The 43012-nt window shown below is 59.1% G+C and carries 49 protein-coding genes and 4 tRNA genes (1 of these 53 running past the window's edge); 3 read left to right on the forward strand and 50 right to left on the reverse strand.

Going from position 1 to position 43012, the window contains the following annotated elements; all coding sequences use genetic code 11:
* Positions 1–514, reverse strand: the beginning of a protein-coding gene (locus L1075_RS09925) for a putative bifunctional diguanylate cyclase/phosphodiesterase (RefSeq protein WP_378111821.1). 1334 nt of this gene lie to the left of the window's left edge; 514 of the gene's 1848 nt are visible here — the first part of the coding sequence; the start codon lies at positions 512–514; the stop codon falls past the left edge of the window.
* Positions 515–800: 286 nt separating this feature from the next.
* Between L1075_RS09925 and L1075_RS09930 the strand changes: the two genes are divergently transcribed.
* Positions 801–1595, forward strand: a complete 795-nt coding sequence (locus L1075_RS09930; RefSeq protein WP_040239360.1) for a 2OG-Fe dioxygenase family protein — start codon at positions 801–803, stop codon at positions 1593–1595.
* 156 nt (positions 1596–1751) lie between these two features.
* Here L1075_RS09930 and hmpA read toward each other — a convergent pair whose 3' ends face one another.
* A complete protein-coding gene (gene hmpA / locus L1075_RS09935) occupies positions 1752–2933 on the reverse strand; it encodes an NO-inducible flavohemoprotein (protein ID WP_040239361.1) in 1182 nt (393 codons plus the stop codon).
* Between the two features lie 251 nt (positions 2934–3184).
* Here hmpA and norR point away from each other — a divergent pair, with 251 nt between their 5' ends.
* Positions 3185–4753 (forward strand): nitric oxide reductase transcriptional regulator NorR, encoded by a 1569-nt coding sequence (norR, locus tag L1075_RS09940; RefSeq protein WP_040239363.1) that lies wholly within the window; start codon positions 3185–3187, stop codon positions 4751–4753.
* Positions 4754–4844: 91 nt separating this feature from the next.
* On the opposite strand, the gene ssb is transcribed toward norR, so the two are convergent.
* Complete coding sequence (gene ssb, locus L1075_RS09945) at positions 4845–5384, reverse strand: single-stranded DNA-binding protein (protein ID WP_040239365.1); 540 nt, start codon at positions 5382–5384, stop codon at positions 4845–4847.
* Between the two features lie 33 nt (positions 5385–5417).
* Positions 5418–6800, reverse strand: a complete 1383-nt coding sequence (locus L1075_RS09950; protein ID WP_040239366.1) for an MFS transporter — start codon at positions 6798–6800, stop codon at positions 5418–5420.
* Positions 6801–7044: 244 nt separating this feature from the next.
* Here L1075_RS09950 and uvrA point away from each other — a divergent pair, with 244 nt between their 5' ends.
* On the forward strand, positions 7045–9915 hold the full coding sequence (uvrA, locus tag L1075_RS09955; RefSeq protein ID WP_178999547.1) for an excinuclease ABC subunit UvrA: 2871 nt from the start codon (positions 7045–7047) through the stop codon (positions 9913–9915).
* Positions 9916–10002: 87 nt separating this feature from the next.
* Here the strand turns inward: uvrA and rplQ are convergent, their stop codons facing one another.
* The 46 genes from rplQ to L1075_RS10185 all read right to left on the reverse strand — a co-directional run bounded on the left by rplQ (position 10003) and on the right by L1075_RS10185 (position 42780).
* Positions 10003–10386 (reverse strand): 50S ribosomal protein L17, encoded by a 384-nt coding sequence (gene rplQ, locus L1075_RS09960; RefSeq protein WP_178999548.1) that lies wholly within the window; start codon positions 10384–10386, stop codon positions 10003–10005.
* Positions 10387–10425: 39 nt separating this feature from the next.
* On the reverse strand, positions 10426–11424 hold the full coding sequence (locus tag L1075_RS09965; protein ID WP_040239374.1) for a DNA-directed RNA polymerase subunit alpha: 999 nt from the start codon (positions 11422–11424) through the stop codon (positions 10426–10428).
* Positions 11425–11515: 91 nt separating this feature from the next.
* Positions 11516–12136 (reverse strand): 30S ribosomal protein S4, encoded by a 621-nt coding sequence (gene rpsD, locus L1075_RS09970; RefSeq protein WP_040239375.1) that lies wholly within the window; start codon positions 12134–12136, stop codon positions 11516–11518.
* Between the two features lie 12 nt (positions 12137–12148).
* Positions 12149–12535 (reverse strand): 30S ribosomal protein S11, encoded by a 387-nt coding sequence (gene rpsK, locus L1075_RS09975; protein WP_011505752.1) that lies wholly within the window; start codon positions 12533–12535, stop codon positions 12149–12151.
* Positions 12536–12574: 39 nt separating this feature from the next.
* On the reverse strand, positions 12575–12931 hold the full coding sequence (gene rpsM / locus L1075_RS09980; RefSeq protein ID WP_075369408.1) for a 30S ribosomal protein S13: 357 nt from the start codon (positions 12929–12931) through the stop codon (positions 12575–12577).
* A gap of 122 nt (positions 12932–13053) precedes the next feature.
* Positions 13054–13167, reverse strand: a complete 114-nt coding sequence (gene rpmJ / locus L1075_RS09985) for a 50S ribosomal protein L36 (RefSeq protein ID WP_075369409.1) — start codon at positions 13165–13167, stop codon at positions 13054–13056.
* Between the two features lie 31 nt (positions 13168–13198).
* Positions 13199–14530: a preprotein translocase subunit SecY gene (secY, locus tag L1075_RS09990; RefSeq protein ID WP_075369410.1), complete on the reverse strand. Its 1332-nt coding sequence runs from the start codon at positions 14528–14530 to the stop codon at positions 13199–13201.
* Entirely contained in the window at positions 14530–14964 is a 435-nt protein-coding gene (gene rplO / locus L1075_RS09995; protein ID WP_075369411.1) for a 50S ribosomal protein L15, read from the reverse strand. Before rplO ends, secY begins: the two co-directional genes overlap by 1 nt.
* A 3-nt stretch (positions 14965–14967) precedes the next feature.
* Positions 14968–15153, reverse strand: a complete 186-nt coding sequence (gene rpmD, locus L1075_RS10000) for a 50S ribosomal protein L30 (RefSeq protein WP_040239387.1) — start codon at positions 15151–15153, stop codon at positions 14968–14970.
* Between the two features lie 6 nt (positions 15154–15159).
* Entirely contained in the window at positions 15160–15660 is a 501-nt protein-coding gene (rpsE, locus tag L1075_RS10005) for a 30S ribosomal protein S5 (RefSeq protein WP_040239388.1), read from the reverse strand.
* Between the two features lie 11 nt (positions 15661–15671).
* The gene (gene rplR, locus L1075_RS10010; protein WP_040239390.1) at positions 15672–16022 is read right to left on the reverse strand and encodes a 50S ribosomal protein L18; all 351 of its coding nucleotides are present in this window, start codon (positions 16020–16022) and stop codon (positions 15672–15674) included.
* Between the two features lie 9 nt (positions 16023–16031).
* Complete coding sequence (rplF, locus tag L1075_RS10015) at positions 16032–16562, reverse strand: 50S ribosomal protein L6 (RefSeq protein ID WP_075369412.1); 531 nt, start codon at positions 16560–16562, stop codon at positions 16032–16034.
* A 9-nt stretch (positions 16563–16571) separates the two neighbouring features.
* Positions 16572–16964 carry a 30S ribosomal protein S8 gene (gene rpsH / locus L1075_RS10020; RefSeq protein WP_040239394.1) on the reverse strand — a complete coding sequence of 131 codons (393 nt, stop codon included), beginning with the start codon at positions 16962–16964 and terminating at the stop codon, positions 16572–16574.
* A gap of 28 nt (positions 16965–16992) precedes the next feature.
* Positions 16993–17298 carry a 30S ribosomal protein S14 gene (gene rpsN / locus L1075_RS10025; RefSeq protein ID WP_040239397.1) on the reverse strand — a complete coding sequence of 102 codons (306 nt, stop codon included), beginning with the start codon at positions 17296–17298 and terminating at the stop codon, positions 16993–16995.
* A 10-nt stretch (positions 17299–17308) separates the two neighbouring features.
* Positions 17309–17848 carry a 50S ribosomal protein L5 gene (rplE, locus tag L1075_RS10030; protein WP_246894739.1) on the reverse strand — a complete coding sequence of 180 codons (540 nt, stop codon included), beginning with the start codon at positions 17846–17848 and terminating at the stop codon, positions 17309–17311.
* Between the two features lie 18 nt (positions 17849–17866).
* Positions 17867–18181, reverse strand: coding sequence for a 50S ribosomal protein L24 (gene rplX, locus L1075_RS10035; protein WP_040239402.1), 315 nt, complete (start codon positions 18179–18181; stop codon positions 17867–17869).
* A gap of 14 nt (positions 18182–18195) precedes the next feature.
* On the reverse strand, positions 18196–18567 hold the full coding sequence (rplN, locus tag L1075_RS10040; protein WP_040239405.1) for a 50S ribosomal protein L14: 372 nt from the start codon (positions 18565–18567) through the stop codon (positions 18196–18198).
* A 51-nt stretch (positions 18568–18618) separates the two neighbouring features.
* On the reverse strand, positions 18619–18879 hold the full coding sequence (gene rpsQ, locus L1075_RS10045) for a 30S ribosomal protein S17 (RefSeq protein WP_040239407.1): 261 nt from the start codon (positions 18877–18879) through the stop codon (positions 18619–18621).
* A gap of 1 nt (position 18880) precedes the next feature.
* Entirely contained in the window at positions 18881–19072 is a 192-nt protein-coding gene (rpmC, locus tag L1075_RS10050) for a 50S ribosomal protein L29 (RefSeq protein WP_011505737.1), read from the reverse strand.
* On the reverse strand, positions 19072–19485 hold the full coding sequence (gene rplP, locus L1075_RS10055) for a 50S ribosomal protein L16 (RefSeq protein WP_011505736.1): 414 nt from the start codon (positions 19483–19485) through the stop codon (positions 19072–19074). Before rplP ends, rpmC begins: the two co-directional genes overlap by 1 nt.
* A 15-nt stretch (positions 19486–19500) precedes the next feature.
* Positions 19501–20199: a 30S ribosomal protein S3 gene (rpsC, locus tag L1075_RS10060; RefSeq protein ID WP_040239410.1), complete on the reverse strand. Its 699-nt coding sequence runs from the start codon at positions 20197–20199 to the stop codon at positions 19501–19503.
* An 11-nt stretch (positions 20200–20210) separates the two neighbouring features.
* Positions 20211–20543: a 50S ribosomal protein L22 gene (rplV, locus tag L1075_RS10065; RefSeq protein ID WP_040239413.1), complete on the reverse strand. Its 333-nt coding sequence runs from the start codon at positions 20541–20543 to the stop codon at positions 20211–20213.
* Between the two features lie 18 nt (positions 20544–20561).
* Positions 20562–20837, reverse strand: a complete 276-nt coding sequence (gene rpsS / locus L1075_RS10070; protein WP_011505733.1) for a 30S ribosomal protein S19 — start codon at positions 20835–20837, stop codon at positions 20562–20564.
* A 33-nt stretch (positions 20838–20870) separates the two neighbouring features.
* Complete coding sequence (rplB, locus tag L1075_RS10075) at positions 20871–21701, reverse strand: 50S ribosomal protein L2 (protein WP_040239415.1); 831 nt, start codon at positions 21699–21701, stop codon at positions 20871–20873.
* A gap of 16 nt (positions 21702–21717) precedes the next feature.
* Complete coding sequence (gene rplW / locus L1075_RS10080) at positions 21718–22014, reverse strand: 50S ribosomal protein L23 (protein WP_040239417.1); 297 nt, start codon at positions 22012–22014, stop codon at positions 21718–21720.
* The gene (gene rplD / locus L1075_RS10085; RefSeq protein ID WP_040239419.1) at positions 22011–22619 is read right to left on the reverse strand and encodes a 50S ribosomal protein L4; all 609 of its coding nucleotides are present in this window, start codon (positions 22617–22619) and stop codon (positions 22011–22013) included. The genes rplW and rplD overlap by 4 nt, the downstream gene beginning before the upstream one ends.
* A 14-nt stretch (positions 22620–22633) precedes the next feature.
* A complete protein-coding gene (rplC, locus tag L1075_RS10090; RefSeq protein WP_246894737.1) occupies positions 22634–23272 on the reverse strand; it encodes a 50S ribosomal protein L3 in 639 nt (212 codons plus the stop codon).
* Between the two features lie 130 nt (positions 23273–23402).
* On the reverse strand, positions 23403–23714 hold the full coding sequence (gene rpsJ / locus L1075_RS10095; RefSeq protein ID WP_011505728.1) for a 30S ribosomal protein S10: 312 nt from the start codon (positions 23712–23714) through the stop codon (positions 23403–23405).
* A gap of 153 nt (positions 23715–23867) precedes the next feature.
* Entirely contained in the window at positions 23868–25061 is a 1194-nt protein-coding gene (tuf, locus tag L1075_RS10100; protein ID WP_246894736.1) for an elongation factor Tu, read from the reverse strand.
* Between the two features lie 29 nt (positions 25062–25090).
* Complete coding sequence (fusA, locus tag L1075_RS10105) at positions 25091–27211, reverse strand: elongation factor G (RefSeq protein ID WP_246894735.1); 2121 nt, start codon at positions 27209–27211, stop codon at positions 25091–25093.
* Positions 27212–27229: 18 nt separating this feature from the next.
* Positions 27230–27700 (reverse strand): 30S ribosomal protein S7, encoded by a 471-nt coding sequence (gene rpsG / locus L1075_RS10110; RefSeq protein WP_246894734.1) that lies wholly within the window; start codon positions 27698–27700, stop codon positions 27230–27232.
* A gap of 110 nt (positions 27701–27810) precedes the next feature.
* Positions 27811–28185, reverse strand: a complete 375-nt coding sequence (gene rpsL, locus L1075_RS10115; protein ID WP_040239433.1) for a 30S ribosomal protein S12 — start codon at positions 28183–28185, stop codon at positions 27811–27813.
* Positions 28186–28333: 148 nt separating this feature from the next.
* Positions 28334–32551: a DNA-directed RNA polymerase subunit beta' gene (rpoC, locus tag L1075_RS10120; protein ID WP_246894733.1), complete on the reverse strand. Its 4218-nt coding sequence runs from the start codon at positions 32549–32551 to the stop codon at positions 28334–28336.
* A 79-nt stretch (positions 32552–32630) separates the two neighbouring features.
* The gene (rpoB, locus tag L1075_RS10125) at positions 32631–36707 is read right to left on the reverse strand and encodes a DNA-directed RNA polymerase subunit beta (RefSeq protein ID WP_075369420.1); all 4077 of its coding nucleotides are present in this window, start codon (positions 36705–36707) and stop codon (positions 32631–32633) included.
* A 227-nt stretch (positions 36708–36934) separates the two neighbouring features.
* The gene (rplL, locus tag L1075_RS10130) at positions 36935–37306 is read right to left on the reverse strand and encodes a 50S ribosomal protein L7/L12 (protein WP_040239438.1); all 372 of its coding nucleotides are present in this window, start codon (positions 37304–37306) and stop codon (positions 36935–36937) included.
* A gap of 83 nt (positions 37307–37389) precedes the next feature.
* The gene (rplJ, locus tag L1075_RS10135) at positions 37390–37893 is read right to left on the reverse strand and encodes a 50S ribosomal protein L10 (protein WP_040239440.1); all 504 of its coding nucleotides are present in this window, start codon (positions 37891–37893) and stop codon (positions 37390–37392) included.
* Positions 37894–38156: 263 nt separating this feature from the next.
* On the reverse strand, positions 38157–38849 hold the full coding sequence (rplA, locus tag L1075_RS10140; RefSeq protein WP_040239443.1) for a 50S ribosomal protein L1: 693 nt from the start codon (positions 38847–38849) through the stop codon (positions 38157–38159).
* A gap of 2 nt (positions 38850–38851) precedes the next feature.
* Positions 38852–39283 (reverse strand): 50S ribosomal protein L11, encoded by a 432-nt coding sequence (rplK, locus tag L1075_RS10145; RefSeq protein ID WP_040239445.1) that lies wholly within the window; start codon positions 39281–39283, stop codon positions 38852–38854.
* Positions 39284–39386: 103 nt separating this feature from the next.
* Positions 39387–39920: a transcription termination/antitermination protein NusG gene (gene nusG, locus L1075_RS10150; protein ID WP_040239448.1), complete on the reverse strand. Its 534-nt coding sequence runs from the start codon at positions 39918–39920 to the stop codon at positions 39387–39389.
* Between the two features lie 8 nt (positions 39921–39928).
* The gene (gene secE / locus L1075_RS10155) at positions 39929–40297 is read right to left on the reverse strand and encodes a preprotein translocase subunit SecE (protein ID WP_075369421.1); all 369 of its coding nucleotides are present in this window, start codon (positions 40295–40297) and stop codon (positions 39929–39931) included.
* Between the two features lie 72 nt (positions 40298–40369).
* Positions 40370–40445 (reverse strand) — tRNA-Trp (locus tag L1075_RS10160).
* Positions 40446–40569: 124 nt separating this feature from the next.
* Positions 40570–40644, reverse strand: a tRNA-Thr gene (locus L1075_RS10165).
* Positions 40645–40650: 6 nt separating this feature from the next.
* Positions 40651–40724: transfer RNA gene (locus L1075_RS10170), tRNA-Gly, on the reverse strand.
* 50 nt (positions 40725–40774) lie between these two features.
* A tRNA-Tyr gene (locus L1075_RS10175) sits at positions 40775–40858 on the reverse strand.
* Between the two features lie 105 nt (positions 40859–40963).
* Positions 40964–41803, reverse strand: a complete 840-nt coding sequence (locus tag L1075_RS10180) for a type III pantothenate kinase (RefSeq protein WP_040239450.1) — start codon at positions 41801–41803, stop codon at positions 40964–40966.
* Complete coding sequence (locus L1075_RS10185; protein ID WP_246941676.1) at positions 41800–42780, reverse strand: biotin--[acetyl-CoA-carboxylase] ligase; 981 nt, start codon at positions 42778–42780, stop codon at positions 41800–41802. The genes L1075_RS10180 and L1075_RS10185 overlap by 4 nt, the downstream gene beginning before the upstream one ends.
* Positions 42781–43012 lie beyond the last annotated feature (232 nt).

Raw genomic sequence — 43012 nt, forward strand, 5'->3', positions numbered from 1 at the left:
GCTTCTGAGCCGAGAGATCCACGTCGACACAGAACATCAGGGGATTCTCGGTGTGTTCGCCAAGCATCACGTGATGAGAGAAGACCGAAACCGGCTCCCCACTCTTGTGCTGAAGCTCGAGCTCTTCCGCCGGGATGTTGACCCCTTCTCTCACCCAAGCCCGATGCGCCTGAATCACAGATTCACGCATGGACTCCGGGATAATCAGCTCTTCCAGCGATTGGCCCTGCGCCTCCGCGGCGCCATAACCGTAGAGCCGGGTGCTGGCCTCGTTCCAGTAGATCACACGGCGCTCGCGATCATAGCCCTGGACCGCCACTCTGGGCAGGCTCTCCAGTAGAGCTCGGAAGCGCTGTTCGCTCTCCAGATACTGACGGCGCAAGAGCTCAATATCGTCCTGAACACTATCGCTTTGAGCCTCTGACCATCTCGCCCTGAGCTGTTGCCACCGACGCGCTAGTTTATGACACCGCAAGATTAGCCAGCGTCGAAAAACGACATCGTAACCGCCCATCCACTTTTCCATCATCGAAAGATGCTGTTGCCTGCATCATGAAACCAGATGACGCCCTCGCACTATCTCGCTCACTTCATACTCAAGGCATACGCAGGAATTCATCTAAACGTCAGCCCGACTCAGCCTGGCGTTGTCATCTGGCGTCACGAACCGTGATCAAAATCAACGTAATACAACAATCTTTATACCTTTTTTGATATTTCGCTGCAGATATTCTCCTTTCCGAAGGTTGCCCGGACGATATCGGGCAATCTCGCCCCATATATCAATGGAGAAGATCTCAATGAAACTCGACACCCTCAAGCGTGGCTTCAATTCCAGCACCATACCCTCCGATCCGCTCGCCGACTACTGGTCGCCGACGATTCACCAAGCCCTGAACCAGCAGGACTGGAGCAAAACCGAGGTGCGTTCCCGAGTAGACCTCAAGGCTTGGCAGGCATTCACCGCCGACTTGCCCCGGGACCCCTATGTCAATCGTCGCTGGAAACGTATGTCCTGGCTGACGCTGGATGAACGTGACGACGTCGTCGATATGGGCCATTGCCCCATGGCTCAGGGCGGCACCTTTAATGATGCGGAGAGCATGGCAGACCGCCTGCGCTACTATGAGCCGCTGACGCCGGCGTTCATGGCCCGACCGGACGTGAAGGCCTTCGTGCGTGCCTGGGCGCGGCTCTGGGACCTGAAACCCAACGAACCTATCCTGATGCAGATAACCGGCGTTCGTGGAGAAGGCATGATCGATCCCCTGCAGGGACAGGGGATTCATGCCGACGGATGCAAGGCGCTGAGCATCCTGGTGTTAAGTCGCCACAATGTCGGCGGGGGCGATAACCACCTGTATGCCGACAAGGCGGGCACTTTCCCCGTGGCCGACACGACCCTCGCCCCGGGCGATATCCTCCACCTGCGTGATGACCGTCTCTTTCATAGCGTGGACGGTATCCACCAGGAAGATGCCGGCGCGCCCTTCGAGCGCTTCATCATCATCATCAACAGCCGCTTCGTGGATCCGTTTCAGAACCAAATCCTGCGTCGGCACTTTCCCGAGGCGGTGCTCAACGAGACCCGCTAAGATTCACCGCAAATCCCAAACGGGTCGGCGCCGGAGTTCGTCTCCGGCGCCTCTTCCCTAGATAAAAGCGCCAGTCAGGCGCTGCATGTCATGCCTGGCGCACAACGCAAAACGCCACGCCGAATGGCGTGGCGCTTCGGTCATCGACACGGCGTCTCAGGCGACGCGTGCCAACGACTCGGCAGGCCCGAAGAATTCATGATGGCGCCGGCTGGCCGCGACGCCGAGCGTTTCCAGCGCCACATCGACGCAGCGCATGAAGTCCGCCGGCCCCACCGTATAGTACTGCGCGTCACGCGGGGCGTAGTCCGCCAGCAGCGCGGCATCCACACGGCCAACGTGATCAGGGGAGTCCTCCGGGCGCGGTTGCGAATAGACGGTGACCACTTGCAGCAACGCCGGAAACGCCTTGCGTAACTCCTCCAGCTCGTCGGCAAACGCACGCACCGCACCGTCGCGTGCCGCATGCAGGTAGACGACCCGGCGTCCTTCCTCGAGCGCCTGCCGTGCCAGCGGCAGCATCGGTGTCTGCCCCACGCCACCACTGATCAGCATCACCGGCGTGTCGCCTGCGGCCAGGGTCAAATGCCCCGCCGGCGGTAGCAGCTCCAGGGTGTCGCCCACCGCCAGGCGGTCATGAAAATGGCGACTGACCTGGCCACCCTCCTCGCGCTTGATGGAGATCCGATAGGTCCGACCATTGGGCGCCGCCGAGAGGCTGTAGTGGCGATGCACGGTGTCGCCGTCGATGGCCAGTTTGAGGCCAATATACTGTCCCGGGCGATGCTCAGCGACCGCACCGCCATCTACCGGCGCCAGCTCGAAGGAAGTGATGACGGCGCTCTCGGGATGCTTGGCGACAATGCGGAACTCACGGGTGCCGTCCCAACCACCAGGCTGGGTGGCGAAGTCGTGATAGCGACGTGCCTCCTTCTCGATCAGCAGCCCCGCCAGTTCCTCATAAAGCGCGCTCCAGGCATCGGCGACCTCCTCCGTTACTGCCTCGCCCAGTTCCTCGCCGATCGCCACCATCAGACATTCGCCGACGATGGGATAGTGCTCGGGACGAATGCCCAGCGAGACGTGCTTGTCGACGATGATACCCAGCACATCGTCGAGACGTTCAGGCTCGTGCCGCAGTTGTACATAGGCAACGACGGCGCCCGCCAGCGCGCGAGGCTGTCCGCCGCTTTGCTGGTGCGCGGCGTTGAACAACGTCTTCACCTCGGGATAACGCGCAAACATCAACGGGTAAAAGCGCTTGGCGATGGCTTCGATGTGTTCGGCAACCACCGGTGTAGTGGCGGCGATTACGGACTCCTGGGCGGATGTCAGCATGATGTCTCCTCGCGATAGGCGTTCAAGTGTGTGCCCCTGCTATCGCAATCGGAGTGCCAACTCGGCTCATTTAGCCGTGTCCGCGACATTGTGCCACGCCAGTGCCTGTCGAGACCGCGTGGTTGCCGCGTTGCAGAAACTTCAGGGCGCAGCCCAGTAGACGACGAGCACTTGCCCTCGGCGTAATGACTGTCAAAATAACACCCACATCGCATGTCACTATGACAATTTGCTCGAAAGAGAATGTCCAAATGACAGTCTTCTTGCACACCCTGCGCGACCTACTCGCCGATCTCAGCGTCGGGCGTGGCAGCGATGCTCTGCCCGAGCGCTGGGCAAAGCTGCTCGCCGCGCTGGTCGGCGATTATCCCGCCGATGCCAGCACGTTGATGGTCGCTCACGACGACGGCCTGCAGCCCGTGGCCGTGCTAGGCCTAGACGACGAAGTCCGCGGACGCCGCTTTAGCCTGACCGCGCACCCGCGTCTAGCCGCAATCGCCGCGCATCCCGGCGTGTGCCGCTTCCCGCTCGATTCGCCGTTGCCCGATCCCTTCGATGGTCTGCTCGACGACACCTTGAGCCATGTGCATGACTGCATGGGCGTGGCCCTGCGCGATGGCGACCGACTGCTCGGCATGCTGACGCTGGATGCCCTGACGCCGGGTTGCCTGACCACCGTCGATGATGACGAACTGTTGGCCGCGGCGGGCCTGTTGGCGACCTGCCTGCGTCTCGCACAGCAGCTCAGCGATACCCGTTCGCGCCTCAATCAGGCACTCGACCAGCACTTCACCGATCAGGACGCACCGCGTCACAGCACGCCCGATTGGCAGAGTCCTGCCATGCGGCGGTTGGAGGAAAGCCTCGCCCTGGTGGCGCCCACCGACATGAGCGTGCTGTTGCATGGCGAGACCGGGGTCGGCAAGGAGCGTATCGCCCGCCGCGTGCATGCGCTTTCCGCACGTCGCGAGGGGCCACTAGTACGCGTCAATTGCGCGGCCCTGCCCGAGTCGCTGATTGAAAGTGAACTCTTCGGCCATCGGCGCGGCGCGTTTTCCGGGGCCGTCCGCGATCATCGCGGCCATTTCGCCATGGCCCACGACGGCACGCTGATGCTCGACGAAATCGGTGAACTACCGTTGGCCATGCAGCCCAAGCTACTGCGCGTGCTGCAGGAAGGCGAGATTCAGCCGCTGGGAAGCGAAACCCCGCAGCGCGTCAACGTGCGCCTGGTCGCGGTCACCAATCGCGACCTGAGCCAGGAGGTCGCCGCCGGGCGCTTCCGCGAAGACCTCTACCACCGTCTGAGCGTCTTCCCCTTGCAGGTCCCGCCCCTGCGGGAGCGTCGCGAGGATGTGCCGCTGCTGGCCGGTGGCTTCCTGGAGGACAACCGCATTCGCCTGGGGCTCGCCAATCTGCGCCTCGACCTCGCGGCCGAACACGCCCTACTGTCCTGGCCGTGGCCAGGGAACATCCGCGAACTGGAGCATACCCTGGGACGTGCCGCGCTACGTGCCTTCGGAGACCAGTCTCCTGCAGGGCAGGACGCGCGTCGCAATGCCGTAGTCCGCATCGCCGCGCATCACTTGGAACTGCCGACAACGCCCGCCGACGACACCACTTCTTCCGAACCCACAGTACCCGAAACGCACCCCGCGCCCCCCGTGCCGCTACGCGAAGCCGTCGAGGACTTCCAGCGCCGGCATATCGCCCACGCACTGGAGGTACACGATGGCAACTGGGCCGCTACCGCGCGAACCTTGGGAACGGATAGCGGCAATCTGCACCGTCTGGGTAAACGCCTGGGGCTTAAACCTTAAGCATTACCGACTGGGCTGACCCCTTTACCTATAAAGCCCCGAATGTCGGGGCTTTATAGGTTACACATCACGCTTCCATCTTCGGCAAACGTCAGAACGGAATCTCGTCGTCGAAATCATCGAAGTTGCCGGGATTGGGAGCACCGTAATTACCTTGCTGGCCACCCTGCTGGGGCGGTTGTTGCTGAGGTGCCTGCTGCTGCGGGGGCGGACCGCCTTGTGGCTGGCCGTAGCCACCGCCCTGCTGAGGCGCATTTTGCGAGGGTTGCGCATAGTCGCCGCCACCCTGGCCACTGCGCGAATCGAGCATCTGCATGTCGTTGGCGACAATCTCGGTGGAATACCGATCCTGCCCGTCCTGACCCTGCCACTTACGCGTCTGTAGGCGACCCTCGATATAGATACGCGAGCCTTTCTTCACGTACTGCTGGGCGATTTCCGCCAGCTTATTGAACATCACCACCGTATGCCATTCGGTACGCTCCTGGCGCTGACCGCTCTGACGGTCGGTCCAGGTATCGGTGGTCGCGATGCGTAGATTGCACACCGGATTACCGGAAGGTAGAAAGCGGACTTCCGGGTCCTGACCGAGATTGCCGATCAGGATGACCTTGTTCACGCCGCGCGCCATGTGAGTCTCCTTGAAATAGTTCCGCGCCCGTTATCAGGCGCTCTTGTGATCTCGCTCGGACCCGAGGACGCGTTCTAGCGCCTCGGCATCCAGCCGCTGACGGTCAACCTTGAGGTAGGCGACACGCTCGTCGGGCACCACCATGACATCTTCGACGCCAGCCACGGCGGCGAATCGCTCCATCAGTGTATCCATCGTGCCCATCGAGCGCTCGTCCAGGGCGACGATCTCGCTCGAGAGGTGGCGGGGTGCCGGCATCTTCCAGACAATCGCCAACCATACCGCACCCAACAACGTCGCGCCCAGAAAGACCGCGTCCAGACCGAAGTGCTGGGAGAGGAAGCCGCCCGCCGTTCCGCCCAGGAAGGCACCCAGAAACTGGCTGGTGGAGTACACGCCCATCGCCGTGCCCTTGGCGCCCGCCGGGGCCAGCTTGCTGATCATCGACGGCAGCGTGGCTTCCAACAAGTTGAAAGCCACGAAGAATCCCCAGAGCAGCGAGAACAACGCCCAACGCCCATCGGAAAACTCCACCAGCCCCGCCAGACATAGCGTCAGCCATGCCACGGCACCGATGAAGATCGGTTTCATCTTGCGGTACTTTTCGGCCACGATCACCAACGGCACCATGGCCACGAAGGCCAGCGCCATGATCGGCAGATACACCCAGCCATGGTGCGCCGGCGCAATGCCCAACGCTTCCAGACGAAACGGCACGGCCACGAAGCAGGCCGTCAGGATGGCGTGCAGGGCGAAGATCGAGAAATCCAGGCGCAGCAGATCACGCCGCGCCAGCATCGCGCGGAGTTGAGTGCGGTCGAGCCCGACATCGCGATGCGACACCAAACGCGGTGCACGCGGCACTAGGCGCCACAGCACCAGCATCCCCACCGCCGCGAGTGCGGCCGTGAACCAGAACACACCGGCCAAGCCGAAAGGATCGGCGACCAAGGGGCCCACGACCATCGCCACGCCAAACGCGATGCCTATCGACAGCCCGATGGTCGCCATCGCCGCCGTACGCACTTCTTCGCGGGTCTGATCGGCCAGCAGCGCCATGATCGCCCCGGCGACCGCGCCGCTGCCTTGCAGGCAGCGCCCGACAATCACCCAGCCGATCGAAGTCGCCTGGGCGGCGACAACGCTACCTAGCAGAAACAACAAGAGTCCAATGCTGATGATGAGCTTGCGGCCGAACCGATCCGACAGCAGCCCAAAGGGAATTTGTAGAATCGCCTGTGTCAGGCCGTAACCACCCAGCGCCATTCCCACCAGCAAGGGAGTCGCACCATCCAGGTCCCCGGCATACAGCGCCAGGACCGGCAGTACCATGAAAAGCCCGAGCATGCGCGTCGCATATAAGCTGGCGAGGCCGAAAATGGCACGCCGCTCGGTGTGAAGCAATGATGAAGACATGATTGAGTCGCGTCGTTGAAGAGAAGAAACGTTCGATACCGAAACCGGCCCGCGAGGCCTTGCCGCAGGGGCCGTGACGAACCAACACCTCGGCGTCTCGCACGCGCGCAGACGCCGACCAAGCGCATTTTACCGACTGCCTGCCTGCCAAGGAAAGGACGCGCTTTGCTCGGACTCCACTGCACCCTCTATAATCGATCCTTTGACCGCGCCACCGCCACGGCGCAACCGGCACGAGGTGGGCATGGACAGAATTCTGGTCAGGGGTGCACGCACCCACAATTTGCAGAACATCGACGTCGAACTACCGCGCAACAAGCTGATCGTCGTTACCGGTTTGTCCGGTTCCGGCAAGTCATCGTTGGCCTTCGACACCCTCTACGCCGAGGGACAGCGCCGCTATGTGGAATCCCTCTCCACCTATGCCCGCCAATTCCTGTCGATGATGGAAAAGCCCGATGTCGACCACATCGAAGGGCTCTCGCCAGCGATTTCCATCGAGCAGAAATCGACGTCCCACAACCCGCGCTCGACGGTCGGCACGATCACCGAGATTCACGATTACCTGCGCCTGCTCTATGCCCGCGCGGGAACGCCACGCTGCCCCGATCACGACATCGATCTCGAAGCACAAACCGTCTCGCAAATGGTCGATCAAGCCTTGGCGCTGCCCGAAGGCAGCAAGTTGATGCTACTGGCACCGGTCATTAGTGGTCGCAAGGGCGAGCACCAGCAACTACTGGCCGAGCTGCGCTCCCAGGGCTACGTCCGTGCCATGGTCGACGGTCAGGCCGTGGAACTCGACGAGCTTGGTCCGCTCGACAAGAACAAGAAGCACGACATCAGCGTGGTGGTTGATCGTATCAAGGTACGCGATGGGCTAGCCCTGCGTCTGGCCGAGTCGTTCGAAACCGCACTCGGCCTGTCCGACGGCATCGCCATCCTTCACGATATGGATGGCGTACGCGACGATATCGTCTTTTCGGCACGCTTCGCGTGCCCGGTGTGCGGCTACTCGATCGCCGAGCTCGAACCGCGGCTGTTCTCGTTCAACAATCCCGCCGGGGCTTGCCCAACCTGTGACGGCCTCGGGGTACGCCAGTATTTCGATCCGCACAAGCTGATCAGCCATCCCGAGCTGTCGCTAGCCGAAGGCGCCATCAAGGGCTGGGATCGGCGTAGCGTGTATTACTTCAACCAGTTGCAGGCGGTCGCCCAGCATTATCGCTTCGCGCTGGAAACGCCCTGGCAGGATCTTGCCCGGCATGAGCGTGATGTCATTTTGCACGGCAGTGGGCAGGACCAGATCGCCTTCAGCTACGTCAACGACCGGGGGCGCAAGGTCACACGCGAACATGCCTTCGAGGGCGTCCTACCCAACATGGAACGGCGTTACCGCGAAACCGAGTCGAGCATGGTGCGAGAAGACCTCGCCAAACACCTGGCGGTACAGCCCTGCCCGTCCTGCCAAGGAACACGGCTGCGCAAGGAAGCCCGCCATGTTTATATCGACGGGCGTCCACTTCCCGAGATTTCACGACTGCCCATCGGCGAGGCCTGGCATTACTTCGCGGCGCTGGAACTGCCTGGACGCAAGGGTGAAATCGCCGTCAAGATCGTCCACGAGATCCATTCGCGCCTGGAGTTCCTAGTCAATGTAGGGCTCGACTACCTAACCCTAGAGCGCAGCGCCGACACACTCTCCGGCGGAGAGGCTCAGCGCATTCGCCTGGCCAGCCAGATCGGCGCAGGCCTGGTCGGCGTCATGTACATCCTCGATGAACCCTCGATCGGCCTGCATCAACGCGACAACGACCGGCTGCTTCAGACGCTCGAACGCCTGCGCGATCTCGGCAATACGGTCATCGTCGTCGAACACGACGAGGAGGCGATACGCGCGGCGGATCATGTCCTCGATATCGGCCCCGGCGCCGGGGTGCATGGCGGCCGTATCGTCGCGCAGGGGACCCCCGAGCAAGTCACCGAATGCGAAGCCTCGCTGACCGGCCAATACCTATCGGATAAACGCCGCATCGAGATCCCACCATATCGCATCCCCGGCAATCCAGAGAAAATGCTGCACCTCACCGGTGCCAACGGCAATAATCTGCAGAACGTTACGCTCGACTTGCCTCTGGGCCTTTTCGTGTGCGTGACGGGGGTGTCCGGCTCGGGCAAGTCGACGCTGATCAATTCGACGCTAATGCCCGTCGCCACGCGCGAGCTCAATCGCGCCACGAGCCTCACGCCCGCACCTTACAAGCGCATCCAAGGGCTAGAGTTGCTCGACAAGGTCATCGACATCGATCAGAGCCCGATCGGACGGACGCCGCGCTCCAACCCGGCCACCTATACCGGCATTTTCACACCGATCCGAGAGCTCTTCGCGGGCACCCAAGAGGCACGCTCGCGCGGCTACAAACCTGGGCGATTCAGCTTCAACGTCAAGGGCGGACGCTGCGAAGCCTGCCAGGGCGAGGGGCTGATCAAGGTCGAGATGCACTTTTTGCCCGACATCTACGTGCCCTGCGACGTCTGCAAGGGCAAGCGCTATAACCGCGAAACTCTGGAGATTCAGTATAAGGGCAAGAATATCCATGAGGTGCTAGAAATGACCATCGAGGAGGCATTGGAGTTCTTCTCACCGGTCCCGGCGCTTGCCCGGCGCTTGCAGACACTGATGGACGTCGGCCTGTCGTACGTGCGCTTGGGGCAAAGCGCAACCACCCTTTCCGGCGGGGAGGCGCAGCGCGTCAAGCTCGCCCGCGAGCTAGCTAAACGCGATACTGGCAAGACGCTCTATATTCTCGACGAACCCACTACCGGTCTGCACTTCGAAGATATCCGGCAATTACTGGGTGTCCTGCATCGCTTGCGCGATCATGGCAACACCATCGTGGTCATCGAGCACAATCTCGACGTAATCAAGACCGCCGACTGGGTTATCGACCTTGGCCCGGAGGGCGGTTCCGGCGGGGGACGCATCATCGCCGAGGGTACACCAGAGCAAGTCGCCAAGATGGACGTTTCGCACACCGGGCGTTTCCTCGAGCCGATCCTAGCCAAGCGCACAACTGCCAAGGCAACGCGCGAAGCGAGTACTGCCGAAACCTGATCGAAATATCGGCTATCAACAACGCATAAAAAAGCCGGCCCCGAGGGGCCGGCTTTATTGTGCCGAGATGGCGAAGCCTGACGAAGATTACTCCTCGGCGGCTTCCTCTACGATCGGACGGTCGACCAACTCAACATAAGCCATCGGCGCATTGTCACCAGTACGGAAACCGCACTTGAGAATACGCACATAGCCGCCCGGGCGCTCGACATAACGTGGGCCCAGCTCATTGAAGAGCTTACCGACCGTTTCTTTGGAACGGGTGCGGTTGAAGGCCAGCCGGCGGTTGGCGACGCTGTCCTGCTTGGCCAGGGTGATCAGCGGCTCGACGTGACGACGCAACTCCTTGGCCTTGGGCAGGGTAGTCTTGATGACTTCGTGCTCGACTAGCGACACACACATGTTCTTGAACATGGCATGGCGATGCGAGCTCGTACGATTGAGATGACGACCACTCTTACGATGACGCATGGTTGAAATTCCTTACCAAACTGGGACTCGAGTCGGCGCTCACGCAGAGGCCTTGTCGTCCTTCAGGCTCGCCGGCGGCCAGTTTTCCAGCCGCATGCCGAGGGAAAGACCGCGCGCTGCCAGAACGTCCTTGATCTCATTCAAGGATTTCTTGCCGAGGTTCGGGGTCTTCAACAGCTCTACTTCGGTACGCTGAATCAGATCACCGATATAATAGATATTCTCGGCTTTCAAGCAGTTGGCGCTGCGAACGGTCAACTCGAGATCGTCTACGGGGCGCAGTAGAATCGGATCGATCTGATCCTCTTCTTCTTCGACTTCCTGTTCCTTGTCGGCTTCGAGGTCGACGAACGCGCCCAGCTGCTCTTGCAGGATGGTCGCGCTGCGGCGAATCGCCTCTTCCGGATCCAAGGTGCCGTCGGTTTCCAAGTCGATAATCAGCTTATCGAGATCGGTACGCTGTTCGACACGCGCGGCTTCCACGGAGTAAGACACACGACGCACCGGGCTGAAAGTCGCATCCAGTTGGAGGCGACCGATCGCGCGCGATTCGTCTTCCTCGGAAGCACGGGTATCCGCTGGCTCATAGCCACGACCGCGAACTACCTTGAGCTCCATTTTCAGCTCACCGCTGTCGTTGAGGTGCGCGATAACGTGATCCGGGTTGATGACGTCGACATCATGATCGACGGCGATATCGCCCGCGGTCACCACACTCGGGCCCTGCTTGCTCAGCGTCAGAACCACTTCGTCACGGCCATGCATCTTGATGGCGACGTCCTTGAGGTTCAGGAGAATTTCGATGACGTCCTCTTGGACGCCCTCGATGGCGCTGTACTCGTGTAGAACGCCTTCAATCTCCGCTTCCACAATGGCGCAACCGGGCATGGAAGACAGCAGGATGCGACGCAGAGCATTCCCCAGGGTATGGCCGAAACCACGCTCGAACGGCTCGAGCACGATCTTCGCATGATTCGCGTTGATCTCTTCGACCTTGATGTCGCGAGGACGGAGAAACTCTGTCACTGAACGCTGCATAAGAACACCTTTCAGGCTGCCAAACGGATACTCGGTACTCGAAACCAGGCCCTGGCATGGGGCCTGGCGGCATCACGCAGTGGCTGCATGATTACTTCGAGTACAGCTCGACGATCAGGTTTTCGTTGATGTCGGCAGACAGGTCGCCGCGTTCCGGGACAGCCTTGAAAGTGCCTTCCATCTTCTTGGAGTCGACGTCGATCCAAGTCACATCGCCACGGTTGGCGGCGATGCCCAGGGCGTTTTGAATACGCGCCTGGTTCTTGGACTTTTCACGAACGGACACCACGTCACCCGGCTTGACCTGATAGGAAGCCACGTTGACGCTACGGCCATTCACGGCGATTGCCTTGTGGCTGACCAACTGACGCGCTTCTGAGCGCGTGGAGCCGAAGCCCATACGGTAGACGACATTGTCCAGTCGGGATTCGAGAAGCTGCAACAACAACTCACCAGTCGCGCCCTTGAGGCGAGCCGCTTCCTTGTAGTAGTTGCGGAACTGCTTCTCGAGTACGCCATACATGCGACGTACTTTCTGCTTCTCACGAAGCTGCAAGCCGTAGTCGGAAAGACGCTGACGGCGCTGGCCGTGGACACCCGGGATTTGCTCGGATTTGCACTTTTTCTCGAAGGGAGTAACACCGCTCTTCAAAAAGAGGTCGGTGCCTTCACGACGAGACAGTTTGCACTTCGGTCCAATATAACGTGCCATGAATCTGTCTCCTTAAACGCGGCGTTTCTTCGGCGGACGGCAGCCGTTATGGGGAACGGGCGTCGCGTCGGTAATGCTCTGCACGCGGAAACCCGCAGCATTGAGCGCACGCACGGCGGATTCACGGCCGGGACCGGGTCCCTTGACCAGCACGTCGACGTTTTTCACACCATACTCGGCTGCAGCAGTCGCTGCACGTTCGCTTGCTACTTGAGCAGCGAACGGGGTGCTCTTACGAGAACCACGAAAACCCGAACCACCGGCAGTCGCCCAAGAAAGGGCGTTGCCCTGGCGGTCTGTGATCGTCACGATCGTGTTGTTAAAAGAGGCATGGATGTGGGCAACCGCATCCACTACCTGCTTTTTCACCTTTTTACGGTTACTACGCGGGTTAGCCATGTTGATGTCTATTCCTGTCTTAACGCCAGAACGTGCGTTTTATTTGCGAATCGGCTTACGCGGTCCCTTACGGGTACGCGCATTGGTCTTGGTACGCTGACCACGCAGCGGAAGACCACGACGATGACGCAGACCACGATAGCAACCCAAGTCCATGAGACGCTTGATGTTAAGCGTCGTATCACGGCGAAGATCGCCTTCAACGGTATACTTGCCGACTTCGTTACGCAGGACATCCACCTCTTCGGCGGACAGCTCCTGCACTTTCGTCGTCGGCGCGATGCCGGTAGCGACGCAGATTTCCTGCGCACGCGTACGGCCAATCCCGAAGATGTAGGTCAGCGAGATCGCCGCATGCTTGTTGTCCGGGATATTGACGCCTGCAATACGGGCCATCAGCTTACTCCGAATGTTGAGCGGCTTGCTCGTTTAGTCGTCTATAAGGGCGCAATAGCATACCCCTTTGCCTCCTAAGAGACAAGGGGTATGCCTACGCCCGCTTTTAAGTCAGCGCAGGATCAACCCTGGCGCTGCTTATGCCGCGGTTCGCTACAGATGACACGAATCGCGCCATTGCGCCGAATGATCTTGCAGTTACGGCACATTTTCTTGACGGAAGCTCGAACTTTCATCGTTCTCTCCAAAAAACCTAGCGGGGCTCGTTTAACGCAGGATACCGCCGCTGCCATAGCCTTTCAGGTTGGACTTCTTCATCACCGATTCATATTGATTCGACATCAGATGCGACTGCACCTGGGCCATGAAGTCCATGACCACCACCACCACGATGAGCAAGGAAGTACCGCCAAAGTAGAAAGGCACTTGCCATGCCACCACGAGGAACTGAGGCATCAGGGAAACTGCGGTGATGTACAAGGCGCCGAAAAGCGTCAGACGCGTCATGACCTTATCGACATAGCGGGACGTTTGCTCGCCCGGACGAATCCCCGGTAGAAACGCTCCCGACTTCTTCAGGTTGTCGGCGACATCCTTGGGATTGAAGACCAACGCCGTGTAAAAGAAGCAGAAGAATAGCACCGCCGCCGCGAAAAGCAAGATGTACAGCGGCTGCCCCGGCCCCATCGCCTGGGAAACCGTCTGCAGCCAGGCCATGTTCTGCCCATCACCGATCCACTGACCAATCGAGGCTGGGAACAGCAAGATACTGGAGGCAAAGATCGGCGGAATGACACCGGCCATGTTGACCTTCAGCGGCAGATAGCTGCTCTGCCCGGCATACATCTTGTTGCCTACCTGACGACGCGGATAATTCACCTTGATCCGTCGCTGGCCACGCTCGATGAAGACCACGAATGCAACGGTCGCGATCCCCAGGACTGCCAACGACAGCAACGGCAAGATATTCCAGGCCCCATCGTTTCGCGCCAGCTCGAAAGACTGGCCGATAGCGCTCGGAAGACCCGCCACGATACCCGCGAAGATGATAAGGGAAATGCCGTTACCAATACCTTTTTCGGTGATCTGCTCTCCCAGCCACATCAGGAACACGGCACCCGCGACAAACGTCACGATCGCTGTGAAGTAGAAGCTGAGATCGCCGCTATAGGCGACGCCCTGTCCGACCAGACCGACTGCCATGCCGGTCGCTTGGATCAATGCCAGCAGCACCGTACCGTAGCGCGTGTACTGGTTGATCTTGCGCCGGCCAGCCTCACCTTCCTTCTTCAGCTGTTCCAGCTGAGGCGAGACCGCCGTCAGGAGCTGCATGATGATCGACGCGGAGATATACGGCATGATCCCCAGCGCAAAAATACTCATGCGCGACAACGCACCACCCGAAAACATGTTGAACATGCCCAGGATGGTGCCCTGATTTTCCCTGAACAAGGCAGCAAGCTGGTCAGGATTGATGCCAGGCACCGGAATATGGGCACCGATACGGTACACCACGATGGCGATGAACACGAAACGCAAACGCGCCCAAAGTTCACTCAGACCACTTCCACTGGCCGGCATGTTTCCTGACTTAGCCATTAGTCCTCTACCTTGCCACCGGCAGCTTCGATCGCGCCACGGGCACCCTTGGTGACCTTGAGACCACGAACCGTGACTGCTTTGTTCAGTTCACCGGAGAGAATCACCTTCGCGTACTTGGTATTATCCTTGAGTACGTTGGCTTTCTTAAGGCTATCCAGATCGACGATATCACCATCGATCTTCGCCAACTCCGCCACGCGCACCTCTTCGGATGCCAGCGACTTGATGGACGTGAAACCGTATTTCGGCAGACGACGCTGCAATGGCATCTGACCGCCTTCGAAACCGGGCTTCACGGACCCACCGGAGCGTGACTTCTGGCCTTTGTGGCCGCGGCCACCGGTCTTTCCCAGACCGGAGCCGATGCCACGACCGACGCGCTTCTCGGCGTGCTTCGAGCCCAGTGCTGGGCTCAGACTATTGAGTTTCATGGATTACTCTCCCTCAACACGCACAAGGTAATTAACCTTGTTGACCATACCGCGTACGGCGGGGGTGTCTTCCAGCTCAACCGTGTGACCGATGCGGCGCAGCCCTAAGCCACGAATAGTGGCCTTGTGCTTTTCCAGAATGCCGATGGTACTACGAGTCTGGGTAACCTTGATCGTTGCTGCTGCCATGATGCCTTACCCCGCGAGCTCTTCGACGGACATACCACGCTTAGCGGCAATATCCTCCGGAGACTGCATGGCGGCGAGACCTTTGATAGTCGCGCGCACCACGTTCACCGGGTTGGTAGAACCGTAACACTTGGCGAGAACGTCATGGACGCCTGCCAGTTCGAGTACGGAGCGCATGGCACCGCCAGCAATGATGCCGGTACCTTCAGACGCCGGCTGCATGAACACCTTGGAGGCACCATGACGGGCCTTCGTGGGGTACTGCAGCGTAGAGCCACTGAGACTTACCTTCACCATGTTGCGGCGAGCCTGGTCCATCGCCTTCTGGATCGCGACTGGCACTTCACGTGCTTTGCCGCGGCCGAAGCCGACGCGACCGTTGCCATCGCCAACGACGGTCAGTGCGGTGAAGCCGAAAATACGACCACCTTTCACAACCTTGGCGACGCGGTTTACCTGCACGAGTTTCTCTTGCAGATCGCCGCCCTTCTGTTCGTTATTCGCCATCGTAAAACCCTTTAGAATTCCAGGCCGCCTTCACGAGCGGCATCTGCCAGGGCCTTGATACGACCGTGGTATTTAAACCCGGCACGATCAAAGGCCACCTCGGTGATGCCCGCTTCCTTTGCGCGTTCGGCAATCAGGGCGCCCACCTTGGAGGCGGCGTCCGCATTGCCCGTGGATCCTTCACGCAGGCTCTTATCGAGCGTGGATGCGCTGGCCAGTACTTGGCCACCATCCGGCGAAATGATCTGCGCGTAGATGTGGCGCGGCGTGCGATTGACGCACAAGCGAGACACGCCAAGCTCGCGGATCTTGGCGCGAGCGCGGCGGGCACGACGGAGACGAGATTCTTTCTTCGCGTTCATAACCCTGCCTTACTTCTTCTTGGCTTCTTTGCGGCGGACTTCTTCGTCGCCATACCGAATCCCCTTACCCTTGTAGGGCTCGGGCGGACGGAAGGCACGAATTTCCGCTGCGACCTGGCCGAGCTTCTGCTTGTCCGCGCTTTTCAGCACGATAATGGTGTTCTTCGGCGTTTCAGCCGTCACACCTTCAGGCAGCGTATACTCGACGGGGTGCGAGAAGCCTAATGTCAGGTTGAGTGTGTTGCCGCTTGCTTGCGCGCGGTAACCGACACCGTTGATCTCGAGAGACTTGCTAAAGCCTTCCGAAACGCCGGTAACGAGGTTCTGTACCAGCGCACGGGTGGTTCCGACCATCGCCCAGCTTTTGGCGGACTCGCTCGGATTAAATGTCAGTTGGCCTTCTTCCTGGCCCACAGTGACATCGGAATGCACGGTCATGGAGAGCGTGCCCTGACCGCCCTTGACGGTCAGCTTGTTGGCCTCGAGTTTGACCTCGACGCCACTCGGCAGTTTCACCGGATATTTGGCTACGCGGGACATTCCAAACTCCTAGAATACGGTGCAGATGACTTCACCACCGACACCGGCCTGACGCGCCGCACGATCGGTCATCACGCCCTGAGAAGTGGTGACGATCGCGATGCCCAGACCATCCGCGACTTTCGGCAGCGTGTCCTTGCCCTTGTAAGAGCGCAGGGACGGCTTGGAAAAGCGCTGGATGTGCTCGATGACCGGCTTACCCTCGAAGTACTTGAGAGTAACGGTCAGCTGGGGCTTGGCGCCTTCCGTGACAGTGAAGTCGTGGATATAGCCCTCTTGCTTCAATACGCGAGCCACCTCGACCTTGAGGTTGGAAGACGGCATGGAAACCGTCTCCTTGGTGGCCATCTGCGCATTGCGGATACGGGTAAACATATCCGCCAGAGTATCTTGCATGCTCATTACGTTGCGCTCCTGATTCTCGCGTAGCTTACCAACTGGACTTCTTGAGCCCAGGTACGTCGCCACGCATGGCGGCTTCACGCAGTTTATTGCGGCCCAAGCCGAACTTGTTGTAGAAGCCGTGCGGGCGACCGGTCACGCGGCAGCGATTACGCTGACGCACCGGACTGGAATCGCGCGGCAACTCCTGAAGTTTCAGTTGGGCGTCGAAGCGCTCTTCATCAGAAGCGTTGACGTCATAGATGACGGCCTTGAGCTCGGCACGCTTGGCCGCGTACTTGTCTACCAGCTTCGCGCGCTTGAGCTCACGCTCAATCATGCTTTTCTTTGCCATGATCCCACCCTTATTTCTTGAACGGGAAGTTCAGCGCGCTCAGCAGCGCACGGCCTTCTTCATCGGTGTTGGCAGTAGTGGTGACTGTGACATCCAACCCGCGAATACGATCAATCTTATCATATTCGAGCTCGGGGAAGATGATCTGTTCACGCACACCCATTGAGTAGTTGCCACGACCATCGAAGGACTTGGGGTTCAGACCACGAAAGTCACGAACGCGCGGAATCGCGACGTTCACGAGACGATCGAGGAAATCCCACATCCGTTCGCGACGTAAAGTCACCTTGATACCGATCGGCCAGCCCTCACGGACCTTGAAGCCTGCGATGGACTTGCGTGCCTTGGTCACTACCGGCTTTTGACCGGAGAGTTTCTCCAGGTCGCCGACGGCGTTGTCGATCAGCTTCTTGTCGCTGGTCGCATCGCCGATGCCCATATTAAGGGTCACCTTGGTGATCCGCGGTATCTGCATCACGTTGGCGTAGCTGAACTGCTCTTGGAGCTGAGCTGCCACCTCGTTCTGATAACGTTCTTTCAAGTTCGCCATTTTGCTACCCGACTCGCGTTAGGCGTCGATCTGCTTTTGCGTCGACTTGTAGATACGTACCTTGGTACCGTCTTCCTGAATCTGGAAGCCGACGCGATCCGCCTTACCGGTCTCCTGATTGAAGATGGCCACGTTGGATCCGTGAATCGGGGCCTCACGCTCGACGATACCCCCCTGCTTGCCTTGCATGGGGTTAGGCTTGGTGTGACGTTTAATCATGTTCACACCGGACACGACATAGGACCCATCCAGGACCCGTTTGATCGTGCCGCGCTTGCCCTTGTCCTTGCCGGCAATGACGATTACTTCGTCGTCACGTTTAATCTTTCGCATATCCGCCTCGCTCCTCACAGCACTTCAGGCGCTAGGGAAATGATCTTCATGAACTTCTCGTTGCGAAGCTCACGCGTAACCGGCCCGAAGATACGGGTACCGATCGGCTGCTCGTTGGCGTTTTGCAACAGAACGGCCGCATTTCCATCGAAGCGGATCAGTGAACCGTCTGTACGACGGACACCACTCTTGGTACGTACAACGACGGCCTTGAGAACCTGGCCTTTTTTGACCTTGCCTCGCGGAATCGCTTCCTTGACCGTCACTTTGATGACGTCACCAACACGGGCGTAACGGCGGTGCGACCCGCCCAGCACCTTGATGCATTGCACCCGGCGCGCGCCGCTGTTGTCGGCGACATCCAGCATTGTCTGCGTCTGAATCATCGGTTTTCTCCAAACCTAAACTGACTGCACTGGTGAAAGGCTCTGGCCTGCTCAGCCCTTGGCCTGCTCGACCACCTCGACCAGCGTCCAGGCTTTCAACTTGGAGATCGGACGGCACTCTTCGATAGAGACCGTATCCCCGACCTTCGCCTGATTCGCCTCGTCATGGGCGTGCAGTTTGGTGGAGCGCTTCACGTACTTGTCGTAAATCGGATGCCGGACACGGCGCTCGACCTGAACGACGACGGACTTGTCCATCTTGTCGCTCACGACCTTGCCATTCAGTGTGCGGGCATTATTTTCTTCAGCCATCTCAGTCACCTGCCTTCTCATTGAGCACAGTCTTAACGCGAGCGATATCGCGACGCACCTGCTTGAGCAGATGGGTCTGGCTCAGCTGGCCGGTGGCCTTCTGCATGCGCAGGTTGAACTGCTCCCGGAGGAGCTCGAGCAGCTGCTGCTGAAGCGCTTCGACTGATTTTTCACGAATTTCCTGGGCTTTCATCACATCACCGTCCGTTTCACAAAGGTGGTGGAGACCGGGAACTTCTGGGCGGCCAGGTCAAAAGCCTCACGCGCCAGCTCCTCGGAAACGCCTTCGATCTCGTAGAGCACCTTGCCGGGCTGGATTTGGGCGACCCAATATTCAACGGAGCCCTTACCCTTACCCATACGGACTTCCAGCGGCTTCTCGGTAATCGGCTTATCCGGGAAGACGCGGATCCAGATCTTGCCGCCACGCTTGACGTGACGCGTAATGGCACGACGGCCGGCTTCGATCTGGCGAGCGGTGATACGTCCGCGACCGGTGGCTTTCAGACCGTACTCGCCGAAGCTCACCTTGCTTCCGCGATGCGCGAGACCGCGATTACGGCCTTTCTGCACCTTGCGAAATTTCGTACGCTTGGGTTGTAACATCGATCCACTCTCCCCTTACTTGGAACCTTTCTTCTTGGGCCCCGGTGCCTGAGCTTGTTTCTGCTTGGCACGCACTTCCTCGATGCCGCCGAGGATCTCACCCTTGAAGACCCACACTTTGACGCCGATAACGCCGTAAGTGGTGTGCGCTTCGTAAGTGGCGTAATCGATGTCGGCGCGCAGCGTGTGCAGCGGCACGCGACCTTCGCGATACCATTCGGTACGCGCGATTTCCGCACCACCAAGACGCCCTGACAACTGGATCTTGATGCCACCAGCGCCCAGACGCATGGCGTTCTGCACGGCGCGCTTCATGGCACGACGGAACATCACGCGGCGCTCAAGTTGGCCGCAGACGTTCTGCGCGACGAGCTGTGCGTCGAGCTCGGGCTTGCGTACCTCTTCGATATTGACGTGCACGGGCACGCCCATCATCTCGGAGAGGTCACGACGCAGGCGATCGACATCCTCGCCTTTCTTGCCAATCACGATGCCCGGACGAGCGGTGTGAATGGTGATGCGTGCGTTGTTTGCTGGACGCTCGATGGTGATGTCGCTCACAGAGGCGTTTTTCAAACGCTGCTCCAGGAAACGGCGCACTTCGAGGTCATTATTCAGCTTATCGGCATAAGCACCACGCTCGGCGTACCAGACGGAGCGGTGATCCTTAACGATGCCTAGCCGAATACCTGTCGGATTTACTTTCTGACCCATCTGGTCGACTCCTACTTCTCGGCTACCTTGACGGTGATGTGGCAAGTGCGCTTCAAAATGCGATCCGCACGGCCCTTGGCGCGAGGCTGGATGCGCTTAAGCGTCATGCCCTCATCGACGCAGATGGTCGAGACACGCAGCTCGTCGATGTCCATGCCATTGTTTTCTTCCGCATTCGCGATGGCGGACTGAAGCACTTTCTTGACGATCTTCGCCGCTTTCTTCGGCGAATACGTCAATGTATCCAGTGCTTCGGCGACCGGCTTACCGCGCACCAGGTCAGCCACCAAACGGGCCTTCTGGGCGGATAAACGAGCGCCACGCAGCTTTGCTGTGACTTCCATCTCTCTAACCTCTCTGGCTTACCGTTTGGCTTTCTTGTCCGCCGCATGGCCGCGGTAGGTGCGGGTGGCAGCGAATTCGCCCAGCTTGTGGCCAACCATTTCCTCGGAGACATGCACCGGGACATGTTGACGCCCGTTATGGACTGCAATGGTGAGCCCGACCATATTCGGCAGGATCATGGAGCGACGCGACCAGGTCTTGATCGGTTTGCGGTCGCTCTTCTCCACTGCAGTCTCAACCTTCTTCAGCAGATGAAGGTCAATAAAAGGACCTTTCTTCAGTGAACGTGGCACAGCCGTTACCTCTTAATGTCTTGGCGTTAGATCTTACTTCCGGGCCTTACGGCGACGGACGATCAGCTTGTCGGTGCGCTTGTTCTTGCGGGTCTTATGGCCCTTGGTGGGGATGCCCCACGGGCTGACCGGATGACGGCCACCGCTGGAGCGGCCTTCACCACCACCATGCGGATGGTCCACCGGGTTCATCGCGACACCGCGAACCGTCGGACGCACGCCTCTCCAGCGCTTCGCACCGGCCTTGCCAAGTTGACGGAGGCTGTGCTCGGAATTGCCCACTTCACCCAAGGTTGCACGGCATTCTGCCAAAATCTTGCGCATCTCGCCGGAACGTAGACGCACAGTGGCGTAGTTGCCTTCACGTGCTACCACTTGGGCACTGGCACCGGCACTCCGTGCGATCTGAGCACCCTTGCCGGGCTTCATCTCGATGCAGTGCACGGTCGACCCTACCGGAATGTTACGCAGCGGCAGCGCGTTACCACGCTTGATCGCTGCATTGACGCCGGACTCCAAGCGGTCGCCCGCTTTCACGCCACGCGGAGCGATGATGTAGCGACGCTCGCCGTCCAGGTACTTGAGCAGCGCAATGTTAGCGCTACGATTGGGATCGTATTCGAGGCGCTCAACGACAGCGGCAACGCCATCCTTGGCACGTTTGAAATCGATCACACGATAGTGCTGACGGTGACCACCCCCGACATGACGGGTAGTGATACGACCGTTATTGTTACGACCGCCGCTCTTGGATTTCTTCTCCAATAGGCCGGCATAAGGGCGACCCTTGTAGAGCTCGTCGTTGACGACTTTGATGACGTGACGACGACCGGCGGACGTGGGTTTGGTCTTAACAACTGCCATGATCCGTACTCCTGCCTTACTCGGCGCCAGAGAAGTCTTCGAGAGTCTCGCCGGCCGCCAGTGTGACGTATGCCTTGCGATATCCCTTGCGCAGACCAACACCATGCTGCGTGCGCTTGGTCTTACCCTTGACGTTCAAGACCTGCACGCCAGCGACCTTCTTCTCGAAGAGCGCTTCGACGGCTTTCTTGATCTCGGGCTTGGTCGCGTCCTGGGCCACCTTGAACACGTACTGGTTGTTTTCGGCGGCGAATGCGGCCTTCTCGGTCATATGAGGCCCGAGCAGAACCTTGAATACGCGTTCCTGGTTCATCCCAGCTTCTCCTCGAATTTACGCAGAGCGGAAACGGTGACCAGCACCTTGTCAAAGGCAACCAGGCTCACCGGATCGGCAGCCGCGACATCCACTACATCGACGTAGGGAATGTTACGCGCGGCGAGAAACAACTTTTCGTCGATGTCTTCGGTGACGATCAGCGCTTTCTCGAGATCCAGGTCCTTCAGCTTGGCAATCAGCTGCTTGGTCTTGGGGGCATCCACCGCAATGCTGTCAACGACGACTAGACGTTCCTGACGCACCAGCTCGGAGAGAATCGAGCGCATGGCCGCGCGGTACATCTTGCGGTTGACTTTCTGGGTGTAGTCTTGCGGACGTGCTGCAAAGGTCACACCACCACTACGCCACAGTGGCGAGCGAATAGTGCCGGCACGAGCACGGCCGGTTCCCTTTTGACGCCACGGCTTCTTGCCGCCGCCACGTACTTCAGCGCGAGTCTTCTGTGCACGAGTCCCCTGGCGACCGGCTGCGAAATACGCAGTCACGACCTGGTGGACCAGCGACTCGTTAAACTCTTTACCGAAGGTAGCGTCGGACACTTCGACAGTGCCGGCTTCGGCACCTGCGAGATTCAAATTCATCGGTCTCATACCCCTCAGCGAGCTTTAACGGCACTGCGTACGATGACTTCGCAGTCGGTCGCACCCGGCACGGCGCCTTTGACCAGCAGCAAATTACGCTCGGCATCGACGCGCACGATTTCCAGGCTCTGGACGGTCACACGCTCATTGCCCATCTGACCGGCCATCTTCTTGCCCTTGAAGACGCGACCCGGCGTCTGGCACATACCGATGGAGCCCGGAGCGCGGTGCGCAAGCGAGTTGCCGTGACCATTGTCTTGGGTGCGGAAATTCCAGCGCTTGACGGCGCCCTGGAAGCCCTTGCCTTTAGAGGTGCCAGTCACATCGACTTTCTGACCGGCTTCAAAGAGGGATACGGTGATGTTGCCGCCCACTTCAGGAGCATCTTCGCCCTCTTCCAAGCGAAACTCCATCAATGCACGACCGGCCTCGACACCTGACTTGGCATACTGCCCTGCGGCAGCTTTGGTCAGATGCTTGGCCTTGCGGGATCCCGAAGTCACCTGAATCGCGCTATAGCCGTCGGTTTCGACAGTCTTAACGCGAGTCACGCGATTCGGCTCGACCTCGATAACGGTTACGGGCACAGAAGCGCCATTTTCGGTAAAGATGCGGGTCATGCCGCTCTTCTTACCGACCAAACCGATAGTCATGTTCAGTCTCCTTTAGTGTACGGGGCTATCACCCGCTATGGCTGCCCTTTCCAGAGCATTCCACTAGCACATTGTGTGACGCCGTCCCGGCGTGGCGACCTTGTGGAAAAGCCGCTAGTGACTAGTGTGATCAGTCGAGCTTGATTTGCACATCCACGCCAGCGGCGAGGTCGAGCTTCATCAGCGCGTCTACGGTTTTTTCCGTGGGTTCGACAATGTCGAGCACACGCTTATGAGTGCGAATCTCGTACTGATCGCGCGCGTCCTTGTTGACGTGCGGCGAGATCAATACGGTATAGCGCTCGCGATTAGTCGGTAGTGGGATCGGACCACGGACCTGAGCACCCGTACGCTTCGCGGTATCCACGATTTCTTGCGCGGACTGGTCAATCAGGCGATGGTCAAAGGCCTTCAACCGAATGCGAATCTTTTGGTTCTGCATTAGCCTTAAACTCCAATGGATGTCGACGGCGCGAGCCGTCTACCCACGCATTCAAAGGATGCGCATTATAGGCAGGCTGACAGTGACTGTCAAACATGCACAGAAAGGGGGCTCCTCAAAGGAGCCCCCTTCGATCATCGAAGGGCGAAACCCTTACTTGACGATCTTGGCGACAACACCGGCACCCACGGTACGTCCACCTTCGCGAACCGCGAAGCGCAGGCCGTCTTCCATGGCGATCGGCGCGATCAGCGTCACAGTCATCTGGACGTTGTCGCCCGGCATGACCATTTCAACGCCTTCCGGCAGCTCACAAGTACCGGTCACGTCAGTGGTCCGGAAGTAAAACTGCGGACGATAGCCCTTGAAGAACGGGGTATGACGACCGCCTTCTTCCTTGGACAGCACGTAAACTTCGGCTTCGAAGGTAGTGTGGGGCTTGATGGTACCCGGCTTGGCCAGCACCTGACCACGCTCGACGTCGTCACGCTTGGTGCCACGCAACAGCGCGCCAATGTTCTCGCCAGCACGACCTTCGTCGAGCAACTTGCGGAACATTTCGACACCGGTAACGGTCGTCTTGACGGTATCCTTGAGACCCACGATCTCGACTTCTTCGCCAGACTTGACGACGCCGCGTTCGACACGACCGGTCACAACGGTACCGCGACCGGAGATGGAGAACACGTCTTCGATCGGCATCAGGAACGGCTGATCGATGGCACGTTCCGGCTCCGGGATGTAGGCATCCAGAGCCTTGATCAGGTTGGCAACGGCAGTCGTACCCATGCCGTTATCATCCTTGCCTTCCAGCGCCATCAGAGCGGAGCCGGTGATGATCGGGCAGTCGTCGCCTGGGAAGTCGTACTCGTTGAGGAGCTCACGAACTTCCATTTCGACCAGCTCGAGCAGCTCTTCGTCGTCGACCATGTCGGCCTTGTTCAGGAACACGACGATGTTCGGAACGCCAACCTGGCGAGACAGCAGGATGTGCTCGCGCGTCTGCGGCATGGGGCCATCCGCGGCGCTGCAGACCAGGATAGCGCCGTCCATCTGAGCGGCACCAGTGATCATGTTCTTGACGTAGTCGGCGTGCCCGGGGCAGTCGACGTGCGCGTAGTGGCGCTCTTCGGACTGGTATTCGACGTGAGCAGTCGCGATGGTGATACCGCGCTCACGCTCTTCCGGCGCGTTGTCGATGGTGTCGAATTCGCGCCAGTCGCCGCCGAAAACCTCCGCGGAAACGCGAGTCAGTGCCGCAGTCAGCGTGGTCTTGCCATGGTCGACGTGACCGATGGTACCGACGTTGATATGCGATTTGGTACGTTCAAATTTTTCCTTAGCCACTGCTATAACCTCTTTACGTTAGCTAACGGTTAACCATTCTGGTTGATGACGGCTTCAACGACGCTGGAGGGCGCCTCTTCGTAATCCGCAAACTCCATAGTGTAGCTTGCGCGGCCCTGGGTCTGAGAACGCAAATCGGTCGCGTAACCGAACATCTCAGCCAGCGGCACCGTGGCGCGGATAATCTTGCCTGCCGGCGAGTCATCCATGCCCTGAACGAGGCCACGGCGGCGGTTAATGTCGCCCATAACATCCCCCATGAACTCTTCGGGAGTCACGACCTCAACCTTCATCACCGGCTCCAGCAGCACGGCCTTGGCCTTCGGCGCGCCTTCCTTGATCGCCATGGAAGAGGCAACCTTGAACGCAGTCTCGTTCGAGTCCACGTCATGGTAGGAACCATCGAACAGCGTGACCTTGACGTCAATCATCGGGTAACCCGCGATGACCCCGTTCTGCAGCTGCTCATAGGCCCCTTTCTCGACGGCCGGCACGTATTCCTTGGGAACCACACCACCGACGATTTCGGAGGCGAACTTGAAGTTCATGTCTTCGTCTTCGCCCTTGTCTTCGGCCGTCAGCGGCTCGATGCGCAGCAGCACGTGACCGTACTGACCACGACCGCCCGACTGACGAACGAACTTGCCTTCCTGCTCGACACTGGCGCGAATCGTTTCGCGGTAGGCTACCTGCGGCTTACCGATATTGGCGTCGACTTTGAATTCGCGACGCAGACGATCGACGATGATGTCGAGATGAAGCTCACCCATGCCAGAAATGATCGTCTGACCGGTTTCCTCGTCGGTCTTGACGCGGAACGAAGGATCTTCCTGAGCCAACTTGCCCAGCGCGGTCCCCATCTTCTCCTGGTCGGGCTTGGATTTCGGCTCCACGGCGACCGAGATCACCGGATCCGGAAACTCCATACGCTCAAGAATGATCTTGTCCTGCAGATCACAGAGGGTGTCACCGGTGGTGACATCCTTGAGCCCGATGCACGCAGCGATATCGCCCGCGTAGACTTCCTTGATCTCCTCGCGTGAATTGGAGTGCATCTGGACGATACGGCCCACGCGCTCCTTCTTGCTCTTCACGGAATTGAAGATGCTGTCACCGGACTTGAGCACACCCGAATAGACACGGATAAAGGTCAGTGTCCCGACGAACGGGTCAGTGGCGATCTTGAAAGCCAGCGCAGCGAAAGGTGCTTTATCGTCAGCTTCACGCGTGGCGATTGTGCCATCCTTGTCGTCAAGCTCACCTTCGATAGCCTTGACCTCGGTGGGCGACGGCATGTATTCGATCACGCCATCGAGTACCGCCTGGACGCCCTTGTTCTTGAACGCGCTCCCGCACGTCACCAGAACGATTTCGTTATCCAGAGTACGGCGACGCAAGCCAGCCTTGATGTCCGCCTCGGAGAGGGCGCCCTCTTCGAGGTATTTGTCCATCAACTCTTCGGACGCCTCGGCGGCAGCTTCGACCATCGCCTCGCGATACTTCTCAGCGGTTTCCTTGAGCTCATCGGGAATGTCGACCAGCTCATAGTTCATGCCGTGATTGGCTTCGTCCCAGAGAATGCCCTTCATCTGGATCAGGTCGATAACCCCTTTGAAGTTATCTTCCGCGCCCCAGTTGATCTGGATCGGAACAGTATTGGCTCCCAGCTTCTGCTTGAGCTGGTCGAGCACCATGAAGTAATCGGCCCCGGCGCGGTCCATCTTGTTGACGAACACCATACGCGGAACTTCATACTTGTTGGCCTGACGCCAGACTGTTTCGGTTTGCGGCTGCACACCGGAGGAGCCACAAAGCACAACGACAGCACCGTCGAGGACACGCAAGGAACGTTCGACTTCGATCGTGAAGTCAACGTGTCCCGGTGTATCGATGATATTGATACGATGCTCATCGAACTGCTTGCTCATCCCCTGCCAGAAACAGGTCGTCGCAGCGGAGGTGATTGTGATACCACGCTCCTGCTCCTGCTCCATCCAGTCCATGGTGGCAGCACCATCATGAACCTCGCCAACCTTGTGAGACAGGCCGGTGTAGAACAGGACACGCTCGGTAGTGGTAGTCTTCCCGGCGTCGACGTGAGCCACGATACCGATATTACGGTAGCGATTAAGCGGAGTCTTGCGTGCCACGATGGAATACCCCGTTGGTTAGAAGCGGTAGTGAGAGAAGGCCTTGTTGGCATCTGCCATGCGATGCACGTCTTCACGCTTCTTCACAGCAGCACCCTTGCCTTCGGCGGCGTCCAGCATTTCGCCAGCGAGGCGCTGCACCATGGTCTTCTCACCACGACTGCGCGCCGCATCCACCAGCCAACGCATGGCCAGGGCCTGACGGCGAGAAGGACGGACTTCCACGGGCACCTGATAGGTCGCACCGCCAACGCGGCGAGACTTAACCTCGACCATCGGCTGGATCGTTTCCAGCGCCTTGTCGAAGATTTCCAACGGCTCATCCTTGCTACGTTCGGCAACCCTGTCCAGCGCACCGTAGACGATACGCTCAGCTACAGATTTCTTGCCGTTGATCATCAGGTGATTCATGAACTTGGCCAGACGCTCACTTCCGAATTTCGGATCCGGGAGGATTTCGCGTTTGGCGACAACTTTTCTTCTAGGCATGATAAGCCCTCGTTTCGAAGGGTCCTTCAGGTAAACTCGAGACAACGCATCGCGCGCTCGACCTTACTCTTATCTGACCGACAACAGTTGAAGTCTAGATCGCTTTGCGATCAAGACTTAGGACGTTTGGTACCGTACTTGGAACGGCCCTGACGGCGATTTTGAACACCAGAAGTATCCAGCGCGCCGCGAACGGTGTGATAACGCACACCCGGCAAGTCTTTTACACGACCGCCGCGAATCAGGACCACGGAGTGTTCCTGCAGGTTGTGACCTTCACCGCCGATATAGGAAGCGACTTCGTAGCCATTCGTCAGGCGCACACGGCAAACCTTACGTAGCGCCGAGTTCGGCTTTTTCGGGGTAGTGGTGTAGACACGGGTGCAAACCCCGCGCTTTTGCGGGCAAGACTGCAGCGCCGGCACGTCGCTCTTGGCGGCCGGGCGCTTGCGCGGCTTGCGCACGAGCTGATTGATCGTTGCCATATCTGTAGCTGACTCCAATGGTTGCCAAACCTTTCAACATTGGGGCAGGACGTACCCACCCCACTGTTAAAGGCTGCGCATTCTAATGTCTGGCGACGAGCCACGTCAAGTCCGCCACCACGTAGGCCCCGGACTTGACGGCATACGCCTAGAGGTCTTCGTCGTCGGCGTCCAACGCCGTGAGCTGCGCACCCAATTCCTGCTCGACATCGGAGGCCGAAGGATTGACCGTGTGCCCATCATCCTCACGCTTGCGACGCCGCTCGGCGTGGTGCGCCAATCCAGTCCCGGCCGGCACCAAGCGACCCACCACAACGTTTTCCTTGAGACCGCGCAGGTAGTCGCGCTTGCCGGACACCGCCGCCTCAGTCAATACGCGAGTGGTTTCTTGGAACGATGCGGCCGAGATGAACGACTCTGTTGCCAGGCTCGCCTTGGTGATACCCAGCAGCAAACGCTCGCTTTTGGCCGGGAATTTATCTTCCTGGGCCAAGCGTGCGTTTTCCTCGAGGACGCGGACGTATTCCGCCTGATCGCCGGTAATGAAGGAAGAATCCCCGGCATCGGTGATTTCTACCTTGCGCAGCATCTGGCGCACGATCACCTCGATGTGCTTGTCATCGATGACCACACCCTGCAGACGATAAACGTCTTGGATCTCGACCGTGATGTACTTGGCCAACTCCGCGATCCCGAGCAAGCGCAGGATATCGTGAGGATTGCTGGGGCCATCAGAGATGACCTCACCTTTCTCCACCGTCTCGCCTTCGAATACCCCGATCTGACGCCATTTGGGAATCAGCATCTCGACCGGCTCACCTTCTTCAGGCGTGACCGTCAGGCGGCGTTTGCCCTTGGTTTCCTTGCCGAAGCTGATAGTCCCGGTAACCTCGGCCAGGATCGCTGGCTCCTTGGGCTTGCGCGCCTCGAACAAGTCGGCGACACGCGGCAGACCCCCGGTGATGTCCTTGTTGCCGGATGCTTCAACCGGGATACGCGCGATAACCTCACCGACCCCGACCTGGTCGCCGTTTTCGCCTGCGATAATGGCCTTGCCGGGCAGCATGTACTGCACAGGGGTATTGGAGCCCGGCAGCGTGACATGCTCACCATTCTCATCGAGCAACATGATCATCGGGCGCTTTTCACGGCCAGAGGTTGGGCGCGCGGCGGTCTCGATCACCTCGATGTTAGAAAGACCAGTCATCTCGTCCACGCTGCGGTGGATAGTAATGCCTTCTTCCATGTCGCTGAATTGGGCCCTGCCCTCGACCTCGGCTACGACCGGATGAGTGTGCGGATCCCACTTGGCGACTGGCGTCCCGCCTTCGACCATGTCACCGTCACGGACCGACAGCTCGGCGCCATACGGCAGCTTGTAGTACTCGCGCTCGCGACCATGCTCGTCGGCGACGGCCAAGGCACTCGAGCGAGAAACGACGATGAGCTTGCCGTCATTGCGCTCGACATGCTTGATGTTGTGCAGGCGCACCGTACCACCGTGCTTGACCTGAACGCTATCGACCGCCGAGGCACGCGATGCAGCCCCCCCGATGTGGAAGGTACGCATGGTAAGCTGGGTACCCGGCTCACCGATCGACTGCGCCGCGATAACGCCAACGGCCTCGCCGATGTTGACCTGATGGCCACGCGCCAAGTCACGGCCGTAGCACGATGCGCACACACCATGTCGCGTTTCGCAGGTGATCGCGCTGCGCACGATAATCTCGTCCACGCCCATGGTATCGAGCTCGGCGCACCAAGCTTCATCCAGCAAAGTACCGCGCGGGATCAAAACATCATCAGTGGCGGGATCGACAACATCCTGCGCCACGACGCGGCCCAGCACGCGTTGTGCCAGCGATACGATGACGTCACCGCCCTCGATCACCGGATGTAGCGTCAGGCCTTCATACGTGCCGCAATCCTCTTCGGTCACCACCAGGTCCTGAGACACATCCACCAAACGCCGCGTCAGGTAACCGGAGTTGGCGGTCTTGAGTGCCGTATCCGCCAGACCCTTACGCGCGCCGTGCGTCGAGATGAAGTACTGCAGGACGTTCAGACCTTCACGGAAGTTGGCGGTGATCGGCGTCTCGATGATCGAACCATCCGGCTTTGCCATCAGGCCGCGCATGCCCGCCAGCTGGCGGATCTGTGCAGCACTACCACGCGCGCCGGAGTCGGCCATGATGAAGACGCTATTGAACGAATCCTGCTCGACCTGCTCGCCATGACGGTCGGTGACGGTCTCCTTCGAGATCCCCGCCATCATCGCCTTGGCGACCTTATCGTTGGCCTTGGACCAGATATCGATGACCTTGTTGTACTTCTCGCCCGCAGTCACCAGGCCGGAGGAGAACTGGTCCTCGATTTCCTTCACCTCTTCCTCGGCCCCGTCGACGATTTCTTTCTTCGAGTCGGGGATGACGAAGTCATTGACACCGATCGACGCGCCCGACCAAGTCGCCAGGCGGAACCCGGTGTACATCAGTTGGTCGGCGAAGATGACCGTATCCTTGAGACCCGCACGACGATAGACGGCGTTGATCAAGCCGGAAATCGCCTTCTTCTTCATCGGCTGATCGACCAGCTCGTAGGGCATCCCCTTGGGCAAGATGCGGAACAACAAGGCACGCCCCACAGTCGTATCGCGCAGCGAGGTCTTGCCGTTCAGTTCACCGCTTTCGTCGTCCCGGTCGTATTCGGTGAGGCGCACCTTGACACGCGCATGCATCGACACACTCTCGGTCCCGAACGCACGCTCGACCTCATCGAGGTTGGAGAAAACCATGCCTTCGCCTTTGGCATTGACCTTCTCGCGGGTCATGTAATAAAGCCCCAGCACGACGTCCTGAGACGGCACGATGATGGGCTCGCCGTTGGCTGGCGACAGCACATTGTTCGTGGCCATCATCAGCGTCCGCGCCTCGAGCTGTGCTTCCAGCGTCAGCGGGACGTGTACGGCCATCTGGTCGCCATCGAAGTCGGCGTTATACGCCGCGCACACCAACGGATGCAGCTGGATCGCCTTGCCTTCGATCAACAACGGCTCGAAAGCCTGGATACCCAAGCGGTGCAGTGTCGGGGCACGGTTGAGCATTACCGGGTGCTCGCGGATGACATCGGCGAGGATGTCCCACACTTCCGGCAACTCGCGCTCGACCATCTTCTTGGCGGCCTTGATGGTAGACGCTTGGCCGCTCGCCTGTAGCTTGGAGTAGATGAACGGCTTGAACAGCTCAAGCGCCATCTTCTTGGGCAAGCCACATTGATGCAGACGCAGCGTCGGACCCACGGTGATCACCGAGCGGCCGGAATAGTCGACACGCTTGCCCAGCAGGTTCTGGCGGAAACGCCCCTGCTTGCCCTTGATCATGTCGGCCAACGACTTCAACGGACGCTTGTTGGAGCCGGTGATGGCACGGCCGCGACGGCCGTTGTCGAGCAGCGCATCGACCGATTCCTGCAGCATGCGCTTCTCGTTGCGCACGATGATATCCGGCGCGTTGAGGTCGAGCAGGCGCTTCAGGCGGTTGTTACGGTTGATCACACGACGATACAGATCGTTGAGATCCGAGGTCGCGAAACGGCCGCCATCCAGCGGCACCAACGGACGCAGATCCGGCGGAAGCACCGGCAGCACTTCCATGATCATCCACGCCGGATCGTTGCCGGACTTGTAGAAGGCTTCCAATAGCTTCAAGCGCTTGGAGAGCTTTTTGATCTTGGTTTCGGAGTTGGTCTGCGGAACTTCTTCGCGCAGGCGTTCGATCTCTTCTTCGAGATCGACATCGTTGAGCAACGCCTGTACGGCTTCGGCGCCCATGCGGGCATCGAAGTCATCGCCGAATTCTTCCAGCGCCTCGAAGTACTGCTCATCGTTAAGCAGCTGGCCGCGCTCAAGCGTGGTCATGCCTGGATCGATGACCATGAAGCTCTCGAAATAGAGCACACGCTCGATATCGCGTAGGGTCATGTCCAGGAACAAGCCGATGCGCGATGGCAGCGACTTGAGGAACCAGATGTGCGCTACCGGCGCAGCCAGTTCGATATGTCCCATACGCTCGCGGCGCACGGCTGCCTTGGTTACCTCGACGCCGCACTTTTCGCAAATGATGCCACGATGCTTCATGCGCTTGTACTTACCGCACAAGCACTCATAATCCTTCACCGGACCGAAGATCTTGGCGCAGAACAGGCCATCACGCTCAGGCTTGAACGTACGGTAGTTGATGGTCTCAGGCTTTTTGACCTCGCCGTAGGACCAGGAGCGGATCAAGTCCGGCGACGCGAGCGTAATCTTGATCGCATCGAATTCTTCGGACTGTGCCTGCGATTTGAGGACTTTCACCAAATCTTTCATGGGGTCGGCTCCGTAGCGGAGTTGTCATGAGCGGGGCCTATCAAGGCCCCGCGGACCGTCATTCGTCAGCGTGAAACGCTCAGCCTTCCAGCTCGATATCAATACCCAGCGAGCGGATTTCCTTCACCAATACGTTGAAGGATTCCGGCATGCCTGCCTGCATCGAGTGGTCGCCGTCGACGATGTTCTTGTACATCTTGGTGCGGCCTTCCACGTCGTCGGACTTGACGGTCAGCATTTCCTGCAAGGTATAGGCCGCGCCATAGGCTTCCAGCGCCCAGACCTCCATCTCACCGAAGCGTTGTCCGCCGAACTGCGCCTTACCACCCAGCGGTTGCTGGGTTACCAGCGAGTACGAGCCGGTGGAACGGGCGTGCATCTTGTCGTCGACCAGGTGGTTGAGCTTGAGCATGTACATGTAGCCCACCGTCACTGAACGGTCGAAGGTTTCACCCGTACGCCCGTCGTAGAGCGTCATCTGACCGGAATCCGGCAGGTTGGCCAAACTCAGGAGATGCTTGATCTCGTGTTCCTTGGCACCATCGAAGACCGGCGTCGCCACCGGTACGCCATTGCGCAGATTCTTCGCCAGAGTGATGATTTCTTCATCGCTGAGCGAGTCGATATCCTCCTGGCGCGTCTCGGCGGTGTTGTACACCTGCCCCAAGAAGTCGCGAATCTCCGCCACCTGCTGCTGACGCGCCTCGCGCAACATCTCGTCGATTCTTACTCCGAGCCCCCAGGCGGCCATGCCCAGGTGGGTCTCGAGAATCTGCCCGACGTTCATGCGCGAGGGCACACCCAGCGGGTTGAGCACCACATCGACCGGTTCGCCATTGTCGTCGAACGGCATGTCCTCGACGGGCATGATAGACGAAATGACGCCCTTGTTACCGTGGCGGCCAGCCATCTTGTCACCCGACTGGATGCGACGCTTCACGGCCAGGTAGACCTTGACGATCTTGAGCACGCCCGGCGCCAGATCATCGCCCTGAGTCAACTTACGTTTCTTGTCTTCGAAACGCTCGTCCATCTCCTTGCGACGTTTTTCCAGCTGCTCATCGGCCTGGGCCAAGAGCTCGTTGAGCGACTCGTCCTGCATGCGCAGCTTGAACCACTGGCTACGCGGCAACTCGTCGAGGTAGGCTTCATCGAGGATGTCGCCCTTCTTGAGCTTGGGACCGCCATTGACCGGCTGGCCGAGCAACGTGCGCTTGAGGCGCTCGAAGGTGGCCTCTTCGGCGATGCGATAGGTTTCCTGAAGATCCTTGCGCACCTCATCGAGCTGGCTTTGCTCGATGGACAGAGCGCGCGAGTCCTTCTCGACACCATCGCGGGTGAAGACCTGCACGTCGATGATCGTGCCTTTCATACCCGTCGGCGCACGCAGCGAGGTGTCCTTCACGTCGGATGCCTTTTCGCCGAAGATCGCGCGTAGCAGCTTCTCTTCCGGCGTCAGTTGGGTTTCGCCCTTGGGCGTTACCTTGCCGACCAGAATATCGCCAGGGCCGACTTCGGCACCGATGTAGACGATACCTGCTTCGTCGAGCTTGCCAAGTGCCGCTTCACCGACGTTGGGAATGTCCGAGGAGATTTCCTCGGCACCCAGCTTGGTGTCGCGAGAAACACAGGTAAGTTCCTGAATGTGAATGCTGGTGAAACGGTCTTCCTCGACTACGCGCTCCGAGATAAGGATGGAATCCTCGAAGTTGTAGCCGTTCCACGGCATGAAGGCCATGCGCATGTTCTGGCCCAGTGCCAGATCCCCCATGTCGACGGAAGGCCCGTCGGCCAGGATATCGCCGCTTGCCACGGTGTCACCCGGGCGCACGATCGGGCGCTGGTTCATGCAGGTATTTTGGTTGGAACGCAGGTACTTGGTGAGATTGTAGATATCGACACCCGCTTCACCGCCGATGATCTCATCTTCGTTGATGCGTACCACGATGCGCTTGGCATCGACCGAATCGATCACCCCACCGCGCCGTGCGACTGCGCAGACGCCAGAGTCACGAGCAACGAAACGCTCCATACCCGTACCAACCAGCGGCTTCTCGGCACGCAGGGTCGGAACGGCCTGACGCTGCATGTTCGAGCCCATCAGGGCACGGTTGGCGTCATCGTGCTCGAGGAACGGAATCAACGCCGCGGCCACGGACACTACCTGACGCGGCGACACGTCCATCAACGTGACCTTGTCCGGTGCCATGAAAGTGGTCTCGCCTCTGTGGCGTACCTGAACCAGGTCGTCGACCAGCTTGCCGTCCTCATCCACCGTCGCAGACGCCTGGGCAATGATGAAGTCACCTTCCTCGATGGCCGACAGATGCACGACCTCGTCGGTAACCTGACGATCACTTACCTTGCGATACGGCGTTTCCAGGAAGCCGTAGCTGTTGGTGTGACTGTAGGTCGCCAGCGAGTTGATCAGGCCGATGTTGGGGCCTTCCGGCGTTTCGATCGGGCACAGGCGCCCGTAGTGCGTGGCGTGAACGTCGCGCACTTCGAAGCCGGCACGCTCACGGGTCAGGCCACCTGGCCCAAGCGCGGACACACGACGCTTGTGCGTGACCTCGGAGAGCGGGTTGTTCTGGTCCATGAACTGGGACAGCTGCGAGGAGCCGAAGAACTCTTTCACTGCAGCCGCCACCGGCTTGGCATTGATCAGGTCCTGCGGCATCAAGCCTTCGCTCTCCGCCATGGAGAGACGTTCCTTGACCGCACGCTCGACGCGCACCAGGCCAACGCGGAACTGATTTTCCGCCATCTCGCCGACACACCGAATGCGGCGGTTACCCAGGTGGTCGATGTCATCGACGTCACCAAAGCCGTTACGGATATTGATCAGCTCGCGGAGAACATCGAGGATGTCCTGATTGTCGAGAATCCCGGAGCCGGTATCCCCTTCGCGACGCAGACGGCGGTTGAACTTCATGCGACCGACGCCCGACAGGTCGTAGCGATCCTCGGTGAAGAACAAGTTGTGGAACAACGTCTCGGCCGCTTCCTTGGTCGGCGGCTCCCCGGGACGCATCATGCGATAAATCTCGACCAGCGCCTCTAGCTGAGAGCGCGTGGTGTCGATCTTCAACGTATCGGAGACGAACGAGCCCGCATCGAGATCGTTGGTGTACAACGTCTCAAGCGTGGTGATGCCCGCTTGACCGAGCGTTTCAAGCAGCTCGGGGGTGATTTCCGTATTGCATTCGCACACCAGCTCGCCGGTATTCGGATCGACCTGATCCTTGGCTAGCGTCTTGCCGAACAGATATTCCATCGGCACATCGAGGCGCTCGAGGCCGGCTTTCTCCATCTGGCGAATATGCTTCTGGGTAATGCGACGACCTTCCTCGACGATGAGATTACCCTCGCCGTCCTGGATATCGAAGGTCGCCGTCTCGCCACGCAGACGTGACGGTACCAGTTCGACGCTGAACCCTTTCTTCTCGACATGGAAGGTGCTGGTGTCGAAGAACGTCTCGAGGATCTCCTCGGCACTCATGCCCAGCGCACGCAACAATACCGTGGCCGGCAGCTTGCGGCGACGGTCGATACGGACGTAGACGTTGTCCTTGGGATCGAACTCGAAATCCAGCCATGAACCGCGATACGGGATGATACGCGCGGAGTACAGCAGCTTGCCGGACGTGTGACTCTTGCCCTTGTCGTGGTCGAAGAACACACCCGGCGAGCGATGGAGCTGGGAGACGATGACACGTTCGGTACCATTGACAACGAAGGTACCGTTTTCCGTCATCAGGGGGATCTCCCCCATGTAGACTTCCTGCTCTTTAATGTCCTTGATCGCCTTGTTGGACGAGTCCTTATCGTAGATGATCAAGCGCACCTTGACCCGCAGCGGCGCCGAATAGGTCACACCACGCAGTTGGCATTCCTTGACGTCGAAAGCCGACGTGCCAAAGCGGTAGCTGACATACTCGAGAGCGGCATTGCCGGAAAAGCTCTCGATAGGGAACACGGACTTGAAAGCAGCATGCAAGCCGACGTCGAGGCGTTCTTCGATCGCCCGGTCCTGCTGGAGGAAGTCGTAGTAGGAATCAAGCTGAATGGCCAGCAGGTAAGGCACATCCATCACTTGTGGCAGTTTGCCGAAATCCTTGCGGATGCGTTTTTTCTCAGTGTATGAGTAAGCCATCTGTATTCCCCAGCTTGTTCACCTTGGGTGACCGGTGCGTGGTCGGCGCCGCCTGAAGGGATTTCCCGTCAGGCGCTGACGGCAAGCCCTTACGAGAGCTCGCCGTCGGAATTCGTCTAGTCAGACACGTGACATTCTGGCTAGCAGCAACAGAAAAAGGCCGGCAGCGGGAAAGCCCGCCGCCAGCCATGAAGCTTACGCAGCGCGTAAAGCCATGGTCACCGGAGTTACTTGAGTTCCACGGATGCGCCAGCTTCTTCCAACTTGGTCTTGGCTTCGTCGCCATCTTCCTTGGACATGCCTTCTTTGAGGGTTGCCGGGGCGCCGTCGACGGCTGCCTTGGCTTCCTTGAGACCCAGACCAGTGATTTCACGAACCACCTTGATGACGTTGACCTTCTTCTCACCAGCGCTGGTCAGCACCAGGTCGAACTCGGTCTGTTCTTCAGCTTCTTCAGCTTCGCCACCGCCCGGGCCAGCCACAACAGCGGCGGCCGCAGAAACACCGAACTTTTCTTCCATCGCGGAAACCAACTCAGCCACTTCCATGACGGACATTTCGGCGACGGCGTTGATGATATCTTCTTGAGTCAGTGCCATTATCAAATTCCTAACTTTGCGGGAGCCTCATGTCATGAGGGCTCATTGATACAGGATTCGTGCCAGCGCGGTTCAGCCTGCCCTTAGGCCGCTTCTTCCTGCTTCTGGTCACGCAACGCAGCGAGTGTACGAGCCAACTTGCCAGCCGATGCTTCCTTCATGACGGACAACAGCTTGGCGATGGCTTCATCACGTGTCGGCAGCGTCGCCAGACGGTCAAGACCGGAAGCCGGGATGAACTCGCCTTCGTATGCCAGCGCCTTGATCTCGAAATCTTTCTCATTCTTGGCGAATTCCTTGAACAGACGAGCGGCAGCGCCCGGATGCTCATAGGAGAAGGCCAACATGGTCGGACCCGAGAACGTCTCGTTGAGGCACTCCCAAGGAGTACCTTCGAGGGCGCGGCGTGCTAAGGTGTTGCGCACAACACGAACTTGCACACCATTCTCGCGGGCCTGCTTGCGCAGTTCGGTCATGGCGCTTACCGCCACACCGCGAGAATCGGCAACGACGACGGAGAGCGCATCTTGTGCGGCTTCACTGACCTCGGCAACGATCGCTTTCTTGCCTTCGAGTGCTAATGGCACAGTGATCACTCCTTCGTACCGGACGCCTTTGAGGGCGTTCCAGTGGTTACCATCTCCCCCATCTTCGCTTACCACGAGAGGGGGCCGGGGTGATGGTGCTCACCAGACATCTGGCGGCCACACCATCTGCGCAGGCGACTTTTTAGGTCCATTAAGCCATGCCTTCTCAAGAAAGCATGGCACCTGCGGTCTTTGACGGTGCCCCGCCGCCACGCTTAAACGCTGTGTACGGGGACCGCAAAGTTACTGCCTTTTCCCGCGACTCACACGAACGGCGTGTGATCCACGGTCAACCCTGGCCCCATGGTAGTGGACAGGGTAATTTTCTTGAAGTAGATGCCCTTGGACGTACTCGGCTTGAGACGCTTGAGGTCACCGATCAATGCATCGAGGTTGCCCTTGATAGCACTGGCGTCGAAATCCACCTTACCGATGGCGGCATGAATGATGCCGTTCTTGTCGGTACGGAAGCGCACCTGACCTGCTTTCGCGTTCTTCACGGCAGTGGCGACGTCCGGCGTTACGGTGCCGACCTTGGGGTTGGGCATCAGCCCACGCGGACCGAGGATCTGGCCCAGCTGCCCAACGACACGCATGGCGTCCGGTGCGGCAACTACCACATCGAAGTCCATATTGCCTTTTTTGACGTCTGCCGCCAGTTCGTCCATCCCCACGACATCGGCGCCGGCCTCTTTCGCGGCATCGGCAGCAGCGCCTTGAGCGAAGACAGCGACACGTGCGGTTTTGCCTGTACCGTTAGGCATGACAGTAGCGCCACGCACGACCTGGTCGGATTTACGCGGGTCAACGCCGAGATTGATCGATACTTCGACGGACTCTTTGAACTTGACCGCGGACACTTCGGACAACAGGGCAACAGCTTCTTCCAGGTTATATACCTTGGATTTGTCGACCTTTTCGTTGAGCATCTGCACGCGCTTGGTAAGCTTGGCCATGATCAGAGACCCTCCACGTTGAGGCCCATGCTACGGGCACTGCCTGCGATGGTGCGGACAGCCGCATCAAGGTCGGAAGCCGTCAAATCGGGCTCCTTGGTCTTGGCAATCTCTTCCAGCTGCTCGCGTGTCACGGTACCGACCTTGGTCTTGTTCGGCACGCCAGAGCCAGACTTGATTCCCGCCGCTTTCTTCAACAGCACTGCTGCGGGCGGCGTTTTGGTGATGAACGTGAAGCTGCGATCAGAGTAGACCGTGATCACGACCGGCGTCGGAAGGCCCGGCTCGATATCTTGGGTTTCGGCATTAAACGTCTTGCAGAACTCCATGATATTGACGCCGTGCTGACCCAGCGCGGGGCCCACGGGGGGACTCGGATTGGCCTTACCCGCTGCAACTTGCAGCTTGATATAGGCCTGTACTTTTTTCGCCATGTTGGACTCCAGTTGGGTGGTAACGCCTTGCGGCTCCCCGTTTCAACGAGACCCTGAGGCCTCTACGACATGCACCGGCTCATACCGAGCCGGCGTCTTGAATTCAATCTTTTTCGACCTGAGCGAACTCGAGCTCGACAGGGGTCGAGCGCCCGAATATCAGCACACTGACATGCAAGCGGCTCTTCTCGTAGTTGACCTCTTCCACCACGCCGTTGAAATCGGCAAAAGGCCCATCAACAACACGCACGGTTTCACCCGGATCGAAGAGCGTCTTGGGACGTGGCTTGTCCGTACCGTCTTGTACACGACGCAATATGCCATCGGCTTCTTTTTGCGTAATCGGTGCCGGCTTTTCCGGCGTACCGCCGATGAACCCCATGACACGCGGCGTCTCATTCACCAAGTGCCAGGTGGCGTCGGTCATTTCCATCTCGACCAGGACATAGCCGGGATAGAACTTGCGCTCGCTTTTGCGGCGCTTTCCGTCACGCATCTCGACGACTTCTTCGGTCGGCACCAGAATTTCGCCAAACTGGTCTTCCATGCCATACATCTTGACGCGCTCATGTAGAGAGCGCATCACATGCTTTTCGAAGCCGGAGTAGGCGTGGACGACGTACCAACGCTTGGACATGAAAACTCCTAACCTATGATGCCGGACATGGCCCAGCCGAGAAGCGTATCGATCAGCCACAATAGAATGCCGACCAACACTACGGCCACCAAGACAATCGCAGTGGTCTGGATCGTCTCGGGGCGCGTCGGCCACACTACACGCTGAATCTCCTTACGCGACCCGCGCGCCAATTCAGCCAGTGCACGCCCCTTGGTCGTGGTCAAGGCCACCGCCGCAGCGGCTACACCAAGCACAACGACGCCTAGAACGCGATACAGCAGCGCTTGATCGGCAAAATAAGCATTGCCCGCCACCGCCAGCACGACAAGAACGACGGCGACCGCCCATTTGGCGACATCAAAACGCGACCCTTGCACCTCGGCGCTTTGTTTCATGGAAAAGGAACTCCTAAAGGCGCGGCAAGCGTGACAAGAAATAATAAAGGAAGAACCAGCACTGAGGAAGGCTGGCAGGCCAGGAGGGAATCGAACCCCCAACCTGCGGTTTTGGAGACCGCTGCTCTGCCAATTGAGCTACTGGCCTATACTCTGCAACCTGACGCTTCACTGGTAGGCTTTTGCCACAGCGCGCGCCATATTAGCTAACTACAACCAGGAAGGCAACCCAGTTGTATCGCATCAAGACGAGATTTAAGTCTCGCCCAATATGGAGCTCATGGACGGATTTGAACCGTCGACCTCACCCTTACCAAGGGTGTGCTCTACCCCTGAGCTACATGAGCCTAACTTGGAGCGGGCAGCGGGGATCGAACCCGCATCATCAGCTTGGAAGGCTGAGGTTCTACCATTGAACTATGCCCGCCTGCCCACTCGTCGCTTGCGCCCTATGGGCTGGCGGTCAAGCATTTAATCTGGTGGAGGGGGAAGGATTCGAACCTTCGAAGCTTTCGCGGCAGATTTACAGTCTGCTCCCTTTGGCCACTCGGGAACCCCTCCAACGTGGCGACGAATTCTACGGACTTTGAGAATTGTGTCAAGCACTTAATTTACAATGCTTTTCTCTTTCCATGAGCCCGTCGACCCGAAACGCGCAGCATTGTGTCAAAGCAGCATTGAGAATGCAAGGCCAGCCCGGACTTTTTCCAGGGGAGGAACGGAGGGTGGCAGCGGTGCCCCAGCCAGTCGCCCAGCGCGCTCCGCGGCCGTTAACGGGTAGCATGTTTCAAGCCCCGCATAGACCATGTCCGGCCACACTGCATGTGGGATACGCAACCCGCGAGACACTACCCGAGCGTCTCCCCCAGTCAAGAGCAGTGGTAGCGCAACGCCTTCTCGGTCACATACTTCGCTATAGATACGGTTAACGGCGCTCACCGCCGACATGTAGATACCGTGATTGACCGCCTCGACCGTGTTGCGCCCTGGCGCCAGCAGCTCATCTGCCTCACTGTCAGGATCAATAGCCACATTACGCGTCCCCAGCTTGAGACTTTCTTTCATCAAGCGCAGTCCGGGGATGATATATCCCCCCAGATGGCGACCGCCGGGCAATACAAAATCCATAGTGATCGCGCTGCCGCAATCGACACTGCAACAGCCTCCCGTCAGCTGATAGCCGGCAAGCACTCCCATCCAGCGATCGACGCCAAGACGCCCAGGCTCATCATAGCCGCAGCTGACACCAAGCGCTTCAGAGGTAGAGCGTGCCACATGCACCACACCGACTTGGCGCCGCAGCAATGTCACGGTATCGCGCAATACGGATTCTCGCGCAACGCTCGAGATACGCACGGCCTCTACGACATCGAGGTCGGGTATGTCGGCGCCGGGCCGCCACTCTTCCCGTGTCCAGACGGCCCCACGAGAGCGAATTTCACTACTCGCGACATCCTTCAGTCGCCACTTCGACAAGGTATTGCCGATATCGAGATCCAAAATCATGAGCGCGCGCGCAAGCTGATTTCGCCACCGGCCAGCAGCCGGACTTCCCCATTCAAATTGACTTGCAAGTTCCCGGTGGCATCCACGCCCTCGGCAACGGCAGTGTAAGTGCGCTCCCCCTGAACGACATCCACCTCGAGCCCTGCATAGGCATTGCGACGATTCCAGGCATCACGCCACGGCTCGAAGCCATATTGCTCGAAAAGAGGCAGCATTCCCAGCAAGGCTTCCACCAACGATGCAGACAGTTCATTGCGCGTGATATCGGACCTCACGTCATTCAGGGCGGCGACGGGTTGTTCCACGCTATTGCGTGCAGCGTCAGGCAAGGAAACATTGAGCCCAATGCCGATGACGACCTCGCAGGGACCGGCGACATCACCGCTCACCTCTAGAAGGATACCGGCCAACTTCGCCGTGCCATCCCCCCGGCGCAACAACAAATCATTGGGCCATTTAAGCACCACAGGCACGGAGAGACGCTCCAGCACTTCGGCCAGTACCACACCCACGGCCAGGCTCAAACCTTCTAGCGCCGAGGCACCTTCATCGAAACGCCATCCCAACGAGAACAGAAGGCCACTTCCCCAGGGGCAGACCCAATGACGACCACGCCGTCCACGCCCGGCATCCTGACTCTCCGCCAAGCACACCTCGGCATGCCCAGCACCTTGCTGAAAGCGCTCGCGCAAAAAGGTGTTGGTCGAAGGCAGCGCATCTTCAACGAACAGACGGGTTAAATGATGACGTGGCTCCGCGGGCAGGCGCTCGATGATAGCCGGCCCGGACAGCAGGTCCAACGGTGCGGCCAAACGATACCCTTGGCCTTTCACCGCTTCCAACTGCAGCCCTATTTTCTCCAGCTTCTTGAGCTGCTTCCAGACCGCCGTACGTGAAACGCCCAGCTGCTCGCCCAATTGCTCGCCGGAGTGATACTCACCGTCGCTCAGCAGACGAATCAGATCACCAATCGTCATTCCGGTCATCCCCGTCGGGAAAAAACGACATTCTATCGAAATGCGCTCCGCCGGGGGAGCATAGCCGACCAAAGCGCAACAAATTACTCTGTCAGGAAGCAATTTTAGCCGTAGAGTGCGCCAACCATCCTGGGCCGTACGCATAGACATAAAAAACCCCAGCCTCTTTCGACGCTGGGGTTTTAGACGCAATGCCTGACGATACTCGGGGCGGCGCGCCGGGACTCGCCAG

This window comes from Chromohalobacter beijerinckii (assembly GCF_023061185.1).
Classification (GTDB): domain Bacteria; phylum Pseudomonadota; class Gammaproteobacteria; order Pseudomonadales; family Halomonadaceae; genus Chromohalobacter; species Chromohalobacter beijerinckii.

Coding starts and splice junctions, on each gene's coding strand:
- L1075_RS09930 (WP_040239360.1), top strand. CDS start 801: ATGAAACTCGACACCCTCAAGCGTGGCTTCAATTCCAGCACCATACCC.
- hmpA (WP_040239361.1), bottom strand. CDS start 2,933: ATGCTGACATCCGCCCAGGAGTCCGTAATCGCCGCCACTACACCGGTG.
- norR (WP_040239363.1), top strand. CDS start 3,185: ATGACAGTCTTCTTGCACACCCTGCGCGACCTACTCGCCGATCTCAGC.
- ssb (WP_040239365.1), bottom strand. CDS start 5,384: ATGGCGCGCGGCGTGAACAAGGTCATCCTGATCGGCAATCTCGGTCAG.
- L1075_RS09950 (WP_040239366.1), bottom strand. CDS start 6,800: ATGTCTTCATCATTGCTTCACACCGAGCGGCGTGCCATTTTCGGCCTC.
- uvrA (WP_178999547.1), top strand. CDS start 7,045: ATGGACAGAATTCTGGTCAGGGGTGCACGCACCCACAATTTGCAGAAC.
- rplQ (WP_178999548.1), bottom strand. CDS start 10,386: ATGCGTCATCGTAAGAGTGGTCGTCATCTCAATCGTACGAGCTCGCAT.
- L1075_RS09965 (WP_040239374.1), bottom strand. CDS start 11,424: ATGCAGCGTTCAGTGACAGAGTTTCTCCGTCCTCGCGACATCAAGGTC.
- rpsD (WP_040239375.1), bottom strand. CDS start 12,136: ATGGCACGTTATATTGGACCGAAGTGCAAACTGTCTCGTCGTGAAGGC.
- rpsK (WP_011505752.1), bottom strand. CDS start 12,535: ATGGCTAACCCGCGTAGTAACCGTAAAAAGGTGAAAAAGCAGGTAGTG.
- rpsM (WP_075369408.1), bottom strand. CDS start 12,931: ATGGCCCGTATTGCAGGCGTCAATATCCCGGACAACAAGCATGCGGCG.
- rpmJ (WP_075369409.1), bottom strand. CDS start 13,167: ATGAAAGTTCGAGCTTCCGTCAAGAAAATGTGCCGTAACTGCAAGATC.
- secY (WP_075369410.1), bottom strand. CDS start 14,530: ATGGCTAAGTCAGGAAACATGCCGGCCAGTGGAAGTGGTCTGAGTGAA.
- rplO (WP_075369411.1), bottom strand. CDS start 14,964: ATGAAACTCAATAGTCTGAGCCCAGCACTGGGCTCGAAGCACGCCGAG.
- rpmD (WP_040239387.1), bottom strand. CDS start 15,153: ATGGCAGCAGCAACGATCAAGGTTACCCAGACTCGTAGTACCATCGGC.
- rpsE (WP_040239388.1), bottom strand. CDS start 15,660: ATGGCGAATAACGAACAGAAGGGCGGCGATCTGCAAGAGAAACTCGTG.
- rplR (WP_040239390.1), bottom strand. CDS start 16,022: ATGAACGCGAAGAAAGAATCTCGTCTCCGTCGTGCCCGCCGCGCTCGC.
- rplF (WP_075369412.1), bottom strand. CDS start 16,562: ATGTCCCGCGTAGCCAAATATCCGGTGAAACTGCCGAGTGGCGTCGAG.
- rpsH (WP_040239394.1), bottom strand. CDS start 16,964: ATGAGCATGCAAGATACTCTGGCGGATATGTTTACCCGTATCCGCAAT.
- rpsN (WP_040239397.1), bottom strand. CDS start 17,298: ATGGCAAAGAAAAGCATGATTGAGCGTGAGCTCAAGCGCGCGAAGCTG.
- rplE (WP_246894739.1), bottom strand. CDS start 17,848: ATGGCGAACTTGAAAGAACGTTATCAGAACGAGGTGGCAGCTCAGCTC.
- rplX (WP_040239402.1), bottom strand. CDS start 18,181: ATGCGAAAGATTAAACGTGACGACGAAGTAATCGTCATTGCCGGCAAG.
- rplN (WP_040239405.1), bottom strand. CDS start 18,567: ATGATTCAGACGCAGACAATGCTGGATGTCGCCGACAACAGCGGCGCG.
- rpsQ (WP_040239407.1), bottom strand. CDS start 18,879: ATGGCTGAAGAAAATAATGCCCGCACACTGAATGGCAAGGTCGTGAGC.
- rpmC (WP_011505737.1), bottom strand. CDS start 19,072: ATGAAAGCCCAGGAAATTCGTGAAAAATCAGTCGAAGCGCTTCAGCAG.
- rplP (WP_011505736.1), bottom strand. CDS start 19,485: ATGTTACAACCCAAGCGTACGAAATTTCGCAAGGTGCAGAAAGGCCGT.
- rpsC (WP_040239410.1), bottom strand. CDS start 20,199: ATGGGTCAGAAAGTAAATCCGACAGGTATTCGGCTAGGCATCGTTAAG.
- rplV (WP_040239413.1), bottom strand. CDS start 20,543: ATGGAAGTCACAGCAAAGCTGCGTGGCGCTCGTTTATCCGCCCAGAAG.
- rplB (WP_040239415.1), bottom strand. CDS start 21,701: ATGGCAGTTGTTAAGACCAAACCCACGTCCGCCGGTCGTCGTCACGTC.
- rplW (WP_040239417.1), bottom strand. CDS start 22,014: ATGAACCAGGAACGCGTATTCAAGGTTCTGCTCGGGCCTCATATGACC.
- rplD (WP_040239419.1), bottom strand. CDS start 22,619: ATGAATTTGAATCTCGCAGGTGCCGAAGCCGGCACTGTCGAAGTGTCC.
- rplC (WP_246894737.1), bottom strand. CDS start 23,272: ATGACTATCGGTTTGGTCGGTAAGAAGAGCGGCATGACCCGCATCTTT.
- rpsJ (WP_011505728.1), bottom strand. CDS start 23,714: ATGCAGAACCAAAAGATTCGCATTCGGTTGAAGGCCTTTGACCATCGC.
- rpsG (WP_246894734.1), bottom strand. CDS start 27,700: ATGCCTAGAAGAAAAGTTGTCGCCAAACGCGAAATCCTCCCGGATCCG.
- rpsL (WP_040239433.1), bottom strand. CDS start 28,185: ATGGCAACGATCAATCAGCTCGTGCGCAAGCCGCGCAAGCGCCCGGCC.
- rpoC (WP_246894733.1), bottom strand. CDS start 32,551: ATGAAAGATTTGGTGAAAGTCCTCAAATCGCAGGCACAGTCCGAAGAA.
- rpoB (WP_075369420.1), bottom strand. CDS start 36,707: ATGGCTTACTCATACACTGAGAAAAAACGCATCCGCAAGGATTTCGGC.
- rplL (WP_040239438.1), bottom strand. CDS start 37,306: ATGGCACTGACTCAAGAAGATATCATCAACGCCGTCGCCGAAATGTCC.
- rplA (WP_040239443.1), bottom strand. CDS start 38,849: ATGGCCAAGCTTACCAAGCGCGTGCAGATGCTCAACGAAAAGGTCGAC.
- rplK (WP_040239445.1), bottom strand. CDS start 39,283: ATGGCGAAAAAAGTACAGGCCTATATCAAGCTGCAAGTTGCAGCGGGT.
- nusG (WP_040239448.1), bottom strand. CDS start 39,920: ATGTCCAAGCGTTGGTACGTCGTCCACGCCTACTCCGGCTTCGAAAAG.
- secE (WP_075369421.1), bottom strand. CDS start 40,297: ATGAAACAAAGCGCCGAGGTGCAAGGGTCGCGTTTTGATGTCGCCAAA.
- L1075_RS10180 (WP_040239450.1), bottom strand. CDS start 41,803: ATGATTTTGGATCTCGATATCGGCAATACCTTGTCGAAGTGGCGACTG.
- L1075_RS10185 (WP_246941676.1), bottom strand. CDS start 42,780: ATGACGATTGGTGATCTGATTCGTCTGCTGAGCGACGGTGAGTATCAC.